Here is a 56,735-nt window from a genome sequence, read left to right as displayed (position 1 = left end):
TCCCCGCCGGGAGCGCGGTGCTGATGCGTTCGGGCTGGGCCCAACGCAAGAACAGCGCTCTCGGCTACGCCGGTTCCGAGGGCACCACCGACCTCAAGTTCCCCGGTTTCGGGGTCGATGCCACCCGCCTGCTCGTGGACCGTGGGGTCGTCGGCCTGGGTGTCGACACCCTCGGCATAGATCCCGGCGACAAACCCGATTTCCCGGTGCACCGCACGGTCTCCCATCCCGCCGGGTTGTGGCACCTGGAAAACCTGATCAACCTCGAGCAGCTCCCGGCCATCGGCAGTGTCATCGCGGTCGGGGTACCACGAATCGCGGGCGGAACCGGTTTCCCCACCCGCGTGTTCGCCTTCGTTCCCAAGCAGTGAACAGTTGAAAGGGTCACAATGGATTACAGCCCCACCCTCCCCCTCGTCGACGACGAGTCCGCCAGCCCACGCGTCAAGGCCGTTTTCGACGACATCCGGGCCACTCGACAGACCGATTTCATCAACAACTTCTGGCGGGCCCTGGCGAACGACCCCGCAAACCTGGAGCGCACCTGGCAGGAACTCAAGGAGCTCATGGGTCCGGGCACGGAGCTGGATCCCGTGATCAAGGAGCTGATCTACGTGGCGGTCTCCACCGTCAACAACTGCACCTACTGCGTGCGCTCCCACACCGCCGCGGCCCGCGCCAAGGGCGCCAGCGACGCACAGATCGCCGAGGTGCAGTCCATCGTCGCGGCCGCGAACAAGACCAACCGCCTCGCGATCGGGCTCCAGGTGCCCGTCGACGAGGTCTTCGCCTAGATTCATCAGGAGGGAGAGCACCCATGGAGCTGGGTCTGAACGACAGGCGGGCGATCGTCACCGGGGGTTCCAAGGGCCTCGGGTTCGCCATAGCCCACGAACTCGTCTCCGAAGGAGCCGTGGTGCGGATCTGCGCACGCAACGCCGACGAGGTGGCGGCCGCGCTCGAGAGGCTCGGCGAACGTGCGGATGGCCGCGTCGTCGACGTGCGTGACGCCGGGCAACTGAACGGCTTCATGACCTGGGCGGCGGAGTCGATGGGCGGCATCGACGTCCTGGTCAACAACGCCGGCGGGGCGCATCCGGGCTCCTTCGAAGCTCTTTCTGACGAATCGCTGCTGGCCGATTTCAACATCAAGGTGCACACCTGGTTCCGGGCCGTGAAAGCCGCTCTGCCGTGGCTGAGGCAAAGCCCCGCACCGAGGGTGATCAACATCGGGTCCGTCTACGCCCGGATGCCCGATTTCCGGTTCTTCTCCACGACGGTCAACCGCGCGGCCGGACTCAACCTGACCAAGGCGCTTGCCCAGGAGCTGGCGGGCGACGGCATCCTGGTCAACGCCGTGAACATCGGCTGCGTCGAAACCCCACAGTGGGCGAACATCCACGCCAAACGGGCACCGGAGAAATCGGCGGAGGAGTTCTTCGCGGATCTGGCCTCCGATGAGATCCCCCTCGCCCGTTTCGGCAAGCCGACCGAGGTCTCGGGGATCGTGACCTTCCTCGCCAGCGACCGGGCGAGCTACATCACGGGTGCAAGCATCGACGTCGCCGGCGGCATGGGCCGCTACGCCTGACCCCTGAAGGAGACAACAATGACTGATTTCCGTCTGGAACCCGCTGCCCGCAGGTCGCAGGCCGAACGCGACGCGATCCTCTCCTCCCCCGGGTTCGGATCGAATTTCAGCGACCACATGGTCCTGATCGACTGGGACCCGGAACACGGCTGGCACGACCATCGGATCGTCGGTTACGCCCCGTTCACCCTCGACCCGGCCTCGGCGGTGTTCCACTACGCCCAGGAGGCGTTCGAGGGTTTGAAGGCCTACGCCCACGAGGACGGCTCGATCTGGCGGTTCCGCGCCGACGTCAACGCCACCCGGTTCCAGCGCTCGGCCCGTCGCCTGGCGCTGCCCGAGCTCAGCGTCGACGACTTCCTGACCGGCATCGACCGTCTCGTGGAGGTGGACCGGGACTGGGTGCCGCGCGGGGCGGAGCAGAGCCTGTACCTGCGGCCCTTCATGTTCGCCCATTCGGCCTTCCTCGCTGTCAAACCCTCGACCTCGGTGACCTACGCGGTCATCGCGAGCCCGTCCGGTGCCTATTTCGGCGGTTCCGGGGTGCAGCCGGTCAGGATCTGGGTCTCCCGCGACTTCAGCCGGGCCGCTCCCGGGGGAACGGGTTTCGCGAAGTGCGGCGGCAACTACGCCGCCTCGATGGTCGCCCAACAGGAGGCCGAGGCCGCCGGGTGCAGTCAGGTCGCCTTCCTCGACGCGGTGGAGCACCGCTACGTCGAGGAGCTGGGTGGCATGAATCTGTTCGCGGTCACCACTGACGGCCGCGTGATCACCCCCGCGCTCACCGATTCGATCCTGGAGGGCGTGACGCGCTCAGCCGTCCTGCAACTAGCGGCCGACACGGGTTTGGCTGTCGAGGAACGCCGCCTCTCGCAGGAGGAGCTCCACCGGGGAATCGACGACGGCGGCATCCGGGAGGTCTTCGCCTGCGGAACAGCGGCCATCATCACCCCCGTGGCCAGCTTCACCGACCCTGACGGCACCCACGTCGTGGCGGACGGACAGCCGGGCGCGACGACGCTCGACCTGCGTCGGCGGCTCACCGAGATCCAGTACGGGCTGCGCCCCGACCCCTACGGCTGGATGCACCGCATCGTCTGAGCACGGCTCAGTCGTCATCCTGCGGAACGTAATCGGCCAGGGCCTGCACCGATGGGATGACGTAGGTCGCTCCGCTGAGCGGAGTGGTGAAACGCGTCAGCGCGTCGCGGGTCCCGTCAACACCGGCCATACGCCGCAGCATCTCGAACTGCCGCCACTGGTCCTGGCTGAAGCCGACGAACAGCGTGCCGTGCTCCCCGGTGCAGCCGTACGAAACGTTGTGCCGGAAGATGTCGAGTTCGTTGCCGTCGACGTCAACCACGGTCCGGGCGACATGCGAGGAGGCCGGTTTGACGTCGTCGGGGAGTTCGACGGAGTCGGGTTTCGTGCGACCGATGACGAGCTCCTGGTCGTGCTCGCTGAGGTTCAGCCAGGACTTCTCGTGCCGCCACTGCTGGAAGACCAGGATGCTCGCTCCCGCACCGGGCCTGCCGGGAGCGACGCACGCCACGGTGGGAGCCTCGATCAGCGATGGGTTCTCACTGCCGTCGATGAATCCCGTAAGGTCGCGTGACTGCTTGTAGTGCCACCCGTCCAGTTCCGTGACGACGGTGGCGAGCCCGGCGATGGCGTCACGCAGCTCCGTTGCGCGATCGAACAGGACGGAGCGTTCCCCGGCGGAGAGCCACACCCACAGGTCGTGCGGGGTGGCGGGCATCACGAAACCATCGGTTCCGCGAATCGGCTCATCCCAGTCGGCGGCATCCTGTGGGGTGTCCGCGGGACGGGCGGCACGCCACAGGCCGGGCCTGACCCCTATGACCATGTTGGTTCCGCCCTCCGTGTAGGCGGCCGGGATCGTGAGCAACGCCCGAAGCGCTTCCTCCAGCGCATCGGGGCGGTCGAGATCGAGCTCCAAGTATGCGTTCTCCGGGTTTCCCTGGGCGAAGATTCCGGGCTGCGGCATGGTCATGGGGACACCCTATCGGGAAATTCCTCCGCGCCTCAGGCCGGTCGATCGGCCCCTCACATCTTGACCGCTCCCTCAGTGAGGCCGCTCAGGAATTGACGGCTGCCCGCGACGAAGATCAGCAGCAGCGGCGCGACCGCGATGAACGCGCCCATCATCACCATCCCGTAGTCGGTGCCGTGGGCGGTCTGGAGCTGCGAGAGGACCACCTGAAGGGTGAGCTGATTGGGGTTGTTCAGCACGATCAGCGGCCACAGGAAATCGTTCCAGGAACCGATGAAGGTGAAGATCCCGAGAAAGGCCAGGGCGGGACGGGCCGCGGGCAGCGCGACGTGAAGGTACTGCCGGAAGAAACCACAGCCGTCCATGGTGGCGGCCTCGATCAGTTCGACGTGCACGGCGCTGGTGAAGTACTGCCGCAGCCAGAAGATCCCGAAGGCGTTCGCGAAGGCCGGGAACATCACCGCCTGCAGCTTTCCCACCCAGCCGATCTGGCTCATGACCAGGAACAACGGGATGGTCGACAGCTGTCCGGGCAGCAGGAAGGTGAACATGATGATCCCGAACAGGATTCCCCGCCCCCGGAACGAGAACTTGGAGAAGGCGAAGGCGGCCACCGAGTCCAGGAAGAGCACCACGAATGTCACCACCGAGGCGACGATGAAGGTGTTCATCATGGCGGCCAGCACGTTCACCGTGCCGGTCACCTTCTGGAAGTTGTCCCAGAACCGGTCACCGGGGATCAGCGGCGGCGGGAACTCGTGGATGGCGCTGGATCGATGGGTGGCGAGCACGAACATCCAGTAGAACGGGAAGAACGCGATCAACGCACCCACGATCAGGAAGAGGTGTCGCGTCAGGGCCCATGGTTGGAAGGGGCGGTGTCTTCGCCCACTCATGACCGACGCTCCCTCGTCGCGAAGAAGTTGATGATCGCGAACACCGTCACGATCACGACGATGCCCCAGGCGATGGCGGCGCCGTAACCGTAGCGGTTCTCCTGAAAGGCCACCGAGTAGAAGTACATGACCATGGTGAGGCCGGAGTTACCGACTCCCCCGCTGGCCGCGGCGCTTCCTGCCCTGGAGCTGGTGAGCACCTGGGATTCGGTGAACGACTGGAGCGATCCGATGGTGGACATGATCGTCACGAACATCACGATCGGCCGCAGCAGCGGCAGGGTGATGTGGAAGAACTGCCGAACCGGACCCGCTCCCTCCAGGGACGCGGCCTCGTAGATCTCCTTCGGAATGGCCTGCAGGCCTGCGAGGATGATCAGGGCGTTGTAGCCGACGAAACTCCACGCCGACAGCGTCGATATCGCGATCTTGATGCCCCATTCCGTCTGGAGCCACGGGATGTTGCCCACCCCGATCACGTTGAGCAGCGCGTTCGCCAGGCCGAAGTTGCTGGAAAAGATCGAGCTGAACAGGATGCCCATCGCCACCATGGAGGTCACGTTCGGTAGCAGATACGCCACCCGGTAGGTGTTGGAGAAACGCGTGGTGCTGTTGAGGGCCAGAGCGACGAGGGTGGCCAGGGTGAGGCACGGCACCGTGGACATCACCCACAGGATCAGGGTGTTGACGAAGGACTTCCAGAACAGCCTGTCCGTCACGAGGTATTCGAAGTTCTTCCACCCGACGATCTGGAAGTCACCGAGACCGCTCCAGTTCGTCACCGAGATGAACGCGGTGAACAGGATGGGAGCGGCCGAGAACAGGGCGAACAGCAGGTAGTACGGGGAGACCGCCGCATAGAGCGGCAGCGCGCGCCGGCCCCGCACCTTGAGTGTGCCGAGCTCGGGTGCCTTCGTGCGGGGCCGGCGGGTCATCAGAGGGTCAGTCCGTTCTGCTCGGCGAGCCGTTTTGCCTGCTCCACGGCGTCGCCCCAGGCCTGCTCGGGATCCTTGTTGCTGGCCTCGACCAGCTCCAGTTCCGCGCTGAACGGACCGCTGACGGTGTTGTTGAACTTGTGCTCATACAGCGGCCGCACCGTCTCGGCTGCCTTCGCGAACACCTCGGCACCCACCTGGCCGCCCAGGAACTCCGTCGGTTCGTGGAGCGCCTCGGATGTGAAGGCCGTCGAGTTCGCCGGGAAATTTCCTTTGTCCTCGTACTCGATGATCTGGTTGTCGGCGTTGAGGATGTGCATGATCACCTCGAATGCCCTCGCCGCATCGGCGGTGCCCTTCGGGATGGTGAGGAAGGAACCTCCGTTGTTGGTGGCGTCACCGGGATGCGCGCAGACGTGCCACTTGCCGGACGTGTCGGGAGCGTCCACCTTCAGGTCGGACAGATGCCAGGAGGCCCCGATGTCAGCGGGTAGTTTCCCGGCCGCCACCGCCGCCTGGGTGTCCGGGCTGTCGGACTTGGTCCCGGCGCTGATGCCCAGGGTGTGGGCCTTGACCGCGGTGGTCCAGGCGGAGTGGATGTGCTCCTCGGCTCCGATGAACTTCCCGGACGAGTCCACGAAGTTCTTGCCGGTCTGCTTCACCGCCGTCTCGAAGACGGTGGAGAGGTTGCGCACCAGGAAGGTTCCCGCCTCCTTGCCCACCATCTCGACTCCCAGGTTGAAGTACTCGTCCCAGGTACGGATGGCGGCGGCCAGGGCCTCGGGTTCGTGGGGCAGCCCCAGCTTCTCGAAGACGTCGAAGCGGTAGAACAGGGCCGTGGGGCCGATGTCGATGGGGATGCCCAGCTGTCTGCCGTCGGCAGCCGTGGCCTGGGCCCATTTCCAGTCCAGGAACTCTCCCTTGCGGGAATCGGCGCCAAGCGTGTTGAGGTCGGTGAAGAAATCCGGCTGGGAAGCGAAGAACGCGATGTCCTCACCCTTGACGCCCGTGATCGCCGGTAGTCCGGATCCTGCATGGAAGGTGGTGGTGAGCTTCTGCTTGAAGTCGCCACCGATGACGTCCTGTCGCAGGGAAACGTCCGGGACGGCCTTGGCGACGGACTCGAGAACCTTGGCGGAGAATCCCTCGGGCCAGGTCCACAGCACCAGCTGTGCACCGTCCCCGCTGGTCACGCCCTCCGAACCCGCCGGCGCGGTGGAACAGCCGCTCAGGAAAGCAGCCAACGATGCGATACCGCCCAGGGCGATCACACCGCGTCGTGTGATTGGTTCGGTGAGCATTTTAGTCTCCTAGGGATGGGGTGAACCTGTCTCGCCCGCGTCGTCGAGGCTCGGACGCAGGCAAGGCTAGGGCGCACACGAATGCGTGTCAATGATTGCAAAAGATCATTGATGATCGAATTTGTTGCGATTGGTCGGGGCGGCTTGTAGGTTTGGTGCCGTGATCAAAGAGGCTCGTCAGCGCGCTCTCCTGGAGCAGCTGCGCGCACACCAGGTGGCCAGTACGGCCACCCTGTCCGAGGCGCTCGACGTCTCAACCGCCACCGTACGCCGGGACCTCGACGAGTTGAGTTCCCTGGGGTTGATCGTGCGGGTCTTCGGAGGGGCCAGGCTGGCCTCCGAGAACCCGCTCGCGGAGAAGGTGGATGATCCCTTCGACGAGGTACTCGCCCGAGGCGATGAGGGCAAACGCTCGATGGCCGGGCTGGTCGCCCGGCGGATCGCGGCGAACAGCACCGTCTTCCTGGAGGCCGGAACCACCACCTACCGTGTGGCGGAGAAGCTCATGGGACATGACCTGACCGTGGTGACGAACTCGTTGCGCATCGCCGACCTGCTGGCCCCCGACCCCGGAACCGATCTGATAATGCTGGGGGGGCACGTCAATCGCGAGTACATGTCCGTCCAAGGGAGCACCACCACCGCCGAGATCGCCAACCTCCAGATAGATGTCGCGGTGCTCGGCTGCTCCGGCGTCGGTGAACGCGGCATCGTGCGCGACACCGACCCGAGGGGACGCGAGATCAAACTCGCCGCCCGTGGGCAGGCCTCCCGGGTGATCCTCGTCGCCGGCCACGACAAGTTCCCGGGGATCGGCGCCTACAACGCCATCGACATGGCCGACGTGGACCTGCTGGTCACCGATCGTCCCCTGCCCGTTTCGTTCCCCGCCCTGCCATCGGAGGTGCTGCACCCATGAAACTGACCCTTCTAGGCGGCGGCGGTTTCCGTGTCCCGTTGATGTTCCGCACCCTGCTGGCCGACGAGAGCGACCACAGGGTCACCGAGCTGAGGCTCTGGGACACCGACGCCGAGCGGCTGGGCGTGATCCGTTCCATCCTGCTGGCGATGGCGCAGGGTCATCCGAAGGCCCCCGATGTGCGGGTGGCGCGGAACCTGGACGAGGCCGTGGCCGGAACCGATTTCGTCTTCAGCGCGATCCGGGTCGGGGGCACCGAGGGGCGTGCCGCCGAGGAGACCATCGCCCACTGCTGCGGGGTTCTGGGGCAGGAGACCACCGGCTTCGGTGGCCTGGACTACGCGCTGCGCGGCATCCCCACCGCGGTCCGGATCGCCGAGACGGTCGCCCGGCTGGCCCCCGGGGCACACCTGATCAATTTCACCAACCCGGCCGGGATCATCACCGAGGTGAGCGCCCGGGTCCTGGGGGACCGGGTGATCGGGATCTGCGACTCCCCCGTCGGCCTGGCCCGGCGCGTGCTGGAGACCCTCGAGGGAGCCGGACTGGTTCCCGTTGGAACCGCGTCCCGGGTGATCGCCGGCGACGACCGGGTCCGGATCGACTACGTCGGGCTCAACCACCTGGGCTGGCTGCAACGGCTGCTGGTGAACGGCGGCGACGTGCTGCCGCTGCTGCTGGAGCGTCCCGACCTGATCGGGTCCTTCGAGGAGGGTCGCCTGTTCGGGGTCGAATGGTTGCGACAGCTCGGGTCGGTGCCGAACGAATACCTGCACTACTACTACTTCGCCCGCGAGACCCGGATGGCCGACGAGGCCGTGGATGCGACCCGCGGGGTTTTCCTGGCAGCACAGCAACGCGACTTCTACGTCCGCGCCGCCACCATGGATGGCCCGGAGGCGTACGCGCTGTGGGAGGCCACCCGGTTGCGTCGCGAGGAAACCTACATGGCCTCCAACCGGTTGGCCGCCGGCGGCGTGGAACGGGATGCGGCGGACCTCGTCTCCGGTGGCTACGATCGGGTGGCGCTGGCGGTGATGAAAGCGATCGCCTTCGACGAGACCACCGACCTGATCGTCAACCTCCGCAACGGCGACCGGCTGCCGGGGCTACCGTGCGACGCCGTCATCGAGGCGCCCTGCCGGATCGGCGCCGCCGGACCGGTGCCGCTGCCCGTCTCGCCGCTACCGGAGCACGCCGTCGGCCTGGTGCAGTCGGTCAAGTACGCGGAACGCACCATCATCCGGGCGGCCCTGGCGGGGAGCCTGGATCTAGCCGTCGCGGCCTTCGCCCACCATCCGTTGATCGACGGGGTGGGTGTGGCCCGGGAACTGCTGGAACGGGCGCGGGCGAAGTTCCCGGAGCTCGGCTATCTGTCCTGAGGCCGGAATGCACCACTTCGACTCCGTGATCCTGGAACGCGTCGAACGTGTCAGGAATGATCGCGTACGCCCGTTGATCGACCGCACCGTGGGTCACCTGGAGGTCGCGGCCTGGCGGGTCCCGGGCGAACCGGTTCCGCCCGTCGATGCGGCTGGGCAGTTCTACTCCCCCGTCTCGCTGCCGCACCGTTGGGGAGCGGCGTGGAGCACCTGGTGGTTCCGGTTGACCGGTGAGGTGCCGGCCGAGGCCGCGGGTCGGCGGCTGCGCCTGTCGGTGGATCTCGGGTTCGCCGATGCCTGGCCGGGCAACCAGTGCGAGGGGTTGCTGTTCGACGCGGACCTGCGGGTGTTGAAGGCGGTCAACTCCCGGAACCGTTCGACGGTGATCGCCGAACGGGCCGAGGTGGGGGCGCCGTTGGAGTTCCTGGTGGAGGCCGCTGCCAATCCCGATCTGTTCGCGAACGGCTGCGCGCCGACCGAGCTCGGCGACCGCCTGACCGCCCCTCGGGATGCGATCTACGAGTTGCGATCGGCCGAGTTGCAGATCCGCGACGAACAGCTGTGGGGCCTGTTCCACGACCTCGACGTCGCATGGGACCTGGCCAGGCACCTCCCGGAGGGCGGCACCCGCCGGGCGGTGATCGTCAAGGGCCTCGAACGCGCGCTCGATGTGCTGGACCTGCACGACGTTCCCGGTTCGGCGGCACGGGCCCGGGCGGCGTTGGGTCCGGTGCTGGCTGCGCCCGCCGTCGCCTCCGCGTTGAACGTGACGGCCATCGGACACGCCCACATCGACTCGGCGTGGTTGTGGCCCGTGCGCGAGACCGTCCGGAAGGTGGCCCGGACCTTCTCCAACGTGGTCGCGCTCGCCGCCGAATATCCCGATTTCCGGTTCACGGCCACCAGCGCCCAGCAGTACGCCTGGCTCCAGGAACACCACCCGGAGGTGTTCGCCCGTGTCAGGGCCGCCATCGAGGCCGGGCAGTGGTTCCCGTCGGGTGGCATGTGGGTGGAGTCGGACGTGAACATGCCCGGCGGCGAGTCCCTGATCCGCCAGTTCACCTTCGGCACCCGCTACTTCCGGCGGGAGCTGGGGGTACGCAGCCATACCCTCTGGCTACCGGATTCGTTCGGCTACCCGGCGAACTTGCCGCAGATCGCAGCCCAGTGCGGGATGACGGGATTCCTCACCCAGAAGCTGTCGTGGAACCAGCATAACCGGCTGCCTCATTCCACGATGTGGTGGGAGGGCATCGACGGCACCCGCATCCTCACGCACTTCCCGCCGGTCGACTGCTACGACTCGGAGTTGTCCGCCGAGGAGTACCTGCGGGCCGTCGACAACTACGCGGAGAAGGGGGTCGCCACGCACCAGGTGATCCCGTTCGGATACGGCGACGGCGGCGGCGGCCCGACCGCCGAGATGGTGGAACGGGTCCGGCGCCTGGCAGATCTGGAGGGGGCACCCCGGATGCGCATGGGCGACCCCGATTCGTTCTTCGAGGCGGCTCGCGCCGAGTACGGGACCGACGCCCCGGTACACGTCGGGGAACTCTATCTGGAGTTCCATCGCGGCATCTTCACCTCCCAGCTGGAGATGAAACAGGGCAACCGGCGCAGTGAACACGCCCTGCGCGAGACCGAGTTCCTGTGGACGCTGGCGCTGCTGGCGGGAGTTCCACGGGATCATTTCCCCGCCGCCACCCTGGAGCGGTTGTGGCGGATGGTGCTGCTGAACCAGTTCCACGACATCCTGCCCGGCAGTTCCATCGCCTGGGTGCACCGGGTGGCGCGTGAGGAGTACGCGCAGGTCCTGGCCGAGCTGCGGGGCCTGTCCGATGCCGCCGTCGCGGCTCTGGGCGGGGGCGGTCCCGCGGTGCTCAACGCGCTCGACCACGAGGTGACCCGGGTGCTGGAAACCGACGACGGGGGTCTCCGCCTGGTAGCGGCACCGCCGCTGGCCGTCACCCCGCTGGTGGAGGTGCTGCGTGAGCCCTCTGCCCCGGCCGTCGCCCGCCACGAAGGTGACTCGGTGGTGGTGGAGAACGCCAGGATGCGGGCGGTCATCGAGCCCGACGGGACCATCGCTTCGGTGACCGACCTGGTGCACGACCGGGAGGTGCTGCTGCCCGGGGCGGGCGGCGCGGTATTGCGTGCCTTCGAGGACGTGCCGAACGCCTTCGACGCCTGGGACATAGAGCGGCACCACCTCAATCCCGGTAACGAGCTTCCCGTTCCCGGGGCCGATTCAGTGGAGATCGTGGCCGCCCGGGGGCTGCGCGCCGAGGTGCGGGTCACGCGGCTCCTGGGCAGCTCCAGGCTCGTCCAGACGATCTCCCTCGACGCCGACGCCCCACGGCTGGATTTCGCCCTGGAAGCTGATTGGCGGGAGCGGGAAACCCTCCTGAAGGCGAGTTTCCCGCTGGCGGTGCGGGCCCGTGAGCACGCAGCCGAGGTGCAGTTCGGGCACGTCAGGCGTCCCGTGCACGAGAACACCAGCTGGGACTACTCCCGGTTCGAGGTGCCGGCCGGGCGGTGGTTGCTGGTGGACGAACCCGGCTACGGGATCGCCGTGATCAACGATTCCAACCACGGCCACTCCGTCGCCCCGCTGCGCACCGGCGCCTCGGGGCACGGGGGAATCGGCACCCGGGTATCGCTGTCGCTGATGCGTGCCCCGGTCTTCCCCGACCCGCGGGCGGATCGTTCGGAGCGCACGACCCGGTTCTCGCTGCTGCTCGACGCCGACCCGGAGGCCGCCACCCGTGCCGGGGAGGAGCTGAATCTGCCTCCCCGGGTGGTGGAGGCTCCCGCTGCCCGGCTGGCCACCCTCGACATGCCGGGTGCGCACGTCGCGGCGGTGCTGCCCGCCGAGGACGGTTCCGGTGACGTGATCGTGCGCCTCCACGAAGGGACCGGGAAACCCACCTCGGGTGTCCTTCGGCTGGCCTTCGATGCGGCCCGGGTGTGGGAGGTCGATCCGTTGGAGGAGGACCTCACCGCCGAGATGTGGCGGCCACGCGTTGACGTGACAGCCACCCGGGAGGTGCCGATCGCCCTGACCGCGTTCACGATCCTGACCCTGCGCATCACACCCGCTGGAGGAGAACCATGAAACTGCTGCTGATCGGCCTGGACGGGGTGCGGATCGACGTCGCCGCACCCTCGGCGATCCGGGACAACCCGGCGTTCGCCGAACCCCACCATCCCGCCGACCCGCGATTCGCCGCGGAACCCGCGCCCGCGGATCGCCCCGAGATGCCGCAGGACCCGTCCCCCGCGGCGCCGACGCTGTCCCGCCTCATCGCGGGCGGGGTGATCGTACCGGTGTGGATGACCCCACCCACCGATTCCGGGCCGGGCTGGTCAAACCTGCTGACGGGCACCACCCACGAGGAGAACAACGTGTGGTGGAACGAGTTCGTCGGGCACCGGCTGGCGGAATGCCCCGACGTGCTGTCCCGGATCTTCTTCGCCAACCCGAGGGCCCGCACCTACGCCGCGGCCACGTGGGAGGCGCTGCTCGGAAGTTTCGGACCGGTGATCCAGCGCCGCATCGACCAGCAGCGCACCGGGCAGCACACGCTTTTCGTCCCTCGCGACTTCACCCGCGGCTGCGTCAGCGCCGACACGGAGGTGCGCAGCCACGCCTGCCATGTGCTCAACCACGAGGGCCCAGATGCGGCGTTCGTCTACTTCGAGGGGGTCGACGAGGCCGGGCACCGGCACGGCGCGGCCTCCCCCGGATATCGCAGCGCCATCGGGGAGGTGGACGAACACGTCCGCGCCCTGGTCAAGGCCGTCGCCGAACGTCACGAGGCGCTCGGGGAGCAGTGGTTGGTGGCGGTGACCACCGATCACGGGCACAAACCGGAAGGCGGACACGGCGAGGACGAGATCGACGTGCGACGCTCCTTCCTGATCCTGCACGCTTTCGGAGGCCCGGTGATGCTACCGGATCGTCTTCTGGAGGACGGGCTGCCGAAGGCCCTGTACAGCCACGAGGTGACACCGCTGCTGCTGGAGCTGCTGGGCGTGGCCGAAGGTTCGTGGCGGCCGGAACACGAGGTGGGGCTCGCCGTCGACATCCCCTCGGCGGGCCCGACCAGGAACCCGGCCTTCGAGTGGTGACCTGGGGTGCGACCGTCGGGAAACCGACGCGGCACCCGCTGATGTTGCCCGGATGGCTGCTCGCCGAGGTTGCCGAACAGGTGTCGGATGCGGTTGGCGACGAACGCGCGGGGGAGATGACCGTCCGGCTGTTGGCCAACATTGCCGCCACCACGATCGATCTGGGCGAGGACGGCGAGGAGACTTGGGCGATCACCGGCGACATCCCCGCCATGTGGCTGCGGGATTCCTGCCTGCAGCTGGCCCCGCTGCTGCGCCTCGCCCCGTGGTACCCGGAGCTGGTCGATGCGGCCGCCGGTCTGCTCCGGCGCCACTGGCGGATGATCCTGACCGATCCCTACGCCAACGCCTTCAACCGGTCGCCGAACGGCAACCGCTGGGACGACGACGTGCCGAGACAGGGACCGTGGGTGTGGGAACGCAAGTGGGAGCTCGACTCGTTGACCTTCCCGCTCGACCTGGCGCTCCGGCTGGACGGGCTCGGCTGCCGCGACTGGCTGAACACCGACTTCCGGAACGCCGTCGACGCCATCCTCACCGTCGCCGAGGTCGAGCAGCGACACGAGGCGGCGAGCCCCTACCGGTTCGCCCGCCCCGGCGCGTCCGCGTCGGACACCCTCACACGCGCGGGTCGCGGCCCCGAGACCCGGGAGTGCGGGCTGGTCTTCCAGGCCTTCCGGCCCAGCGACGACGCCTGCCTGTTCGGTTTCAACATTCCCGGGAACGCCTTCTTCGCCAGCACGCTGCGGCGTCTGACGCCCTTCCTGGATGGCGGCCGGCGCGCCCGGGCGGAGCATCTGGTGGCCGGCATCGAGGACGGCATCGGCTTCTTCGGAATGATCGACGAACCGGAACCCCACCTGGCCTACGAGGTCGACGGCATGGGTGGCCGGTTGTTCATGGACGACGCGAACCTGCCGTCTCTGCTCGGGCTGCCCTACCTGGGGGTGTTGGCGGTCGACGACCCTGTGTACCTGGCCACTCGCCGCAGGATCCTGTCCCCCGCGAATCCCTGCTTCGTCGACGGCGTCCGGCTGCGCGGCGTCGGTTCCCCACACACCCCACCCGGGCACGTCTGGCCGATCGCGGTCGCGGTCGCGGGCCTGACCGCGACCCACGGGGATGAAAGACTGGCATCGCTGCGCATGCTGATGAACAGCACCGGGGGCACCGGGTGGATGCACGAGGGCGTCGACGCCGACGATCCGTCGAATTTCACCCGTCCCTGGTTCTCCTGGGCGAACGCGATGTTCTGCGAACTGGCGCTGGAGATCGCGTCCCGCCCAGGAGCCGATTGCGGGGACCCGATCAGCCGGCGACGGTGAAGGTGCTGTTCGCGTCGAACCCGGTGGACTGTGACCAAGCCGCGTGCTGCTCGATGGTCTCGGAGCGCTGCTGCTGGAGTTTCTGGCCCGCAGCGAGCTGGATCACGTTCCTGTCGATCGCGATCCGGGACCTGTGCTCCGGGGAGCAGTACATGTAGGCGTTCTTCGCTTTGATGAACTGGTTACCGGTGATGGACAGTTCGATGGGCAGGTTCTCCGCGTAGGACAGCAGGTGCACGCCTCCCTCGTCCGGGTTGGGGCGCACGTCCTGACCCCAGCTGCCGATGCCGGCGTCCTCACAGTAGTTGTCGGTGAAGGAACAGCCCCGGATCCCCGACCTGGGATTGGTGGTATCGGCCGGGCTCTTGTCCTCGGGACCCGCCACCCAGATCTCGAAGGACTGGCTGCAGCGGGTGATGTAGTTCTTCCTGAAGTGCACGTTGCTGCTGCCGAGGCGGAGAACAGGGGCATCCCTGCTGGTCTTCAGGATCTGATTGCCTTGAATGGTGGTCGCGACGTCGTAGACGTCGTGGATGATGTTGTCCTCCACCAGCACGTCGCTGCCGCCGAGATACACCTCGACGCCATTGCCGTAGCGGGTGGTGCCGTAGAGGGTGCTGCCCCCGATGTGGCGGATACGGTTGCGGAGCACCTCGACACCGGCGACATCGCGGACCTGGATGCCGTGCCCGCCGCAACCGATGAGATCGAGATCCTGAATGGTCATGTTCGTGACGGCCTGGAAGATCCGGCCGTTCACGGCGACACGAAGATCACCACGGCCTGACGGGTTTGTCTCACTGCATACAGTGAGTACCCCGCTTCTTTCATCCGAGTGGAAATCCAGGTCATTGCTCAGCTCGCCGACCGAGAACTTCTTCCTCCCGTGGAATGCGCTGTCGAGGAGCAGGAATCCGACGTTCGCATCACCCGTGACTGTGTTGCCGGTGTAGTTTCCCTCGACCAGTTCGATCTGCCACTGGTTACCGCCGATGTTCTTCCATGCCTCCGGCTTGTTGAGAACCTTGTAGCCCATGATCCTGGGTTTCTCGCCGCTGCCGTAGGCGCCGAAGGTGATCCGGCCCTCGCCCTGCAGACCCGACAGATCGGTGAACTGTCCGTAGAAGGTCTGCCCGCGCTTGAACAGGATGGTGTCTCCTCGGACGATCTGCCCGGCGTTGATGGCCGCGACGACCTTGTTGACGGACTGCCAAGGCGCGCTCTCGGAGGTCCCCGTGGCTTGGTCATCACCGTCCTCGGCAATGTAGTAGGTCGTCCCCGGGGCGGCGAAGGCCTCGTGGACACTCCCCAAGAGGGTCACTGCGGGAAGGGCTGCGGCGGCCGTTGCGAGGACGGCACGACGACTGATGGACATTCTAAGCTCCGCTCAGTTGAAGAAAAATGTTGCCGACCTGCGATGGGGGTGCGCATCGGTGAGTCACTGCAAACCTATGAGCACCTCCCGACATCACAAAGTCATCCGAATGGCCGACGGGGATTCCCGGAGTCGATCCTCCTCGGCGAACTGACAGGGCTTCATCGTCCCACTGCTCCCGGATTGCCGCGTCGCTTCCTGCGGCTGATGAAGAAGCCCCGGAACCGCATGGTTCCGGGGCTCTTCACGTGAGTCAGCTCACTTGTCCTCTTCGTCTTCCTTCTTCTCCACCACGAGGGTTTCGGTGGTCAGCAGCAGGGAGGCGATGGATGCGGCGTTGGCCAGCGCGGAGCGGGTGACCTTCACCGGGTCGATGACGCCGGCCTCGATGAGGTTCTCGTAGACACCGGTGCGGGCGTTGTAGCCGTGCCCCGGCTCCAGGTCGGCGACCTTGGATGTGATGACGTAGCCCGCCTCGCCGCCGTTCTCGGCGATCCAGCGCAGCGGCTCCACCACCGACTTGCGGACGATGGCCACACCGACGCGCTCGTCGCCGGCCAGGCCCAGGTCGCCGTCGAGCACCTTGGCGGCGTGGATGAGGGCCGAGCCGCCGCCGGCGACGATGCCCTCCTCGATGGCCGCGCGGGTGGCCGAGACGGCGTCCTCGATGCGGTGCTTCTTCTCCTTCAGCTCCACCTCGGTGGCGGCACCGACCTTGATGACGCACACGCCACCGGCCAGCTTCGCGACGCGCTCCTGGAGCTTCTCGCGGTCCCAGTCGGAGTCGGTGCGCTCGATCTCGGCGCGCAGCTGGGCGACGCGGCCCGCGACCTCGGACTGCTCACCAGCACCGTCGACGATGGTGGTGTTGTCCTTGGTAACGACGATGCGGCGGGCGCGGCCGAGCACCTCGAGGCCGACCTGGTCCAGCTTGAGACCCACCTCGGGGGCGACGACCTGGCCGCCGGTGAGGATGGCGATATCCTCGAGCATGGCCTTGCGGCGGTCACCGAAGGCGGGGGCCTTGACGGCCACGGAGGTGAAGGTGCCGCGGATCTTGTTGACGACCAGCGTGGACAGGGCCTCGCCGTCGACGTCCTCCGCCACCACGAACAGGGTGCCCTTGGCGGCGATGACCTTCTCCAGCAGCGGAAGGAGGTCGTTCATCGAGGAGATCTTGCCGGAGTTGATGAGGATGTAGGGATCCTCCAGGACGGCCTCCATGCGGTCGGCGTCCGTGACGAAATACGGTGACAGGTAGCCCTTGTCGAACTGCATGCCCTCGGTGAACTCCAGCTCGGTGCCGAAGGTCTGGGACTCGTCGACGGTGATGACGCCGTCCTTGCCGACCTTGTCGAAGGCCTCGGCGATCAGCTCACCGATCTGCTCGTCACGCGAGGAGATGGTGGCGACGTTGGCCATGTCGGCGGTGGTGTCGACGGCGCGGGAGTTCTCGTGGAGCCGCTCGACGACGGCCTCAACGGCCTTGTCGATGCCGCGCTTCAACCCGACGGGGTTGGACCCGGAGGCCACGGCGCGCAGGCCCTCGTGGACCAGCGCCTGGGCCAGCACGGTGGCGGTGGTGGTGCCGTCGCCGGCGACATCGTTGGTCTTGGTGGCGACCTCCTTGGCGAGCTGGGCGCCGAGATCCTCGTAGGGATCCTCGAGCTCGACCTCCTTGGCGACGGTCACGCCGTCGTTGGTGATGGTGGGGGCGCCCCACTTCTTGTCGAGCACGACGTAGCGGCCCTTGGGGCCGAGGGTCACCTTGACGGTGTTGGCGAGGGTGTCGACGCCACGCTCAAGCGAACGCCGCGCCTCCTCGTCGAACTGCAGAGTCTTTGCCATGGGTCACGCCTCGATTCAGCGGGAGACGACGGCGAGGATGTCGCGGGCGTTGAGCAGCAGGTACTCGGAGCCGTCGTACTTGACCTCGGTGCCCCCGTACTTGCTGAAGATGACGACATCGCCCTCGGCGACGTCGAGCGGGACGCGGTTGCCCTTGTCGTCGATGCGGCCGGGGCCGGTGGCAACGACTCGGCCCTCCTGCGGCTTCTCCTTGGCGGTGTCGGGGATGACCAGCCCGGAAGCGGTGGTCTGCTCGGCCTCGAGCGGCTGGACGAGGACGCGGTCCTCGAGCGGCTTGATCGTGGTTGCCACGACAAACCCCTTTCTGTAGTTGTCCGGCGAGAGCCGGATTCAGTTCGATCTCCGGTCCGGGCGTCGTCGCGGGTGCCACCCGGGTTGGCACCCGGGACTACCGAGTGCCAGAAAAAGGCTATACCCCCGTTAGCACTCAATCAAGCCGAGTGCCAAGAAAGTGTCGGATCCGAACGACTCACAGCGGGACCGCCTCGTCCAGCACCCGTTGCCTGAGGTCATGGCGCAGCGTGCTCTCAGGAACCAGATCCACCTCAGCGTCTACGAGCTCGGCGATGCGCGCCTCCAGGCGCCCGAGAGCGAGAAGTCCCAGCGGCCGCTCCATCTCGAACAGCAGGTCCACGTCCGAGTCCGCTTTCTCCGCCCCTGTCGCCACTGATCCGAAAACCCGAACATGCTTCCCCCCGGCATCATGGATCAGCCGCCGAATCTGACCACTCGCCTTTCGAAGACGAAGCGCCAGCGGTGTCGTGCCATGGAATCGGAGCAACCGCGACACCTCCGGTTGGCTTCTGCCGATCTGCGCGGCGATCTCGGTCTGGGTCATCCCGGCCCGGGCGGCTTCCCGGACCCCGGCGACGAGTTTCATACGGGCCTTGGCCATCGCGGCATCGGACGATGCGGCGATCTCGGCCAACGACTCCTTCATGACAAAGTTATAGCAATTGCTATATCTGGCACCACAGGCGTCGGTGAGCAGGTCAACCCACCCGTTCGACCACGAAGGCCCTGGCTCCGGCGACGGTCCGGGCCAGCAGCAGGGTCGCCGCCCCGTCGCCCCTCGGTTTCAGTTGTTTCCGCAGCACGGCGGGGTCGACGTCGATGGCGCGCCGTTTGATCTCCAGCCGCCCGATCCGGTGCTGTTTGACCCACCGCCTGAGGGTGGTGACGTCGTGGTCGAGCACCTCGATCACCCGGTAGGAGGTGACGAAGGGGCCGCCGATCGGGGAGTCGGAGGAGACGTAGGCCACCCCGGGGGCCAGCAGCCAGCCGCCGGGCGCCGAGTCGGCCACGAGGCCGGCGCGGATGACCGCGTTGTCGGGTTCGTGGATGAACCTCCCGGGCGGGCCGACGGGCAGCGGGGCGGCGCCCCCGGTCAGGACCTGGGGTCCGGGCTCTCCCCGGGGGAACACGACCGCCCGGGGACCGGGATCCGAGGCGTTGCTCAACATCAACTCGACCACGTCGCCCCCCACCGATACCCAGGCCGCGCCGACGCCTTCCGGGATGAGTTGTTTCGGCAGCCCGGGGCCGAGTTTGGCGAGAACCACCCGCTCCCCCCTCAGATGGTTCTCCACCAGGGACCAGGGAGGGGTGAGGTCGGCGACATCCCAGGTTCGGCCCCGCTCGGTGCGGCGGGCCGGGTCGAGGAAGATCCCGCAGCCCTCGGGAACCCACGCATCCTCGGCGCGCCCCACGGTCACCTCCCCGCCCCCGACCAGGGCCAGGTTGGCCCGGGCGAGGGCGGCGGTAGCGGGATCCGATTCGACCGCATGGACCCCGAGGCCCGCCCCCGCGAAGGCCATCGCGTCGACCCCGATGCCGCATCCCAGGTCCCACACGTCGGTGACCCCGGCGTCGATGAACCGCGCGGCGCGCCACCGGGCGACCACCCAGCGGGTCGCTTGTTCGAGCCCGTCGGGGGTGAAGAACATCCGGTCCGCCATCGGCAGTTTCCCCCGGGCCCGTCGCCTCAGGGTCACCTGGGTCAGGGCCGCGGCGGCCAGCTCCGGCGGGAAGCGGCGCCGCATCCGCTCGGCGGCACCGAGCGAATCCGGGTCGGCCTCCGCCGCCGCCATCTCCAGGGCCAGGGCGCCATCGTCGCTCAGAATGTCCACACCCGCAGCCTAAGGGTTTCCCCACCGAAGCCGGTTGGGCCGGCCCGCGAACGTCTCCTCCCCAAACTCGGTTGGGCCGGCCCGCGAGCGCATCCTCCCCAAAGTTGGTTGAGCCGGCCGGCGAGCGTCAGCGAGCCAGCCGAGTCGAAACCAAGGCCTCCGTGGCCGGGTCTGTCACTCAACCACCGGAGTGGTTTCGACACGGGCCACTCCTTCGTCGCGGCCCGGCTCAACCAGCTTTACCCCTCCAAAGCCGGTTGAACCGGCTGTGTCGAAACCACATGGTTCGCGGAAAACCTGCTGATCGGTGTTCGTCCGCGAACCTTTTAGAATCCTCACATGACCCGAATCGACGTGTGGTTGTGGAGCGTGCGGCTTTTCAAGACCCGTTCGCTGGCGACGAAGGCCGTCTCCGGCGGGCACGTCCGGCTCAACGGCGATCCGGTGAAGGCCGCCCACGCGGTCAGGCCCGGGGACCGCGTCACCGTGAAGGAACCCGGCTGGACGCGGGAGTTCGAGGTGGTGGAGCTGCTGAGCAAACGGGTCGGTGCGCCCATCGCACGGAAGGCCTACGTCGATCACTCCCCCGAACGCCCCGCGTTCCTCAACGTCCCGGTGGCCAGGCGCGACCGCGGCGCAGGCCGCCCGACGAAGAAGGACCGCAGGGCCATCGACAAACTGATGGGGGCGGGGGAATGAACGTTTTCCCCCGACCCCGTCAGCCCAGGTCAAGAAACCGTTACTGATCCAGTTCCCGGGTGTCGATTTCCACGATCTCGTCGCCCAGCGCCTCCAGCAGGCGGTGACGTTCCTCGCGCCGCTTGCGCTGCTCGATGGGGTCCGGGACGGGCGCGGCCGCCAGGAGACGCTTGGTGTACTCCTCCTGCGGGTCGAGCAGCACCTGCTGCCGGTCGCCCTTCTCGACGATCTTGCCGTGCTGCATCACGACGACCCGGTGGGCGAGGGAGTCGATGACGGCCAGGTCGTGGCTGATGAACAGGCACGCGAACCCGAAGTCGCGTTGGAGGTCGGTCAACATGCCCAACACCTGGGCCTGCACCGAGACGTCGAGGGCCGAGGTGGGTTCGTCGGCGACCAGCAGGTCCGGGCTCAGCGAGAGCGCGCGGGCGATCGAGACGCGTTGCCTCTGGCCGCCGGAGAGTTCGTGGGGATATCGGTTGAAGGCGCTCTTCGGGAGTTCGACGGCATCCAGCAGTTCGTAGACCCGTTTCTGCCGCGACGCCTTGTCCCCGACCCTGTGCACCTCCAGTGGCTCGGAGATCACGTCGCCGATGGGCAGACGCGGGTTGAGGGATGCGGCCGGGTCCTGGAAGATCACCCCGATGCGGCGCCGCAGTTCCTTCAGGCCCTTTCCCTGCGATGCGCGCTTCGAGCTTCCGTGAACCAGCTGCTGACCGAGCACCTTCACGTTGCCCCCGGCTGCTGGGATCAATCCCAGCAGCGCCCTGCCGATGGTTGATTTCCCGGAACCCGACTCCCCCACCAGGCCGACGATCTCGCCGCGTTTGACGTCGAAGGTGACGCCGTCAACGGCTCGGAACGGCTTCTTGCCGGTCCGCTTGTACTCCACGACCAGTTCATTGACGTCGAGTGCCGATTCGGCATTCTCGGCGACGTCGTGCGGCGCGGAACCGAACTGGCCGTGTCCCGCACCCAGGTGCGGCACCGCGTCCAGCAGTTTCTTGGTGTAGGGATGCTGCGGATTGAGGAGGACCTCCTCCGCGGTGCCGCGTTCGACGATGTTGCCCTTGAACATCACCGCGACCCGGTCGGCCATGTCCGCCACGACACCCATGTTGTGGGTGATGAGCAGGATTCCGGTGTTCAGCTTCTCCTTCAACGACCTCAGCAGGTCCAGGATGTCGGCCTGCACGGTCACGTCGAGGGCCGTGGTGGGTTCGTCGGCGATGATCACCTCGGGATCACATGCCAGGGCCATGGCGATCACCACGCGTTGCCTCATGCCGCCGGAGAGCTCGTGGGGGTACTGCTTGACGCGTCGTTCCGCGTTCGGGATGCCGACGGCTTTGAGCAGATCGATGGCCTTCTGCCAGGCGACCTCGCCGTGGGCGACGTTGTGCACCTCCATCGATTCGGTGAGCTGCTCACCGATCTTGATGACCGGGTTGAGGGCGGTCATCGGTTCCTGGAAGACCATGGCGACGCGGTTGCCTCGCAGGCCGCGCAGTTCCCGCGGGTTGAGCTTCCCGACGGTCTTGTCCGCCACCATTGTGTCGCCGGTGATGCGTGCCGTCTTGGGCAGTAGGCCGAGGGCCGTGGTGGCCGTCACCGACTTGCCGGAACCGGATTCGCCGACCAGGGCGACCACCTCGCCGGGTTTGACCACGAGGCTGACGCCCTTGACGGCGTGGACCCGCCCGAACTCGGTGCGGAAGTTGACGTCCAGTTCCTGGAACTGGAGCACGGGCTCGGTCTCCTGGGTGGGGGGTGTTGTCTCATTCACTTCGGTGCTCATTTGTTTCTTTCCCCTCAGTCCATCTGCTGCCGCGGGTCGAAGGCGTCGCGCAGGCCGTCGCCGATGAAGTTGACGCACAGCGCGATGACCAGGATGAACAGGCCCGGCCACCAGAACAGCCAGGGTCGGGTGTCCATGGCCTCCTGGTTCTGGGAGATCAGCAGGCCCAGCGACGATTCCGGTGCCCGCACACCGAAGCCCAGGTAGGACAGTGCGGTCTCCAGCAGGATGGCCGAGGCGATCAGCAGCGTCGAGTTCACCACGATGGTGCCGATGCAGTTCGGCAGGATGTGCCGGAAGATGATGCGCCAGTTCGAGGTGCCGATGGCCTTGGCGGCGTGCACGAATTCTCGCTCCCGCAGCGAGAGCACCTCGCCACGCACCAGGCGCGCCATTCCGGTCCACACCACGAGACCCAGCACGCAGGCCAGGACGTAGATGTTCGCGCCGTCGACCATGCGGCCCAGCACTGCGGCCAGGACCAGTAACGGAATGATGATCACCAGGTCGGTGGCCCGCATCAGGATGGACTCGACGCGTCCCCGGAAATAACCGGCGGCGCCGCCGATGAGGGTTCCGATCGCAGTGGCGATCAGGCCGACCATGAAGGCGATGATCACGGACTTCTGGGTGCCCTGCATCACCAGTGCGAAGTAGTCCTTGCCGATGGTGTCCTGCCCGAAGGGGTGCTCGCCCAGGGTGAACGGCCAGAACCGCAGGGTGGGTTCTCCATTGGGGCTGCCCTGGGGGAAGGGGTAGAGGTCGACGTGGTTCTTCGGCCACCATCCCGGCAGGAAACCCACCCCCGTGGATGTGAAGGCGAGCAGGATAACCAGGATCAGGATGGCGCTGGCGACCATCGCTCCCTTGTGGTGCAGGAAGCGGCGCCACACCAGCGAGCCCTGCGAATAGGACTTGCCGCCCGCCTTGTCGAGGTCCTCGTCGAGGTCGTAGTCGACCGATTCCGGGGCGTTCTGCTCCGGGGTGGTCTGCTCGGAAGTGGTCTGATCGGACATTATTTCCTCGGATTCTTTGGCGCTCATCGGGAGATCCTCGGGTCGAGGAAGGCATAGGCGAGGTCGGCCAGCATGTTCATCACCACGGCGGCCGTTCCGGTGACCAGGAAGAAGCCCATCACCCGCATCGGGTCGGCTGCCTGCAGACCTTCCTTGAACAGGGTGCCCATGCCCTGCCAGGCGAACACCGTCTCCGTGATGACGGCACCGCCGATGAGATTGGCGAAGTCGAAGGCCACGATGGTGGCGAGCGGGATCAGGGCGTTGCGCAGCGCGTGCCGGGTGATGACCTTGCGCTCGGAGACGCCCTTGGAACGCGCGGTGCGGATGTAGTCCTGGTTCAGGACCTCCAGCATCGAGGCCCGCGTGTAACGGGTGTAGGAAGCGATCGAGATCAGGGTCAGGGCGATGGTGGGCAGCAGCAGGTGGGTGAGGCCGTCGATCGTCTCACCCCACCACGTGGTCTCCAGGTTCGGCGTGGAAGCCCCGATGGTCGAGATCGGGCGGCTCACCTTGGCCAGGTAGGCCGCCCAGTTGCTGAGCAGCAGATCGATCAGCGCAGCCAGGGAGGCGAGCAGCCCCGTGATCGCCGAGGCAAAACTGGCCTGGCGTCTGGAGAAACCGCCCAGCAGCTGACCCGCCGCGATCCCGGCCCCGATGGCGACGACCAGCAGGCCGAGCAGCAGCGGAATGGAAGGGGTCTTCATCAGGACCCCGCGCAGCACGGAGTATCCGACGATGCTCACCAGGGCGGTGGCCCCTACAGCGTTGCGCACCTTCTTGTTCTCGAAACCGCTGGTGAGCACGATCATCAGGGCCCCGATGCCGATCACCAACAGGATGTAGACCGGGATGCCCACCGCGGGGCGGCGGAACCAGCGCACCGCGTCGAAGTAGACCATGATCGCGGCGAAGCTCGCGGCCAGGATCCCGAAGGTGATCAGGCGCCGCTTCCACGGGCCACCGACGACCGCCGCGACGATGAAGGCGAGCACCAGGGCCGTGACCACTATCGCCAACGGTGTGAAGCGGGCCTTCTCTATCCAGTTGTTGAAGTCGATTGCGGCGTACTGCTTCAGCAGCACCGCGAACCAGAACACCGGGAGGGAGAAGAACACGAAGGCCATCATCGTGATGGCGTAGTCGAATCCGCTGTACTGCCGGATCGCGGTCAGGATACCCAGGGTGACACCGGTGACGATGGCCAAGCACGTGGCCAGGATCACCAACCGGATCGAGACCCCGGCCGCCGACGCGATCAGGGCGTTCACGGACTGGCCGTTCGATGCGGTGCCCAGGTCACACTGCCCGTACAGGCACTTGGCAGCTCCTCCGAGCCAGTTCAGGTAACGCTCGTACCAGGGCTTGTCGAGCCCCAGGAGGAGGGTGCGCTGACGAATCAGGTTGTCCCTGTTGGGCGAGTTCGATTCACGCAGATCCGCCAGCGGGTCGCCGGCGTTGATCACCAGGATGAACATCAGCAAGGAGCCCAGCAGGAGAACCAACAACGAGATTCCCAAGCGTTTGGCAATGTACTTGATCACGAGAGTTCCTTTTCAGGAGGCTGCCGGGCCAACGCCCGGCTGACCCATAGCGCCAGATAATAGAGCACTCCGAGGCAACCCTTCGCTCGTCGTGGTCCAGGTTTTGGGACACTCAGTCCCTCTGTGAAGGCCGAGGGGGTGGATGGCCGCGGCCATCCACCCCCTCGGTCGGGATCGGGGCAGATCAGTTCTGCGTCAGCGCATCTGCCACTGGAAGGCGTTCCAGGACACCGTGGACTGGGCCGCCGTGACCCTCACGTTGCCCACCTTGGAGTTCCACGCCACCACCCCGGGATGGGAGTAGAGCGGGATGTTGAACAGCGAATCCCACAGCTCCTTCTCGATGGTCGTGATCTGCTCCACCTGCTCCTTGGAGTCGAGGGTGTTGGTCAGCTTGTTCCAGGCCTGGTCGACCGTGGCGTTGGAGTACTGGCCGTAGTTCTGGGGCCTGCCGGTCGCCTGGATGTTCTGGCCGGTGGTGAGGAGTCCGGAACCGGACCAGGCGTATAGCGCCACCTCGTAGTCGCCCTTGACGATCGCGTTCTCGAAGAAGTCCTGGGCGGCTGCGTCCACAACCTCGAAACCGGCGTCCTTGCAGGAGGACTGGATGGCCGCGACGGTCTCCGTGCGCCGCTGGTTGCCGGCCTTGTAGCCGATGCGGACCTTGATCGGGGTCTGGACGCCGCTCTCCGCGACCAGCTGCTTGGACTTCTCGATGTCGACCTGGTCGTAGCGGCCGTCGTAGGACTTGGAGGTGACCTCCTGGTAGTTCGGCTGGAAGGGCAGGACCTCGCGGGCGTTCAGCAGCTGCGCGTCCTCCTTGATCGGCTTGATGAGCCGGTCGAGGATGGTCTGGCGCGGCACGCAGTGCGCGAAGGCCTCACGCAGCTTCTTGCCGCCCTGGGCGTCGGAGAAGACGTTGCTGTCGCGGAAGTTGAAGTCCAGGTGCTCCCAGGTCATCTCCGAGGTGGTGGCCACCTGGATGGAGGAGCCGATGCCCTGCAACCGTTTGACGGTGTCGACGGTGGCCTGCGGGCGAATCACGTCCAGGTCGCCGTTCTGCAGCGACTGCGACATCTGGTTGTCGGCCACGTAGGAGAACACCAGGTTCTTCGTCGCCGCCGGGGTGCCCCAGTAGTTCGGATTCGCCTCGAGGGTGAGGGTGGTGTCCTTCCAACCGCCCTGCTTCAGCTGGTAGCGGTTCGAGGACGGGATGAGGGATGCGTCGGGAAGCTGTCCGGGCTGGAAGATCCATCCATCGTTCCAGAACTTGGCCGCCGACTTCACGGTCTCAACGTCACGGTTCAGGATGGCCGTTGCCAGGGCGTTCGGCTCCAGCCCGGACTGCGTGGCCACGACGTGCGCTGGAAGGGGAGCGGACAGAACCGACTTGTAGTCCGGGTACTGTCCCTTGAACTTGATGGTGAACGTCTTGGAACCCGCCTCGCCCTGCGGGCCCTCGGGAACCTGCTCGGCGAAGGTCGTGGAGACGTGGTTGAAGACGGCCTCGGCGTCCTTGTTCTGCCCGTTGGCCAGACCCGGGACGAGGAACTCGGGGTTCTGGGCCGCCCAGTCCAGCAGGTAGTCGTTGATGGTGATCGGGGTGCCGTCGGACCACTTCGCGTTGTCGGCGATGGTGTACTTCACCTCGAGCGGATCCTGACTCACCACCTCGGATGTGCCGAACTCCTTGTCCTCGCAGACCGTGCCGTCGGTTCCGAAGTACCAGAAATTACCGAACATCTGGTCGGCCACCACCGAGTTGTAGGTGGAGTAGGTGGCGTTGGTGACGTTGTTGTACCCGCTCCAGTTTCCGGGGCCGGGGCTGTAGACCACCTGGCCGTCAGCGGTTTCCTTGATGCCCGCGTCGCGAATGCAGGGGTCGCCACCTCCGACGACGGTCTCGGCTGCTCCGGGGGTGCTGTTCTCGGTATCGGGATCCTCGCCGCTGGTGCAGGCGCCGAGCAGCAGTGCTCCGCTCACCAGCACAGCCAGGGCCGCCTTTGTTCCCCTGAACCTCATGTTTTCTCCTTGTCGTGAGCCGACATGCGGTCCCACTACAGGACCGGTTGGCATCGGACCCTAGTGGTAGCCGGAGTCATCACGCACCCCGGGGTACGGTTGTGAGACGGATTGTTACGTATCTGATACGTGGGAGCCCCTCATCAGACCATGGTCAGATCACGATCCGGGTGACCGGCAGCCCGGTCTGGGCGGAGAAGTCCAACGACGACGGGGGCAGCCCCGCACGCACGGCCGTCAGGCCGACGGCGGCGATCATCGCGCCGTTGTCGGTGCACAGCCCCGGCCTCGGACGCCGCACCGCCAGCCCCTCTTCGGCGGCCCGTTCCTCCAGCAGTCCGCGTAGCCTCGAGTTGGCGGCCACTCCCCCGCCGAGCAGGATCGTCCCCACTCCGGCATGCCGGGCGGCGTCGAGGGTCTTGGAGACCAGTACGTCGGCGACCGCCTCCTGGAAGCTGGCGCACACGTCGTCCATGGGAACCTCCCGCCCCTCCACCCGGGCGGTCTCCACCCAGCGCGCCACCGCGGTCTTCAGGCCGGAGAAGGAGAAGTCGAAGCGGTGTTTCTCAAGGTCGTGGCGCGCCGTGAGGCCGCGCGGGAAACGGATGGCCGTGGGGTCGCCGTCGACCGCGGCGCGGTCGATGACGGGGCCGCCCGGGTAGGGCAGGCCGAGCAGTCGCGCCACCTTGTCGTAGGCCTCGCCGGCGGCGTCGTCGATGGTGGATCCCAGTTCCTCGATGTCTCGGGCCAGGTCGCGGACGTGCAGCAGGGAGGTGTGGCCGCCGGAGACCAGCAACGCCAGGGCGGGCATCGGGAGGGGGCCGTGGTCGAGGAGGTCGACTGCGATGTGCCCGACGAGGTGATTCACCCCGTACAGCGGTTTTCCGAGGTGGGCGGCGAGCGCCTTGGCGGCGGAGATCCCCACCAGCAGAGCCCCCATCAGGCCGGGGCCGGCGGTCACGGCGATGGCGTCGACCTCCGTCAGGTCGATGTCGGCCGCGGCGACGGCGCGTCGCAGGGTGGGCACGAAGGCCGACAGGTGGGCACGGGATGCGATCTCCGGCACCACTCCCCCGAAACGCACGTGGAGGTCGACGGAGCTTGCGACCTCGTTGGCCAGCAGGTGGTCGCCGCGGACGATGCCGACGCCCGTCTCGTCGCAGGAGGACTCGATCCCCAGGATCAGCGGTTCGCTCATTGACTCTCCTCCGTCTCCAGCTTCTTCTCCATGACCACGGCGTCGACGCCCCGCCCGTAGTAGTGTCCGCGCCGGTTCACCGGGACGAACCCGGCCGCGGCGTAGAGCCCGATGGCCGCGGTGTTGTCGGAGGCCACCTCCAGCAGCACGTTTCCGGCCCCCTGCTCCGCGGCCCAGGCGATCCCGCGCCCCAGCAGCCTTCCCGCGATGCCCCGGCGGCGGTGTTCCCCCGCGACGACGATCCGGTCCAGGTCGGTGGTGTTCCCCGCGTGACGCCAGGAAGCGCAGGCGATCACGCCATCGGGCGCGGTCTCGGCCACCTCCACGAGGCGGCCGTCAGCACCGATCTCCTCCAGCCAGGAGGCCTCCGACCAGCGTTGCCGCGCCGGGAAGACCAGCTCCAGCCGGGCCAGCGCGGAGGCGTCGGCGGGCACGGCGGTGCGGATGATCATCGAGGCACCCTGAGGCGGGGCAGCGCCGACTTGCGGGTCCTCGGCACCGCGGCGTCCGCGGCCCGCAGGTAGAAGGGTTCCCCGTCGACGGACGGCAGATCGGCCCAGCGTGCCGCCAGCACTGCCGCGTCCAGGTGACGTGGCCCGGCCGGGTCGTCGAGGACCGGGCCGGCCGCGGGCAGGTCCGGGAGGGCCTCGGGGGCACTCACCCGGGGTTCGCCGACGCGGATCCCATCGCGGTAGAGCGCCCAGTAGAACTCCTTGCGGCGGGCGTCGGAGGCCACCACGAACTCGTCCGGCGCGTCCTGCCACTGGGCGGCTATCACGTCGAGGGAGCACACCCCGTGCAGGGGTCTGCCCGCCACCGCGGCCAGGGTGCGAACGGTCACGATCCCGACGCGCAGCCCCGTGAACGGCCCCGGCCCCATGCCGACGGCGTAGGCGTCTATCCCGGTCATGGCGATTCCGGCCGAGGCGCACAGGCGCTGGATCAGCGGGGTCAGGGCCTCGCCGTGGGCGCGGGTGTCGGCCACCACCTCGGAGGCGACGGGCTCACCGTCGCGGGCCAGGCCGACGGCCACGTGGTGGGAGGTGTCGATTCCCAATATCCAGGTCATGGGTTCCTCCTGAGGGCTTCCAGGGCACCGGCCCAGCGGGGACCGGTGCCGGTCAGGGTCACACGCCGGGCCTCGTCGCCGATCTCGCGGTCGATGTCGATCTCCAACCGCTCGTCGGAGAGCCATTCGGCGATTCCCTCGCCCCATTCGACGAGGGTCACGGACCCGGGCAGCGTGGCGTCGAGGTCGATGTCGGCCAGTTCGTCGGCGCCAGCCATGCGGTAGGCATCCACGTGCACCAGGTCCGGGCCACCGCCGCGGGAGGGATGGATGCGCGAGAGCACGAAGGTGGGTGAGATCACGGGGCCCTCGATGTCGAGTCCCTCCCCGATGCCCCGGGTCAGGGTGGTCTTGCCGGCCCCGAGTTCCCCGGTGGCGATGATCACGTCGCCCGCGCGGAGCAGGCCCGCCAGCTCCACGCCCAGGGCGTGCATCGCCTCGGGGGTGGGGACGGTGACGGCCACGGGCAGGTCGCGGCCGAGCACGATCCCGGCTGCGTTCTCCCGGAGCGGGCCGAAACCGTGCTCCCCCCACCAGCCGGCGAGCTCGGGGAACTCGCGGCGGCACAGCACCTCGACCCGTTTCAGACCCGCATCCACCGCGAGCGACACCGCCCCGCCGACCATGGTTTTCGCGATGCCTCGCCGGGTCTCGGTGGGAAGCACGGAGACCCGGCGCAGCGTGGCGACCTCCCCGTCGTGGGCGATCAGCAGGCAGCCGACCATGCGGTTGCCGTCGAGGGCGCACACCCCCCAGCCCTCGGCCAGGGCACGCTCCACGTCGGCGAGGGTGTCCGAGAGGGCGTCGGCGGGCGGGTCGACGGGTCGGCGGGCGGCGAAGGCGGTCCGGCTGACGCGCAGCATCCCGGAGGCATCTGCTGCGGTGGCCAGCCGCACCTGGATGGTCTCGGTCATGGCGGGCAGATTCTAACCCCGTTCGCGCCGGTGGCCGCGATCCCGGCGATCGCCACGCCGCCGGGGACCGCGGCCGCGACCCCCGCCGGGGCGGCGTCGCTGCTGGGGCCGGGGAGCGATCAACGCCTGGTAGTCGGCCTCCGTCACGGGAGCCCCCAGGCAGGGACGGGCGCCCGTGAGCGCGGCGAGTTCGTCGCAGCCCGGGGTCGCCTCGACCGGTTCGGTCCTGACGCCGGCCTGCCCCACGATCCGGCGCATCTGCTTGCGCTGATGGGGCAGGACGATACTGACCACTGCCCCCGCCTCGCCGGCGCGGGCGGTGCGTCCGGCGCGGTGAAGGTAGTCCTTGCTGGTCTTGGGCGGATCCACCTGGAGCACCAGGGAGATGTCGTCGACATGGATGCCACGGGCGGCGACGTCGGTGGCGACCAGCACGGGCACCTCGCCGCGTTTGAAGGCCGCGAGGATGCGGGCGCGGGCACCCTGGGTGAGACCACCGTGCAACGCCCCTGCCATCACCCCGGCCTCGCGCAGCTGCCTCGCGATGCGGTCGGTTCCCATCTGGGTACGGGCGAAGACCACGGTCCTGCCCTCCCGGTTCGCGATCTCGGCCGTGACCTGGTTCTTGTGGTGCGGGACCACGTGCAGCACGTGATGGCTCATGGTGGTCACCGACGCCTTGCCAGAATCCACCTCGTGGGTGACCGGATCGGCGATGTAACGCCTGACCAGCTCGTCCACCGCGCCGTCGAGGGTCGCGGAGAACAGGAGCCGCTGACCGTCCGCGGGAACGGCGTCAAGGATGGTGGTGACGGCGGGGAGGAACCCGAGATCGCTCATGTGGTCGGCCTCGTCGAGGACCGTCACCTCCACCTGGCTGAGGTCGGCGACCCCCTGCTCCAGGAGGTCGATGAGCCTGCCCGGCGTGGCGACCACCACATCCACGCCACGCTCGAAGGCCTTGATCTGCGGGCCGTAGGCCATGCCGCCGGCCACCAGGTACAGGCGGAGTCCCATCACGGTGGCCAGCGGGGACAGGTTGTCGGCGATCTGCAGGGCCAGCTCGCGGGTGGGGGTGAGTATCACCGCGCGCGGGGTGCCGGTGGGGTCGCCTGCGGCCAGGCGGGTCAGCAGCGGCAGCCCGAAAGCCAAGGTCTTGCCGGAGCCGGTGCGGCCCCGTCCGAGCACGTCGCGCCCGGCGATGGCGTCGGCGATGGTGGCGCGCTGGATCGGAAACGGTTCCGTGATGCCCTGCTGTTTCAGAGCCGCCACCATGGGGGCGGCCACGCCGAGCTCGGCGAAACCGGAGGCCGCGTCGTCATCGGTGACCTCCACCTCGACGGTGGCGGCCTCCCAGCTCATCTGGTCCTGCTCGACGGGGTCGAGGTCACGGGATTCCCGGAAGCGGCCGCGCCCCTCCCCGGATCGACGATCGTAGTGGCCGCGCCGCTCATGGTCGCGACGGCCGTACGGATGCTCCTGGCGGTCCCGCCGGGAACCACGGAACCCCCTCGGGCGGTCGTCGCGACGGAAGTCCCGGTCGAAGTCGCGATCCCGGCGCCTCCGGTCCTCCCCGCCGTCACGGTCGCCGCGGCGACGGTCACCGTCGCGGCCGCGGAAATCGTCGTGCTGCCGGAAGTCGTCGCGGCGACGCTCGACCCGGTCTCCCCGGCCTCCGCCCCGCCCCCACGAGGTGTCCCGGTCGTCACGCCACGCATGGCGGGAGCGGGCTCCTCCCCGCCGCTGCCCGGATCCTCGATCATCACGCCAGCCGCGGTCGTCACGGCGACTGCGATCCCCGTCGCGGTTTCCGTCCCGGCCGAAGCCACGGTCCTCGCGTCCCGGGCCGCCGCGGTCGTCACGGCCACGGGCGCGTTCGTACCGGTCGGAACGACCGGAGCGTGCATCCGGGTTGCGCACCCCGCCCGAGCGGCGGGGTTTGTGACCGCGGGCGGCGCGTTCGGCGGCGCTCCAGCGTTTCTTGGGGGTGCCGTCCGACTTGAACGACTTGGGTTTCTTCCTGGGCATGGCCACGGCAGGTCCTGTTCACGGTGCTCGTCTCGGGCCCGACGGATGATCCCGCGGGCGGCGGCGCGTCTCGTCACATACGAAAACATCCGGAACACAAGACGGCCGTTGGCGCGCTCGGCGCAAAGCTGACAGCCGGAAAATCCGGCGTCGAGGATCCCGGGGAAAGGTCAGCAGCACCCCCGGGAAGGGCCAGTCAGGCCGACTTGTCATTGTATGCCGTGAAATCTGATTTGAGCAATTCACGCCTCACTCCCGAGGCGCCAGGGACGCGGCCACACCGTCGAGGAGTACCCCCAGTTTCTTCATGAACCAGTCGAAGGGCGGCGAATCAACGGCCTCCAGTTTGGCCTGACGGATCCTCTCCCAGCCGGGCACGGGGTTGCCCTCGGACTGCTCATCCGGCGCCCACCGTCTTCTCATGTCGTCGCGTTCGGGACCAGTTTCGGCCAGCAGCCCGTCCATGTGCTCCACCCCACGACGGTTGTCCACCACCATGTCGAAGACCAGATCGCAGGTCAGCAGGGCGTTGCCGGCAGTGAAGCCGCGTTCCATCAGGAAGGAGCACAGCTCATCGACGATCTGCACCATCACGGCGGCGAAAACCCCTCGCGACACCTCGGTCGCCGAACCGGGATGGGCCTCCCAGAAGCGCCAGGCGAAGACGGCGTAGTCGGTGAGCACCTGCCGCCACGGCCCCTGCCGCGGGGGCAGTTCCACCGATTCCATGGCCAGGCCGAGCCCCAGGCGCACCAGTTCATCGCGGTCGGGCGCGTAGCGGAACAAGGTGCTCTCCCCCACCCCGAGGTGCTCCCGGACGGCGGTGAAGGTCAGGTTCGGGAACCCCACGTCGAGCACCGCCCTGGCCACCGTCTCCCGGGTGAGGCGCGGCGGACGGCCACGCCGCGCCCCACTGGCCATCAGGCCTCCTCCGTGACGGCAGTCTCCGAGTTGGGACGAAAGTTGCGGAAGGCGGGGTGCACGAGGACGAACACCGCGACGATGCCCAGGACCACGATGGAAACGATGACGGGAAGCGGCCGCCACCAGCCGTAGAAGAGGGTACTGAGCGTCGGGGCGAGAACGTAGGTGAGGCCGTTGGTGGCGCCGATCACCCCGGCGAGCCCGCCCTGTTCGTCGTGCTCGACCAGCATGGTGGGACCGGACGTGTAGCCGGGCATCGCTATGCCGATTCCCAGGCCGATCAGCAGGGCCGACACGAACATCACCCAGAGTTCCGCCTCGGGCAGCATCACCACGAACCCGACGGTGCCGACCACCGCCCCGACGCGCAGCAGCATCGGCGGCGCCCACTTGGTGACGGGCACGACGACGGCCTGGGCGATGATCATGCCGACCCCGATTGCCAGCATCACGACACCGGACAGCTGGCCGCCCTCGACCTCGTTCAGATGGAACCTGTCCATGATGATGAAGCTGGCCGTGTTCTGGATGAAACCAAGCGCGGTGAAGGTGCCGAAACCCGCCACCAGGAAGGGCAGGACCCGCTTGTCCATGGGGCTCACCCGGATCGGGCTCTCCACGAGCCGGCTGCCGGCCCCGCCGTGCAGGCACGTCAGCACGAGCAGCATGGCGATCCCGATCAGCACAGGCACGACGATGATGGGGGTCAGCAGACCGAATCCGGCCAGGGCCCCGCCCACGATCGCCCCGAGGATGCTGGCGATTCCCTGCACCGCACCGACCCCGGCCATCCCCTTGACGCGGGCCGGCCCCTCGGGCGTGAACTCGGCTATGTAGGCCTGGGCCGTGGGCGGCACGGCCGCGATCGCGGTCCCGAATCCGATTCCCCGCAACAGCACGAACAGCAGGAACAGAACGGTGCCCGTGAGCAGGCCCTGCATGCCGGCGGCGGCCAGCCCGGAGAACAGGATCATGGTCACGATGGCGAGCGCCAGGGCCGCCAGGAGCACGGGTTTGAACCCCCTCGACTGGGCTCTTCGCCCCCAGAACCCGGAGGTGAGCACCACCATGACGGCGGCGGCCGAGATGGTCACCCCCAGCTGCCACTCGGGCATGTCGAGCCTGCGGGAGAGGGGGGCGATGATGGGGCTGAGGGTCATTTGACCCACGTATACGATGAGCACGGTCCCGAGCAGCAGAGGGATCTGGGACTTCGGCGTCCCCTGTGGTTCAGCTTCGTTGGTTGTCACGAAACCAACCTACTCCATTTTGGAGGCGAACCGCCATAATTTGATTTCTCACCGTTTCCGCGCCGAGCAGGATCATGACGCCCGCGCCCGCCAGGGCGATCACAGGTCCACCTGGCAGGTGGTTCCTAACTTTTGGTCAGAGTTTGAATTGGCTTTGGTCAAGGTCTGGAGTGGTCATTGACTTCCGTTCTAGCCTGTTGCCGTTGATCCCTTATCCACCAGCAGGAGGTTGACGTGTCCCACTGGAGGATTGACGAGCAGGCCACGGGGCAGATTCTGCGGTCGACAGCGGCAGGTGCGCAGCAGTACGCCGCCAGCCGGGGTGATGCCTCGACGGCTGCGGGGTGTTTGTCGGATGCGCTGAGCAATTCGGGAATTGTTGCTGCCGCGGTTGCAGGATGGATGGATGGATGGCCGTGGCCTCCCGGGTCTGGTCGAGCTCATGGAGCGGGTCGGGGTTGCGGTGACGGCCACTGGTGAGGCGCTGGCCACCTACCACCACGGGAACCTCGCCATGGCAGACAATGCGAACGCCATGGCTTCCTTCGCACAGCACTCACCACAGTTTCCCGGAGGTAACGGAAACCCGTACGACCCGTCCCGGTTCAGGAGATGTTAGACATGAGAAACACCTGCTCACACCTTTGGGGTGTGGCGCACGGGATTCAAGGAGGTGCGGTGTGTCGTTGACCCTTCCTGTGGTGGATGAGCCCGGGCCTGTTCGTGACGGGGCCCGGAGTTTGTTGAACGTGTACATGGGGGCGGTGGATGTCACTGATGAGATCGCCTCCACATGGGCCGGATTGAGCACGGCGTATTCGACCCCCGAGGCGCCGGATGTGTTGGACGCCATGACCCAACCGAGGTTATGTGCCCGCACTCTGGCGGCTGATGCCGACGGTGCATGTGCGGCGCTGCTGGCATATGCGGACCGGCTTGACGAGTTGAAGACGTTACGGGAACAACTCGCCGCTGACATCGCCGCCCATGAAACCAAAGCTGCGGCGACTTCCCAGGACTCTGCCCAGGGTGATGCCCCAACCGCCCGGCAACATCAACAAGAGCTGTTGCACTCGGAGGCTGTTGCGTTGGAGGGGCGGGTCGCTCGGTTCATCCAGGCCCTGGAGGAAGCACAACAGGACTGCAGTAGCAAAATCCATGCCACCCAAGGCAACACCGCACATGTTGGTGGAGGTGTTGCGAGCCTGACCAGTGGGGGGCCGGTGTTGATTCCGATTGAACCCGATCCCAGGGTTTGGGAAATCGACCAGGCACGCAATGGTCGTTTCCGCTCAGGAGAAACCTCGCACGAGACAGGCACCAATGGGGAGGCATTGGGACTTGGAGAGCCCGTTGCTGGTGAGTCCGCGGCCATGCCCCGACCTGAGCCTTGAAAGTACCCAGGCGACAGCGAGGGGGAGGGGGAGGGGTCGGGACCATACGCACAGCGGGGAGCAAACCTGGGTGACTATGTAACACATGAAGCTGCAGCATCCGCTGCAGGATTGATGCAGCCCTTCTGGCCCGATGCGGCGAGAAACCTCATGCACTTTCTCGGCAACTCCGGGAGACCACTCGACATGAACACCGACGGCATGCTCAAAGACCTCCCTGAGCTGCAGAGCAAGGTTAACAGTAATCTAAAAATATATGCGGATGCAGCAATTGATAATGCTAAAACTTCGGGCTACACAGGGTCAATGACGTATCCTTTTGTCACGGACTGGCAAGATAATTACGCCGAGAAGAGTGAGAATGCGAATTGGTTTTATGCCACCGGCGGGGATCAGCGCGCCACGGCGGGCACCATCACCGTGTATCCGGACGGCAGCTACACCTACAGGTATCAGGTGCACACCGCCGACCGGTACAACTGGGACGGAGACAAACAGACGGGGATCGGACCGTTCACTGTCACCGACAAGCAACTGCAGGAGCTGCACCGCTCCGGCATCGCCCAGGAGTACGATCTTGTCGGCGAATCCACTATCAGGACCGGGCCATGACATACCTCCCGCGACGAACCATGACCGCAGCCGTCGTGGCTGTCACGCTGCTCGGCGCCTGCACGCCCATCGAACCAACCAGCCCCGCTCCTGAGGAAACCTCCATGCCAATTCAGCAAGAAGGCGCCCCCTACCCCACCGACCTCGACCACCTCGACGACATCCTCACCCTCGCTAAAACCACCCTCCCCGAAGGAGCCACCAACATCACAATCACCCCAGCCACCAAATTCGCCGAATCCTACCCCGGAGGCTGGGGATACGTCATCACATACCACGCCGACCCACAACCCATCCGAAACCACATCGACACATACACCAGCTTTGACGGAAATTTCTTGGAAAAATACCCAGATGATACCCCTTCAAATATCAAGGATATTGATTTCACCGACATTAAACACCCTGTTGTCATCGGGTTTGGCAAAGTGAAGCTCGTTGTTGAACGCCCCCTCGGACGGTGCTGGATGCTCATTCGCGGTGCTCCCCGCTAATCCTCACACAAGCGCTTGGAGCGGTTCAATCAGTGTCTGCTGTCATTGCTGATCGGGAGTCACCAATCCCCAGACCACCTCGGGGAAACGCGACGCCTGCACCTCGGGCGGGTACGGCCCGGGGAAACGTGACGCGGTGAGCGCCTGGAGACTGGCGGCCATCAGCCCCGCCCGCCCGGCGGGCAGGCCAGCGGCCAGGAGGGTGCCGCAGGCCCCGGCCAGCACGTCGCCGGAACCGGCCTGCGCCGTCCACGCGGGACCGGGCAGGGCCAGTCGCACGGAGCCGTCGGGTGAGGCCACCGGCTGGACCGCCCCCTTGAGGAGCACCGTGGCGCCGAACCGCCCGGCGGCGAGGACCGCGGCGGCCACCGGGTCGGCCTCGATCTCGCCGCGCTCCACCCCGAGAAGCCGGGCCAGTTCACCCGCATGGGGGGTCAGGAGGGTTTCGGCGGGCAGGTCGGGGGGCAGTAGCCTGAGCGCGTCCGCGTCGATCACCAGCGGCACCCGTCGTTCCAGGGCCGCCCGGATGCGGGACCCGGCGTCGGCCAGGGCGCCCCAGCCCGAACCGGCGACCACGGCCTGGACCTGCCCGTCTGCGAGCACGACGCTCGGGAAACATCCCACGACGAGGTCGCGGGGGGCGGACCCGAGATAGCGCACCATCCCGGGGCCGGCCCCGAGCGCGCCTGCGATCGCGAGCAGCGCGGCCCCCGGGTACTGCCGGGAACCGGCGTCGATCCCGACCACGCCGCGCGTGTACTTGTGGCTGCCCGCACCCGGGACCGGCCACCAGGCCGCGATCTCCTCGGTCGTCACGACATCTGTCACGCCTCGCACACCACCGTCGCGCTGGCGAACCCGCCGTCGTGGGAGACGCTGAGGTGGATGCGGGTGATCCCCAGCTCCGCCACCCGCGCGGCCACCGTCCCGGTGACCATGAACGACGGCTCTCCATCCGGGGACCTGACCACCTCCGCGTCCAGCCAGCTCATGCCGCCCGGGCTGCCGAGCGCCTTGGCGAGGGCTTCCTTCGCGGCGAACCGCGCGGCCTGCGACTGCACGGGAAGCGCCCGCTCCTCACGCGTCAGGATGCGCTCGGCCACCCCGGGGCGGCGCCCCAGCATCGCCTCGAACCGCTCGATGACGCACAGGTCCGTGCCGATACCGACGATCATGACCCTGTCCTCGGGTTACTCCACCGTCACCGACTTGGCCAGGTTGCGGGGCTGGTCAACATCGTGGCCGCGGAGGGTCGCGACCTCGCAGGCGAACAGCTGCAGCGGCACGATGGCGGGCAGCGGCTGCAGCAGCGTGGAGACGCGCGGCAGCTCGATGAAGTGGTCGGCGTGGGCGCGGGCGTCGGCGTCGTTGGCCTCCGCCAGCACGATGGTGCGGGCACCCCGGGCGCGCACCTCCGCGATGTTGGAGATCACCTTGTCGCGCAGCTGGTCACGGCTGTGCGGGGGCACCACGACGAACATCGGAAGGCCCTCGCTGATCAGGGCGATCGGGCCGTGCTTCAGCTCACCGGCGGCAAACCCCTCGGCGTGGATGTAGGCCAGTTCCTTGAGCTTCAGGGCCCCCTCGAGGGCGACGGGGTAGCCGACGTGACGCCCCAGGAACAGGATCGAGGGTTCGTCCTTCAGCTCGGCCGCCAGGTTGAGGACGTTCTCCTGCGCGTCCAGGAGTTCCTGCAGCTCCTCGGGCATCCGCTCCAGTTCTTCCAGGACCCCACCGATCTCGTCGGCGTATTTCGTGCCCCGCACCTGCGCCAAGTAGAGACCGAGGAGGTAGCAGGCGATGAGCTGGGTGGTGAAGCCCTTGGTGGAGGCCACCCCGATCTCCGGCCCGGCGTGGGTGTAGATGACCGCGTCGGACTCGCGCGGGATGGTCGCGCCGTTGGTGTTGCAGATCGCGACCACCTTGGCGTGCTGCTCGCGGGCGTGGCGGATGGCCATGAGGGTGTCTGCGGTCTCCCCGGACTGGGAGATGGTCACCACCAGGGTGGTGGGGTCGATGATGGGGTCGCGGTAGCGGAACTCGCTGGCCAGTTCCACCTCGCAGGGGATGCGGGTCCAGTGCTCGATGGCGTACTTCGCCACCAGGCCCGCGTAGAAGGCGGTGCCACAGGCCACGATGACGATCTTGTTGATGCTCCTCAGCTCCTCGGGGCTGATGCGGATCTCGTCGAGGACGATCTCACCGAGCTCGTTGGTGCGCCCCAGCAGGGTGTCAGCCACCGCGCGGGGCTGCTCGAAGATCTCCTTGCGCATGAACCAGTCGTAGCCCTGCTTCTGGGCGGCGCTGAGATCCCAGTCGACGTGGAAGCTTCGGGTGTCGGCGGGGGTGCCGTCGAAGTTCGTGACGACCACGCCGTCGCGGGTCAGTTCGACGATCTGGTCCTGCCCCAGCTCCACGGCGTCGCGGGTGTGCTCGATGAAGGCGGCGACATCGGAGGCGAGGAAGTACTCGCCGTCGCCGATGCCCACCACGAGCGGGGAATTGCGGCGTGCCGCGACGATCCGGTCCGGGTCGGCGGCGTCGACCGCCACCAGCGTGAACGCACCCTCCAGGCGGGTCACGACCGCGCGCATGGCGGAGACCAGGTCGGCCCCGGCATCAACCTCACGGGACAGCAGATGAGCCGCCACCTCGGAGTCGGTCTCGGAGACGAACTCGACGTCCAGGTCCTCCCGCAGGGCCGCATGGTTCTCGATGATGCCGTTGTGCACGACGGCGATGCGCCCCGAGACGTGCGGATGGGAGTTCGCGTCGGTGGGTGCCCCGTGGGTGGCCCAGCGGGTGTGGCCGATGGCCGTTCCCGATCTCGGCAGCGGATCGGCCTCGATGGCGGCCGCCAGGTTCGCGATCTTGCCCGCTTTCTTGCGGATGTACAGCTCACCGTCGGCGACGACGGCGATGCCCGCCGAGTCGTAGCCGCGGTATTCGAGTCGACGAAGCCCGTCGATGACAATCTGCCGCCCGTCGCGGCTTCCGAGGTATCCAACGATTCCACACACGTTGGCAAACTGTACATCAGAACTGCGCGTTTCTTGACCTTCACCTTCGGCTTCATCATCAATACTATTGTCAACTCTTCAATCACCATTGGGCTTCGGGGCTTCCGCGGACCTGAAACAGGTCGGCCGCATCAGTATCGGCGCCCCGTACGGCAACGCACCCAACCTCTATGCTTCCCGCATGGACTTCTTCAATGCCTACGCCCAGGGGTTCGCCCGGGTGGCGGCCGCGACGCTGCCCGTCGCCGATTTCGATCCGGCCACCAACGCTGACCGCACCCTCGATGTGGTGCGCGAGGCGCACGACCGGGGAGTCGCCGTGGTGGCCTTCCCGGAGCTTGGGATCAGCGGCTACGCCATTGACGACCTGCTGCTGAACGATTCGCTGCTGGACGCCGTCCACGAGGCCGTGGCCCGGTTGCGTCGGGAAAGCGCGGAACTCCGGCCGCTGTTCGCCGTCGGCGCCCCCGTGGCGCTCGGCAACCGGCTCTACAACTGTGCCGTGGTGATCCAGCACGGCGAGGTGCGGGGCATCGCCCCGAAGTCCTACCTCCCCAACTACCGGGAGTTCTACGAGAAGCGCCACTTCGCCCCGGGAACGAACGACCTGCCGCCCACCGTCGACGTTACCGGCTGGGGGGAGCTGATCCCGGTGGGAAACGACCTGATCTTCGCCGCCTCCGACATCGCGGACCTCAGGGTCCACGTCGAGATCTGCGAGGACATGTGGGTTCCGGTGCCGCCCAGCCACCTCGCCGCCCTGGCCGGGGCGACGGTGCTGCTGAACGTGTCTGCCTCCCCCATCACCATCGCAAAGGCGGCCGACCGGAGAACCCTGGCAGCCGCCACGTCGAGCCGTTGCCTGGCCGCCCACGTCTACGCGGCGGCGATGCTCGGGGAATCCACCACGGACCTGTCGTGGGACGGCCAGACGATCATCCACGAACTCGGTTCCCTCCTCGCGGAGGGCGAACGTTTCCCCGACACGGCGCGACTCACGGTCGCCGACGTCGACCTGGACCGCATCCGCCAGGAGAGACTGCGACAGGGCTCCTTCGACGACAACCTCCGAGGTCTGGACGTCCCCCTGAGGCACGACGTGGTCGAGTTCACCCTCGCCCCCCCGGCGGGAGATCTCGGCCTGGAACGTCCCGTCGACCGTTTCCCGTTCGTCCCCAACGACCCCGACCGTCTGGAGCAGGACTGCTACGAGGGCTACAACATCCAGGTCTCGGGCCTGGAGCGGCGCATGCTGGCCATCGGCGGCGGTGACCCGGCCTGTGCGCCGCGCCTGTGCATCGGGGTCTCGGGAGGCCTGGACTCCACCCACGCGCTGATCGTCGCCGCCAAGGCCTGTGACCGCCTGGGACTGCCCCGCAGCCACGTGTTGGCGTGGACCATGCCCGGGTTCGCGACGACCGAACACACCCGCGGCAACGCCCAGGCCCTCTCGGAGGCCCTCGGGGTGAGCTTCGCCACCGTCGACATCCGCCCGATGGCGGAACAGATGCTGCAGGACCTCGGTCATCCGTATTCGTCGGGCGAGGAGACCTACGACATCACCTTCGAGAACGTGCAGGCGGGAATCCGCTACGACTTCCTGTTCCGGGCCGCGAACCATCACGGCGGGATCGTCGTGGGCACCGGTGACCTGTCGGAGCTGGCGCTCGGCTGGTGCACCTTCGGGGTCGGCGACCACATGAGCCACTACAACGTGAACGCCGGGGTCCCGAAGACCCTGATCCAGCACCTGATCCGCTGGGTGGTCTCCTCCGGGCAGTTCGACGACGAGGTGAACCGGGTACTGGTATCGGTGCTGGACACCGAGATCACCCCGGAGCTGATCCCCGCAAAACCGGGTGAGGTCCCGCAGTCCACCCAGGCGACGATCGGCCCCTACGAGTTGCAGGACTTCACCCTGTACCACCTGCTGCGCCACGGGCTTCGTCCCCGGAGGATCGCCTTCCTGGCCCACCACGCCTGGCATGATGTGGCCTCCGGTCGCTGGCCGGCCGGACTGCCCGAGGAGGATCGTCACTCCTACGACCTGGCGGCGATCCGCCACTGGCTGGAGGTTTTCGTGCGACGTTTCACCACGAACCAGTTCAAGCGCAGCACCCTCCCGAACGGCCCGAAGGTGGTTCCTGGTGGTTCCCTGTCGCCGCGCGGCGACTGGCGGATGCCCTCCGACGTCGGGCCGGGCATCTGGCTCGAGGAGATCGCCCGTGACGTCCCGTCGTCCTGACCCCGTGGCCTGACCAACTTCGCGACGCCCTGCTAGCATTTCTGCCGACTCGGCCCATCCCGAGGGAGTGAAGAAGTGTCCCGACCCTATGTGGTGTTGCGACGAGGCGCCTGGGCCTCGCTGGCGAACAACACCGAGATCGACCTCGACGAAGCCACTCTCGAGCGGCTGCGGGGTCTCGGCGACCCGACCTCCCCCGAGGACGTCGCCGAGATCTACCGCCCCCTGACGCAGCTGCTGCACCTCTACATCGCCAATGCGGGCCGGCTGCGCGAGAACTCGAACCGGTTCCTGAACCTGAAGGTGCGCCGCACGCCGTTCGTGATCGGCGTCGCGGGTTCCGTTGCGGTCGGGAAGTCGACCACGGCCCGCCTGCTGCGGGAGCTGCTGCGGCGCGCCCCGGGGAACCCGAAGGTGGACCTGATCACCACCGACGGTTTCCTGCTGCCGTCGGCGGAGCTGGAGAAACGGGGTCTGATGGACCGCAAGGGATTCCCCGAGTCCTACGACCGCCGGGCATTGCTGCAGTTCGTGATCGACGTGAAATCCGGGGAACCCCGCGTGACGGCCCCGGTCTACAGCCACATCATCTACGACATCGTCCCGGACGAACAGACGGTGATAGAACGCCCCGACATCCTGATAGTCGAGGGCCTCAACGTGCTGCAGCCCGCCCGCGTGGACACGCACGGCCGGTCGAGCGCCACGGTGAGCGATTTCTTCGACTTCTCGGTCTACGTGGACGCCGACGAGACCGACATCAAACGCTGGTTCCTGGATCGCTTCATGGTGTTGCGCGACACCGCCTTCCGCGACCCGAAGAGCTTCTTCAAACGCTTCACCCAGCTGAGCCGCGCGGAGGCGCTGCAGTTCGGCAGCCACATCTGGAACACCATCAACGGACCGAACCTGCGCGAGAACATCGAAACCACCCGGGACCGGGCCACCGCGATTCTCCGCAAGGGCCCGGATCACCGGGTCCAGACCATAGCGATCCGGAAGGTCTGACCCTCCCGCTCAGATGGCGAGGCGTTTCTTGACGAGGGCCGCCAGCCGCTCGGCGATCTCGCGGGCCTGGGCGTCGGTCGGGGCCTCAACCATGACCCGCACCACCGGTTCGGTACCGGAGGGCCGCAGCAGGACACGCCCCGACTTGCCGAGCTCGTGGCTGGCGTCGGCAACGGCCGCGGTGATCTCGTTGTCGATCCCGGCACGGAGCTTGTCGACGCCACGGACATTGATGACCACCTGGGGAAGTTTCGTCATCACCGAGGCCAGTTCCTTCAGGGACTTACCGGTGGTGGCGACCCTCTTGGCCAGGTGCAGACCGGTCAGGACACCGTCGCCGGTGGTCGCGAACTCGTTCATGATCACGTGCCCGGACTGTTCCCCGCCGAGGGAGAAACCGTTGGCGCTCATCGACTCCAGCACGTACCGGTCACCGACCTTGGTCTGGTCGATGCGGATGTCGTGCTCGGCGAGCGCCAGCTTCAACCCGAGGTTGCTCATCACGGTGACGACGACGGTGTTGGAGGCCAGCCGGTGGTCCTCCTGCAGGGCCAGGGCGAGGATCGCGAGGATCTGGTCGCCGTCGACGAGATTGCCCTCGTGGTCCACGGCGAGGCAGCGGTCGGCGTCACCGTCGAAGGCCAGACCGAGGTCCGCCGACGACGAGAGCACCGCCTTCTGCAGGTCCTCGGGATGGGTGGAGCCACAGCCCGCGTTGATGTTGATGCCGTCCGGGGACGCATGGATGGCCGTCACCGATGCCCCGGCCGCCTCGAAGGCCGCGACGGCGGTCTCATAGGAGGCACCGTTTGCGCAGTCGAGCACGATGGTCAGGCCCGACAAGGGTTTGTCGGCCCGCAGCGACTTCACCAGGTGCGCGACGTAGGAGTCGACGGCGTGGTGCTGGTCGATGATGCGTCCCACCTTGTCCCCGACGGGCCGCTGCCACTCCTCACCCATCCGATCCTCGATGGCGTCCTCCAGGGAGTCGTCGAGCTTCACCCCGCCGCGGGCGAAGAACTTGATGCCGTTGTCGGGCATGTCGTTGTGGGATGCGGAGATCATCACACCGAGGTCGGTGCGGTACTCGCCCACCAGGTAGGCGGCCGCCGGGGTGGGAACCACCCCCACGCGCAGCACGTCGACGCCGGCGCTGGCCAGCCCGGCGCAGACCGCGGCCTCCAGGAACTCGCCGGAGGCGCGGGGGTCGCGGGCCACCAGCGCGGTCGGTTGGCGGCGCCCGAAGACCCCGGCCTCGCCGAGGATGTGGGCGGCCGCCACCGACAGGTTGAGGGCCAGTTCAGCGGTCAGTTCCTGATTCGCGACGCCGCGCACGCCGTCGGTTCCGAAGAGTCGAGCCATGCCCGCTAGCTTAGAGGCTCCCGGGGCACGAGAACTCACCGGCTGATGCGCCGACAACGGGAAACGCCCCGGCACAGAATGCCGGGGCGTTTCGTGGAGCTGACCGGGGTCAGCGCTTCGAGTACTGGGGAGCCTTGCGGGCCTTCTTGAGGCCGGCCTTCTTGCGTTCCTTGACACGGGCGTCGCGGGTCAGCATTCCGGCCTTCTTCAGGGCAGGACGACTGGCCTCGGCGTCGACCTCGTTGAGCGCCCGGGCGATGCCGAGACGCAGCGCACCGGCCTGCCCGGTGACACCGCCGCCGTCGATGCGGGCGATGACGTCATAGGAGCCCGTGACCCCGGCCGTCGCGAACGGATCGGACACCAACTGCTGGTGAACCTTGTTCGGGAAGTAGTCATCAAGGGTGCGACCGTTGATGCTCCACTGCCCGGAGCCCGGGACGATGCGCACGCGGGCGACGGCCTCCTTGCGGCGGCCGGTGGCGGCACCCGGCGCGATGATCGCGGCCCTGCTGGTCTCGCTGGCGGCGGCTCCGGGGTTGGAGTCGGAACGGTAGGCGATCTCTCGGTCCTGCTCGTCGACGAACGGCTTGATCTCGTCGGCGGTCTCCTCGACCGCGGTGGTGGTCTCAGTCATCGAACTTCCTAGGCTCACTGGGCAATCTGGGTGATCTCGAAGAGCTGCGGCTTCTGCGCGGCGTGCGGGTGCTCCGGCCCGGAATACACCTTGAGCTTGCCGATGAGCTTGCGGCTCAGCTTGTTCTTGGGCAGCATGCCCCAGACGGCACGTTCCACAGCCTTGCGGGGGTCCTTCTCCAGCAGTTCACCGATGGAGACGGCCTTGAGGCCACCGGGACGGCCGGAATGGGAGTAGCGCATGTCGTCGGTGCGCTTGTTGCCCGTGAGGGCAATCCTGGAAGCGTTGACGACGATCACGAAGTCACCACCATCGACGTGCGGCGCGTAGGTCGGCTTGTGCTTGCCGCGCAACAGCGTGGCGACCTGGGAGGCCAGACGACCGAGGACAACGTCTTCAGCATCGATCACATGCCAGTTCCGGGCGAGATCGCCAGGCTTTGGGGTGTACGTGGACACAGCAACTTCCATTCGTTATCAAACACTTGAGAGGTCGCACACGCGCAGCCGCCCGACCGCAAGGGTCGACGGCACGGCGCGCAACAGCTGCCTAGTCTATGTGCAGTAAACGGATTCGGTCAAAACCATCGCGGCCCGGGTTTTCTCCCGCGTGTTTTCTCTCGAAGGCGAGCAGGGTTTCCTTCACGTCGAGCCCGTAGGCATACCCACCGAGCCCCCCATCGCCGCGAATCACCCGGTGGCAGGGGACCACGATCGCCACCCGGTTGCGGGCACAGGCACCCGCCGCGGCACGCGCTGCGGCGGGACGCCCGGCCATGGCCGCCAGCTCGGAGTAGGAAACGGTGTGTCCCGGCGGGATCCTGCGCATCGCTTCCCGGACCACGGTGTGGAAGTCACCGCCGGGTTGGGCAACCGGGATTTCGTCCAGTGCCCGGACCTCTCCGACGGCGTAGGCACGCAACGCACGCAGAATCGGGTGATTGACGGGCACCGGGGGCAGCCCCTGGGAGGCAACGCCGTGACGGCAGCTCGTCAATTCATCGTCCTCGATGATGATCGTCCAGTCTCCTCCGGGCAGCGCGAGGATGGCTTCGTGTTTCACAGGTAGCTCTCCTTGGTCCACAGGTGCATGACGGCGCGTGAGCGCCAGGGACGCCAGGCCTCTGCTCTCGCGAGCACCTGGCGGGAGGTCGAGAGGCCGAGGGCACGTTGGAGAACCAGGTCGCCGGACGGGCAGGCGTCCGGATCGCACAGACCGCGCATGGCTATGAACTCGGTGGTCCATGCCCCGATCCCGCGGATGCCCGACAACCTGCTGCGCGTCTGGCCCCGGTCGGCCCGCGGATCGATGCGAAGACCACCCGCCAGTTCGACCGCCAGGGCGTGCAGCGTCGCCGCCTTGGAGCGGGTCAACCTCAACGACACGCGGAGCCCGTTCTCCCCCGCCTCGACCACCGCCGCGGGGTCGGGCGGTAAGCGCCACTGCTCCCCCAGCCCCGGAACGGGACGACCGTACAACGCGACGAAACGTCCCTGCACGGTGCGGGCGGCGGCGAGCGAGATCTGCTGGCCCAGCACGGTGAAGAAGGCGAACTCCGCCCCGTCGATCGCCCCGGGGACCCGCAGCCCGGGACGTTCAGCAACCAGTGGCGCCAGCTGTGGGTCACGGCTCAGCACGGTATCGGCGGTCGCGGTGTCGGCGTCCAGGGCCAGCCAGCGACGCACCGCGCCGAGGGTGGGGGCCAGGGCGCCGAAAGCAGGCAGGTCCAGCTCCGCCCTGCCCATCACGTCGGTTCGCACGAGCGCCGCACCCACCGGGATTTCCACCAGGCGCGTCAACCTACCGGACTCGAACTTCTCCACCCCGGGAACCGCGTGCGCCGCGAGCGCGGCCCGCATGGCGGTGCCCGCCCTCACCCCGGGAACGGGCAGGCGTACGGTCAGGCGAAGCCGCCCGCCCTCGCCGCGCACCGTTTCGGGATGGCGCCGCAGCTCCCCCGGGCTGGCGCCGAACTCGGCGCGCATGACGTCGTTGAACTGACGAACGCTCCCGAACCCTGCTGCAAAGGCGATGTCGCCCAGTCGCCAGTCGGTCTGATCCATGAGCACCCGGGCGGTGTGGGCCCTTCGGGTCCGGTTGACCTGGTGGACCGTCGCACCCACCTGCTCACGAAAAATCCGGCTCAGGTGGCGTACACCGACGCCGAGCCGCTCACCCAGTCCGGCGACTCCGACATCGTCCACCACGCCGTCGCGAATAGCCTGCACGGCGCGACCGACCAGATCCTCCCGGTCGCCCGGACCCGCCTCGCCGACGAGACGATCGGGACGGCATCTCCTGCACGCCCGGAATCCGGAGGCCACGGCAGCAGCAGCGCTCGCGAAGAAGCGACAGTTCTCGCGGCGGGGCAGCCGTGCGGGGCAGGACGGCCGACAGTAGATCCCCGTCGATGTCACGGCGAGGACGAAGTGGCCGTCCCAGGCGTGTTCACGGCCGGCACACGCCCTGTAACAGGAGTCCTCGTCGAGGGGCAGGGTATTCACGTCACACAGTCTGCTGGATTTCCGATCAAACTTTCTGGCGGGATCAGGACATCTCGGCAGAATTCTCAAGACCCGGCCACGATGCAGTCCGACAAGGCACTAGTGTTCTTGTATGGCCTCAAAGTCGAGTACTCACGTAGCAATCAGTTCTCCCGAGCAGATCCGCAATGTCATCCTCGTCGGTGCCAGCGGTTCGGGAAAGACCACCCTCTTCGAGCATCTCCTGCGTGCCAGGGTGGAGGGCTATCGCGGCGAGAAGGACACCCCCGAGCGAGCGGCCTCCCTCACCCTGGCCTCCATCCCCGCCAGGGACGTGCAGATCAACCTCCTGGACGCCCCCGGACATCCCGAGTACGTCGGGGAGCTGCGCGCCGGATTGCGCGCGGCCGACGCAGCGGTGTTCGTGATCCCCGCCGGCGAGGAGATCCAGCCGGCCACCATCGCGTTGTGGGAGGAATGCCAGAAAGCAGGCCTGCCCCGCATCATCGCCATCACGAAACTGGACCAGGGCCGCGCCGACTTCCTCAGCATGGTCGAGGTCTGCCGCGACGCCTTCGGCGAAGGTGTCGTCGCAGCGCTGTTGCCGATCCGCGAGGGCGACCACTCCACCGGCAACATCTCCCTGTTGAACAAACGAATCCACGACTACTCCTCAGGCACCCGCGTTTCCCGTGACGCCGACGAGGAGGAGAACGCCTACATCGACGAGCAGCGCGCCCCGTTGCTGGAGGCGATCATCACCGAACTCCAGGACGAGGACCTGATGGAGCGTTACCTCGAGGGCGAGGAGATCGCCGTCGCCGAGGTCTACGAGGTGTTGAACAAGGCGATCATCAGCGCCCGGTTCTTCCCGGTCCTACCCGCCCACACCACCAGCGACGTCGGCACCGAGGAGCTGCTGCGCTGGATCGAGAAGGGTTTCCCCGCCGCCAACACCACCACCGTCCCCGACATCGTCACCCTCGACGGCGAAACCCTGCCACGCGCCACCTGCGACCCGGACGGTCCTTTCGTGGCGCAGGTGATCCGTACCACCAGCGACCAGTACTCGGGGCGCCTGTCGCTGGTGCGGGTGTTCTCCGGGACCCTCCGCACCGACGACGCCATCCACGTCTCCGGCAGGCGCGAACTTTTCGGTGAGGCCGAGGACCCGTCCCACCCCGACCACGACGAGAGCGACAAGGCGGGTCAGCTGTCCGCGCCGATCGGCCTGGAACTGGTGGGCAAGGACAAGGCCATCGCGGGCGAGATCGTCTACGTGGCGCGCCTGTCCAAGGCCGAGACCGGGGATTCCCTGTCCGCCCCGGAACGCCCGGGCGCGATTCGGCCCTGGCGGGTTCCACAGGCGCTGCTGCCAGTCGCCATCGAGGCCGACACCCGGGGCGACGAGGACAAGCTCGGCGGTGCTCTGCAGCGACTGGCGGTCGAGGACGTCACCGTCCGTCTGGAGCGTCATCCCGAAACCGACCAGCAGTTGTTGTGGACGATGGGGCAGGCCCACAAGGAGTTGCTGCTGGCGCGGCTGAGGCAACGCCACGGCCTGAACATCCACGAGGTGCCCGTGAAGGTGCCGCTGCGGGAGACCTTCACCGCCCCCGCGAAGTCCCAGGGGCGTCACGTGAAGCAGTCGGGTGGCCACGGTCAGTACGCGGTCTGCGAGATCGAAATCACCCCCCTGGAGCGCGGGGCGGGCTACGAGTTCATCGACAAGGTGGTGGGCGGCGCCGTGCCACGCCAGTTCATCGGGTCGGTGGACAAGGGCATCCAGTCCCAGATGGCCAAGGGTACCCTGTTCGGTTTCCCGATGGTGGACATCGCCGTCACCCTCTACGACGGCAAGGCCCACTCCGTTGACTCCTCCGACATGGCCTTCCAGACCGCGGGTGCCCTGGCGCTGCGCGAGGCCGCGACGGAGCACAACATCGGTGTGCTGGAACCGGTGGACCGGGTGCGGATCACCGTCGGGGAGGCCTTCCTGGGACCGGTCCTGACCGACCTGGCAGGACGTCGCGGGCAGGTGCTCGGCAGCGACGCCGATGCCGAGCACCACGCCATCATCGACGCGCTGGTGCCGCAGCTGGAACTGATCAACTACCCCATCGACCTGCGCGGCCTTGCGCAGGGCACGGGCAGCTTCACCCGGGAGTTCCACAGCTACGAGCTGATGCCGCGGGAACTCTGGCCGAAGAAGTAGCACCGGAGAGAAAGGACGATCAACCGCCGCTGGCGCTGCCAGCGGCGGTTGATCGTTGTCGAGGGCTTCTTCAGATGGAGTGCAGCGGACGCTCCCAGGGGGCCAGGTTGCTGCGATCCACGATCTGCTTGCCGAAGGGCGAGCAGGTGACGGGGATCATCTTCAGCGACACGATCGCGTTGACGATGCCGACGATGGTCACGGCCTGGGCGATCGCGGCGACAACGTGGCCGAGCGCCAACCACCAGCCGCAGAGGACGAACCAGATGAGGTTCATGATGCCGGAGCCCATTCCGGCGTTCGGGCGCCGTACCACGGCCTTGCCGAAGGGCCAGGCGACGTAGGCGGCCATCCGGAACGCGGCGACGCCGAACGGGATGGTGATGACGAACACACAGGCGATGATCCCCGCAATCGTGTAACCGATCGCCAGCCAGATGCCGGCGAGGAGGAACCAGATCAGATTCAGCAGGGTGCGCATGGGATTCAGCATAGGTTTTCCGTGGCTGCTGGCGCCTCAGGTATCCCCCTGATGCCCTCCCCGATCCGGCTGCGACCGGTTCGAGACGAAGGTGTAGCTGTCCGGGTCGAAACCGACATCCCCGCCGAATGCGGTCTCCAGGGTGCCGTCGTGGGCCAGGTCGTGGGGGGTTCCGACGCGCATTCCGTCTTCCGTCCCGACCACCCAGAGCCGGTCGGCGTGTCTGGCCGCCACCTCCACGTCGTGGGTGCACACCACCACCGCGATCCCGCGGTCGTGTGCCAGGTCCTGCAGCAGCTCGAAGACACGGATCCTCCCGGGCGGGTCGAGGAAGGCGGTGGGTTCGTCGAGCAGCAGCAGTCGAGGTGCCTGTGCGATGGCGCGGGCGATCATCACCCGCTGTCGCTGTCCGTCGGAGAGTTCCCACAGCATCCGTTTCGTCAATTCTTGCGCCCCGACTGCCTCGAGGGCTGCGGCGACGGCCTCGCGGTCCGAGGCCCCGAGCCTCCCCGACCAGCCGGTGTGGGGGTGCCTGCCGAGAGCGACGACATCGGCGACGCTGAGGCGTCCCGGATCGACCCGGTCGGTGAGCACCACCGCGACCTGCTGGGCCACGTCGTCGCGACGCATCCGCCCGACATCCCTGCCCAGTAGTTTCACGCTCCCGGCCAGCGGCGGTTGCAACCCGCTGATGGTGCGCAGCAGGGTGGATTTCCCTGCCCCGTTGGGCCCGACCAGGCCGACGAGACGCCCCTCCTCGAGGCTGGTGTCGAGCCCTTCCAGAACCACTTTCCTGCGCCGCTGGGCACGGTACCCGACGGTGAGCCCGACCAGTTCCAGGACGTTCACAGCGCGAGCCTCCGGCGTTGCAGCAGGATCCAGATCACCACGGGCGCCCCGAAGGCGGCGTTGATGGCGTTCAACGGCAGCACCGAGTCCCCCGGCAATCCGGAGATGATGTCGGCGACCAGCGCGAGCAGCGCGCCAGTCAGGGCGGTGGCGGGGATCAGGGTGCGGTGATCCGACGTGTTGAACATGCCCCTGGCCAGGTGCGGCACCGCGATCCCGAGGAACTGGATGGGTCCGCAGAAGGCGGTCACGGTTCCCGCCAGCACCGAGGTCAGCGCTATCAACGCCATGCGCACCGCCCTGAGGTTCAGGCCCACGCTCTGCGCGTAGCGTTCCCCCAGCAGCAGCGCATTGAGGGGTTTCAGCAACGCCAGGGAGGCCACCAGTCCTGCCCCGATCACCACGCAGATGAGCGGAAGATTCGCCCAGGTCACCCCGCCGTAGCTGCCGAACCGCCACCGTGAATAGGCGGCGATCAGCTGAGGGGTGGAGAAGGACATCATGACGCTCACCCCGGCCGAGACCAGGTAGCCGATCATCACTCCGATCAGCAGCAGTGTCACGGAGGAGCGCACCGCATGCCCCAGCACCAGCACCAGCGCCATCACCGCCCCGGAGCCGATGGCGGATGCGACGACGACCGCCAGGTCACCGCCGAATCCGAGTCCCGCGGTCAGGGCCGCGGTTCCGCTGCCGCCGACCACGAGGATCACCGCCGCCACGCCGAGCGAGGAACCGGAGGAGATGCCGAGAATGAACGGGTCGGCCAGGGGATTGCGGAACAGCGTCTGCATGGCCAGTCCCGTGACCCCGAGCGCCGCTCCCGCCAGACAGGCCGTGATGGTGCGGGGCAGTCGGACGGAACCGACGATCAACTGGGCGATGGGCCGGGTGGGTTGTCCGGTCAGCACCGCCCAGACCTCCTCGAGGGTGATCTGGGCCGGGCCGAGCACCAGGCCCGCGGCCACCGCCGCGGTCAGCGCGCAAACGAGGACCGCGAACCTGAAAGGGTGCCGCATCAGGCGGGCAGTTGCTCGTAGAAGGTGTAGTCCTGATCGGCGAACAGCTCGGGATGGGCAGCCTTGGCGAGGTCGCGCAGCACCAGGTCGGGACGCACCACGCCCTGTTGCCAGTAGTCGTTCCCGCCCGCGGCGTTGACGCGTTTGGTGGGGTTGTAGACCCGCCCGTCCTGGGCCGCCTTGAGGGTCACCAGACGCGAATCGTCGGCACCGATGGCGGAGATGCTGGTCCATTTCTTCATCATGTCGGCGTTGATCCAGATGTCGGCCCGGGCACCGGCCTCCAGCATCGTCTCGACCGCCGTCGGGGTGCTGCCGTTGGATTCGTCGTCGGCGAAGACGTACGTCATGCCGGCATCTGCGAGGAAGGCCGCCAGGTAGCTGCGACCCCCGGCACGGGGCCACTCCCCGTTGTAGGGGGCGCCGGTGATGGCCGTGGGGCGATCGCTGGTCTGCTGGACCTTGTCCTTCACGGCCGTGTAGTCGGATTCGATCTGTTGGAAGACCTGGTTGGCGGTGCCCTCGGTGTTGGTGAACAACGCTGTGAACTTCAACCACTCCGCGCGACCGAGCGGGGTGTTCTCCAGCCATTCGGAGTTGCCCACCACGGGTATCTTCAGTTCCCGGATCTTGTCGTAGGCGGGGTCGGGGAATCCGCTGGAGAAGAACAGATCCGGGGTGGCGGCAGCGAGGGTTTCGACGTTGATACCTCCGGATTCATTGCCGAAACCGACGATCTTGCCCTCGGAGACGAGCTGTGTGATCGGTTCGGACCAGACCCGCGCCGGGGACTCCACGGCAACCAGGGAGTCCGTGGCCTTCAGTAGCTCGAAGGCCGGCAGCTGCGTGGTGGAGGAGGTCGCGACGCGGCGCACCGGAATGGTGATGCGTTGCGCGTCGGCGAGTTCGGAGGGCAGCTCGGGGTTGGCGCCGCACTGCACGAGGACGTAGGTTTCCGGCGAGGCCCCTTGGAGGGGTTCCTTGACCGTCACGGTCTTGTAGGAACCGTGGTATTCCACCGTGACCCCGGTGGCGTGGGAGAAGCTCGTCTTCTCGGGGAAGTAGTCGGCGTTCGCGTCGTACTGGGTGACGCAGCCGTCGCTCCCGATTCCGGCCGGGGAGCCTGAGGCATCTGCGTTCGTCTGTGACGTCTGGCCGCAGGCGGCCAGTGGCAGCAGGGCGAAGGCGGCGAGGGCTGCGAGGGTACGGGTGAGTTCCACGGTGATCACCAATCCTGGATGTCGCGTCCTTTGGGAATGGTCGTCGTCGGCAGTTCCTGACTCCCCGCCGGGGCGGGTCACAGTGGCGCGACCGTTCCGGATTCTCACCGGATTCCTGCGCAGCGAGACTATGAGAAAACTTACCGCCGAACATGTGCCGCATCGACGGCGGGTCCCGTTAACCCGGTTATCATCGCGGGGTGAAACCACCCCGCCCCCAGCGCACCGTCGTCAGTTTCGTGCGTCGCAGCACCCGGATGAACGATTCTCAGCAGGCGGCCTGGGATCGTCACCGGGACCGTTTTCTCGTCGAGGTGCCCGCCGCGGAGATGGACACGTCCATCGCCGACGACGCCCACGTCGACTGGGATGCGGTCTTCGGCAGGCGGGCCCCGCGGATCGTGGAGATCGGGTCGGGAAACGGGGATTCGCTGGTGCCCATGGCCGCGGCCCGCCCCGAGAACGACTTCATCGCCTTCGAGGTCTTCCCACCCGGCATCGCCACCACCATGGGGCGCCTGGGTCGTGAAGGGGTGGACAACGTGCGCATCGTGCCGGCCAACGGCGCACAGGGGTTGGCGGTGCTGTTCGACGACGACTCCCTGGCGGAGCTGTGGACCTTCTTCGCCGACCCGTGGCGCAAGACCCGGCACCACAAACGCCGCCTGGTCAGCACGGAGTTCGCCGACCTGGTGGCGTTGAAGCTCCGGCCCGGTGGGTTGTGGCGGCTCGCCACGGACTGGGAGGACTACGCCTTCTGGCAGAAGGAGGCGCTCGACGCCCATCCGCGGTTCGAGAATCTCCACGGGGGCTGGGCGCCGCGGTACGAGGCACGTCCGGTCACGAAGTACGAGGCCAAAGGCCTGGAGCAGGGCCGCAGGGTCCACGACCTGACCTACCGGCGGTTGCCGTGACCCGGGTGCGCATCGACCCGGCCCACGACGGCGGGGCCTTTCACGGCTGGGCCTCCCAGCCGGGGTTGCGGACGGTGCAGGGGGTGCTGGAGGAGGCGCTGGGCAGGGTGCTCCGTCTCGCCCCGGCCCCTGCGCTCACCGTCGCGGGCCGCACCGACGCCGGGGTGCACGCCCGCGGCCAGGTGTGCCACGTCGACGTCGAGGACCCGGTCCTGTCCCCCACCGACCTGCTGCGCAGGCTGCGCCGGATCTGCCCCGGCGACATCGCCATCCGCGACGTGACCGAGGCCCCCGAGGGTTTCGACGCCCGTTTCTCCGCGGTCTGGCGGCGCTACTGCTATCGCCTGATCGACTCCACGCAGGTGCCGGACCCCCTGCTGCGCAACCATGTGGTCCAGCTGCGGCACCCGCTGCATCTGGGCACCGCACAGGAAGCGACCGGACTGCTGACGGGGCTGAGGGACTTCGCCCCGTTCTGCAAGGCCCGGGAAGGAGCCACCACCATCCGCGACCTGCGGGAGTTCACCGTCACGCGGCGAGGCGACGGGGTGGTGGAGGTGCACCTGCTGGCCGACGCCTTCTGCCACTCGATGGTGCGAGCCCTGGTCGGGGCGCTGACCGTGGTCGGCGCGGGGCGCCGGAACCTGGCGTGGCTGGCGGAGGTCGCGAGCAGCGACCGCCGCTGCGGGGAGGTGCCGTTGATGCCCGCCCACGGCCTGGTGCTGGAGGAGGTCGGCTATCCACCTGTCGATCAGCTCGCCTCGCGGGCACGCGAGGCCCGCGCCCGCCGGAGCCTGGAGGAGACATGAGCCACTACTTCACCAACGACCCCTCCCCCATGGTCACCCGCGAGATCACCGCCACGGTGTTCGGACGCGAGTTCGTCTTCACCACCGCGAACGGGGTGTTCTCCGGTTCCCGGCTGGATCTGGGCACCTCGGTGCTGCTGCGCGCCGTCTCCCCACCGGAGCACGGGCGGGTTCTCGACCTGGGCTGCGGGTTCGGTCCGATAGCGGTGGGAATCGCCGCGGCCAGCCCCGGGGTGCGGGTGGATGCGGTCGATGTCAACGAACGTGCCCTCGCCCTGACACGGATGAATGCGGAGCGCGCCCGGGTGGCTGACCGGGTGCGGACCTTCTCGCCCGAGGGGGCCGTCTATGACGAGATCTGGTCCAACCCACCGATCCGCATCGGGAAGAAAGCCCTGCACGAGCTACTGCTCACCTGGCTGCCGCGGCTGCAACCCGATGGGGCGGCGTATCTGGTGGTGAGCAAGAATCTCGGTGCGGATTCCCTCGCGGGCTGGCTCACCGGGCAGGGGTGGCCCACGGAGAAGCTGGCCTCGGCGAAGGGCTTCCGGGTGCTGAAGGTCAGGCGCGGCGGCGACTCGCCCGCCTGACTTCCCCGCGTGTCCCGGACGGCTGCATAGGATGAAGAGGACCGTCGCGGCCCGTCCGCGTGTCCCGAACCGAGGAGTCTCGATGACCTACGTCCTGCCCGATCTCGACTATGACTACGGCGCGCTGGCCCCGCACATCGCCCCGGAGATCATGGAGCTGCACCACGACAAACACCACGCCGCCTACGTCGCGGGAGCGAACACGGCCCTGGAGCAGCTGGCCGAGGCCCGCGAGTCCGGCAATTTCGGCGCCATCAACAAGCTGGAGAAGGATCTGGCCTTCCACCTGGGCGGCCACATCAACCACTCCACGTTCTGGAAGAACATGTCGCCGGAGGGCGGTGGCCGCCCCGATGGTGAGCTGGCCTCGGCCATCGACGAGTACTTCGGCGGTTTCGACGGCTTCCAGAAGCAGTTCAACGCCGCCGCCAACGGCATCCAGGGTTCCGGCTGGTCCATGCTGGTCTTCGACACCCTCGGGCGGCGTCTCAACATCAATCAGCTGTACGACCAGCAGGGCAACCTCCCTGCGGGGCAGATTCCACTGCTGCAGCTCGACATGTGGGAGCACGCCTTCTACCTGCAGTACAAGAACGTGAAGGGCGACTACGTCAATGCCTGGTGGAACGTGGTCAACTGGCCCGATGTCGCCGAGCGTTTCACCAAGGCCCAAACCTTCGCGGCCTGACAAAGCAGTGCCATGGTTTCAGCCCGCGCAGGCTGAAACCACGGCACTGTGCTCCTCAGGGTCAGTCCGTGTCCTGTGACAGCGGACGCGCATGACGCGGGCCCGCAAGGGGAATCATGAGACCATGGCCTTTCTCACCGCCAGCAGATGCCCGGCGGCCTTCTTCGCGCAGGAGTCCCGATAAAAACACGATACGCGTACACCCCTCCGCGAAGAAGGCAACCACCTCGGAACCTGTGTGATGTGCCGCTGTCCGGGTGGTATCACATACAGGACTGCTACACCTTGGCGCAACAGAGGCATGTCGGAAACCCACAAAGCGCCGTAGAGGAACTCGTCATTTTTGTGACGTATTTCTTCAACGAC

Annotated in this window: 53 protein-coding genes, 1 pseudogene and 1 riboswitch (1 of these 55 cut by a window edge); of the genes and pseudogenes, 21 read left to right on the top strand and 33 right to left on the bottom strand. The window is 67.3% G+C overall.

Translation table 11 applies throughout. The features are described from left to right. The 4 genes in view from E0E39_RS03835 to E0E39_RS03820 are tightly spaced (at most 23 nt apart) and all read left to right on the top strand, a layout consistent with a single transcriptional unit that may run on beyond the window. Positions 1–371, top strand: the end of a protein-coding gene (locus tag E0E39_RS03835; RefSeq protein WP_165444626.1) for a cyclase family protein. The gene continues 388 nt to the left of window position 1, outside the view; 371 of the gene's 759 nt are visible here — the last part of the coding sequence; its start codon lies off the left edge, out of view; the stop codon is at positions 369–371. A gap of 18 nt (positions 372–389) precedes the next feature. After that, positions 390–794: a carboxymuconolactone decarboxylase family protein gene (locus E0E39_RS03830; protein ID WP_130873560.1), complete on the top strand. Its 405-nt coding sequence runs from the start codon at positions 390–392 to the stop codon at positions 792–794. Between the two features lie 23 nt (positions 795–817). After that, positions 818–1,591, top strand: a complete 774-nt coding sequence (locus E0E39_RS03825) for an SDR family oxidoreductase (RefSeq protein WP_130873559.1) — start codon at positions 818–820, stop codon at positions 1,589–1,591. An 18-nt stretch (positions 1,592–1,609) separates the two neighbouring features. Further along, on the top strand, positions 1,610–2,692 hold the full coding sequence (locus E0E39_RS03820; protein WP_130873558.1) for a branched-chain amino acid aminotransferase: 1,083 nt from the start codon (positions 1,610–1,612) through the stop codon (positions 2,690–2,692). A 7-nt stretch (positions 2,693–2,699) separates the two neighbouring features. On the opposite strand, the gene E0E39_RS03815 is transcribed toward E0E39_RS03820, so the two are convergent. The 4 genes from E0E39_RS03815 to E0E39_RS03800 are packed head-to-tail and all read right to left on the bottom strand — an operon-like array spanning position 2,700 to position 6,737. Continuing rightward, entirely contained in the window at positions 2,700–3,605 is a 906-nt protein-coding gene (locus tag E0E39_RS03815; RefSeq protein WP_207302402.1) for a Dyp-type peroxidase, read from the bottom strand. Between the two features lie 53 nt (positions 3,606–3,658). Next, a complete protein-coding gene (locus E0E39_RS03810) occupies positions 3,659–4,501 on the bottom strand; it encodes a carbohydrate ABC transporter permease (protein ID WP_130873557.1) in 843 nt (280 codons plus the stop codon). Then, positions 4,498–5,436, bottom strand: a complete 939-nt coding sequence (locus E0E39_RS03805; RefSeq protein WP_130873556.1) for a carbohydrate ABC transporter permease — start codon at positions 5,434–5,436, stop codon at positions 4,498–4,500. Before E0E39_RS03805 ends, E0E39_RS03810 begins: the two co-directional genes overlap by 4 nt. Then, positions 5,436–6,737: an ABC transporter substrate-binding protein gene (locus E0E39_RS03800; RefSeq protein WP_130873555.1), complete on the bottom strand. Its 1,302-nt coding sequence runs from the start codon at positions 6,735–6,737 to the stop codon at positions 5,436–5,438. Before E0E39_RS03800 ends, E0E39_RS03805 begins: the two co-directional genes overlap by 1 nt. Before the next feature lie 160 nt (positions 6,738–6,897). On the opposite strand from E0E39_RS03800, the gene E0E39_RS03795 reads away from it, so the two are divergent. From E0E39_RS03795 to E0E39_RS03775, 5 genes are read left to right on the top strand one after another with little or no spacing between them, the layout of a single operon-like run. Then, the gene (locus E0E39_RS03795) at positions 6,898–7,656 is read left to right on the top strand and encodes a DeoR/GlpR family DNA-binding transcription regulator (protein ID WP_165444625.1); all 759 of its coding nucleotides are present in this window, start codon (positions 6,898–6,900) and stop codon (positions 7,654–7,656) included. Then, complete coding sequence (locus tag E0E39_RS03790; RefSeq protein WP_130873553.1) at positions 7,653–9,038, top strand: family 4 glycosyl hydrolase; 1,386 nt, start codon at positions 7,653–7,655, stop codon at positions 9,036–9,038. Before E0E39_RS03795 ends, E0E39_RS03790 begins: the two co-directional genes overlap by 4 nt. A 7-nt stretch (positions 9,039–9,045) precedes the next feature. Further along, positions 9,046–12,153 (top strand): alpha-mannosidase, encoded by a 3,108-nt coding sequence (locus tag E0E39_RS03785; protein ID WP_130873552.1) that lies wholly within the window; start codon positions 9,046–9,048, stop codon positions 12,151–12,153. Continuing rightward, positions 12,150–13,169, top strand: a complete 1,020-nt coding sequence (locus tag E0E39_RS03780) for an alkaline phosphatase family protein (RefSeq protein ID WP_130873551.1) — start codon at positions 12,150–12,152, stop codon at positions 13,167–13,169. Before E0E39_RS03785 ends, E0E39_RS03780 begins: the two co-directional genes overlap by 4 nt. Beyond that, positions 13,163–14,494, top strand: coding sequence for a glycoside hydrolase family 125 protein (locus tag E0E39_RS03775; protein ID WP_245988181.1), 1,332 nt, complete (start codon positions 13,163–13,165; stop codon positions 14,492–14,494). The genes E0E39_RS03780 and E0E39_RS03775 overlap by 7 nt, the downstream gene beginning before the upstream one ends. Here E0E39_RS03775 and E0E39_RS03770 read toward each other — a convergent pair. The 5 genes from E0E39_RS03770 to E0E39_RS03750 all read right to left on the bottom strand — a co-directional run bounded on the left by E0E39_RS03770 (position 14,478) and on the right by E0E39_RS03750 (position 19,867). Beyond that, entirely contained in the window at positions 14,478–15,869 is a 1,392-nt protein-coding gene (locus E0E39_RS03770; RefSeq protein WP_130873550.1) for a right-handed parallel beta-helix repeat-containing protein, read from the bottom strand. The genes E0E39_RS03775 and E0E39_RS03770 overlap by 17 nt on opposite strands. A 258-nt stretch (positions 15,870–16,127) precedes the next feature. Further along, positions 16,128–17,717: a chaperonin GroEL gene (gene groL / locus E0E39_RS03765; protein ID WP_130873549.1), complete on the bottom strand. Its 1,590-nt coding sequence runs from the start codon at positions 17,715–17,717 to the stop codon at positions 16,128–16,130. Between the two features lie 15 nt (positions 17,718–17,732). Further along, positions 17,733–18,029, bottom strand: a complete 297-nt coding sequence (groES, locus tag E0E39_RS03760) for a co-chaperone GroES (RefSeq protein ID WP_014847141.1) — start codon at positions 18,027–18,029, stop codon at positions 17,733–17,735. 178 nt (positions 18,030–18,207) lie between these two features. Then, a complete protein-coding gene (locus E0E39_RS03755; RefSeq protein WP_130873548.1) occupies positions 18,208–18,678 on the bottom strand; it encodes a nucleotidyltransferase domain-containing protein in 471 nt (156 codons plus the stop codon). Between the two features lie 52 nt (positions 18,679–18,730). After that, the gene (locus tag E0E39_RS03750) at positions 18,731–19,867 is read right to left on the bottom strand and encodes a THUMP-like domain-containing protein (RefSeq protein ID WP_245988180.1); all 1,137 of its coding nucleotides are present in this window, start codon (positions 19,865–19,867) and stop codon (positions 18,731–18,733) included. 339 nt (positions 19,868–20,206) lie between these two features. On the opposite strand from E0E39_RS03750, the gene E0E39_RS03745 reads away from it, so the two are divergent. Then, positions 20,207–20,566, top strand: a complete 360-nt coding sequence (locus E0E39_RS03745) for an RNA-binding S4 domain-containing protein (protein WP_130873547.1) — start codon at positions 20,207–20,209, stop codon at positions 20,564–20,566. A 40-nt stretch (positions 20,567–20,606) separates the two neighbouring features. Here E0E39_RS03745 and E0E39_RS03740 read toward each other — a convergent pair whose 3' ends face one another. From E0E39_RS03740 to E0E39_RS03690, 11 genes are all read right to left on the bottom strand, one after another. Beyond that, positions 20,607–22,364 carry an ABC transporter ATP-binding protein gene (locus E0E39_RS03740; RefSeq protein ID WP_130873546.1) on the bottom strand — a complete coding sequence of 586 codons (1,758 nt, stop codon included), beginning with the start codon at positions 22,362–22,364 and terminating at the stop codon, positions 20,607–20,609. 14 nt (positions 22,365–22,378) lie between these two features. Then, positions 22,379–23,407 carry an ABC transporter permease gene (locus E0E39_RS03735; RefSeq protein WP_130873545.1) on the bottom strand — a complete coding sequence of 343 codons (1,029 nt, stop codon included), beginning with the start codon at positions 23,405–23,407 and terminating at the stop codon, positions 22,379–22,381. Continuing rightward, positions 23,404–24,924 carry an ABC transporter permease gene (locus tag E0E39_RS03730; protein ID WP_130873544.1) on the bottom strand — a complete coding sequence of 507 codons (1,521 nt, stop codon included), beginning with the start codon at positions 24,922–24,924 and terminating at the stop codon, positions 23,404–23,406. Before E0E39_RS03730 ends, E0E39_RS03735 begins: the two co-directional genes overlap by 4 nt. 195 nt (positions 24,925–25,119) lie before the next feature. Further along, positions 25,120–26,946, bottom strand: a complete 1,827-nt coding sequence (locus E0E39_RS03725; RefSeq protein ID WP_130873543.1) for an ABC transporter substrate-binding protein — start codon at positions 26,944–26,946, stop codon at positions 25,120–25,122. 154 nt (positions 26,947–27,100) lie between these two features. After that, positions 27,101–28,144: a tRNA (adenosine(37)-N6)-threonylcarbamoyltransferase complex transferase subunit TsaD gene (gene tsaD, locus E0E39_RS03720; RefSeq protein WP_130873542.1), complete on the bottom strand. Its 1,044-nt coding sequence runs from the start codon at positions 28,142–28,144 to the stop codon at positions 27,101–27,103. Then, positions 28,141–28,596 carry a GNAT family N-acetyltransferase gene (locus E0E39_RS03715; RefSeq protein WP_130873541.1) on the bottom strand — a complete coding sequence of 152 codons (456 nt, stop codon included), beginning with the start codon at positions 28,594–28,596 and terminating at the stop codon, positions 28,141–28,143. Before E0E39_RS03715 ends, tsaD begins: the two co-directional genes overlap by 4 nt. Further along, complete coding sequence (gene tsaB, locus E0E39_RS03710; RefSeq protein WP_130873540.1) at positions 28,593–29,213, bottom strand: tRNA (adenosine(37)-N6)-threonylcarbamoyltransferase complex dimerization subunit type 1 TsaB; 621 nt, start codon at positions 29,211–29,213, stop codon at positions 28,593–28,595. The genes E0E39_RS03715 and tsaB overlap by 4 nt, the downstream gene beginning before the upstream one ends. Continuing rightward, a complete protein-coding gene (gene tsaE, locus E0E39_RS03705; RefSeq protein WP_130873539.1) occupies positions 29,210–30,127 on the bottom strand; it encodes a tRNA (adenosine(37)-N6)-threonylcarbamoyltransferase complex ATPase subunit type 1 TsaE in 918 nt (305 codons plus the stop codon). The genes tsaB and tsaE overlap by 4 nt, the downstream gene beginning before the upstream one ends. A gap of 12 nt (positions 30,128–30,139) precedes the next feature. Further along, positions 30,140–31,489 carry a DEAD/DEAH box helicase gene (locus tag E0E39_RS03700; RefSeq protein WP_207302537.1) on the bottom strand — a complete coding sequence of 450 codons (1,350 nt, stop codon included), beginning with the start codon at positions 31,487–31,489 and terminating at the stop codon, positions 30,140–30,142. Between the two features lie 915 nt (positions 31,490–32,404). Beyond that, positions 32,405–33,076: a TetR/AcrR family transcriptional regulator gene (locus E0E39_RS03695; RefSeq protein ID WP_130873537.1), complete on the bottom strand. Its 672-nt coding sequence runs from the start codon at positions 33,074–33,076 to the stop codon at positions 32,405–32,407. Next, positions 33,076–34,329 carry an MFS transporter gene (locus E0E39_RS03690; RefSeq protein WP_130873536.1) on the bottom strand — a complete coding sequence of 418 codons (1,254 nt, stop codon included), beginning with the start codon at positions 34,327–34,329 and terminating at the stop codon, positions 33,076–33,078. Before E0E39_RS03690 ends, E0E39_RS03695 begins: the two co-directional genes overlap by 1 nt. Positions 34,330–34,735: 406 nt before the next feature. On the opposite strand from E0E39_RS03690, the gene E0E39_RS03685 reads away from it, so the two are divergent. The 4 genes from E0E39_RS03685 to E0E39_RS03670 all read left to right on the top strand — a co-directional run bounded on the left by E0E39_RS03685 (position 34,736) and on the right by E0E39_RS03670 (position 36,829). Further along, the gene (locus tag E0E39_RS03685; protein ID WP_130873535.1) at positions 34,736–34,948 is read left to right on the top strand and encodes a DUF6507 family protein; all 213 of its coding nucleotides are present in this window, start codon (positions 34,736–34,738) and stop codon (positions 34,946–34,948) included. Between the two features lie 61 nt (positions 34,949–35,009). After that, positions 35,010–35,723, top strand: coding sequence for a hypothetical protein (locus tag E0E39_RS03680; RefSeq protein WP_130873534.1), 714 nt, complete (start codon positions 35,010–35,012; stop codon positions 35,721–35,723). Between the two features lie 186 nt (positions 35,724–35,909). Beyond that, entirely contained in the window at positions 35,910–36,335 is a 426-nt protein-coding gene (locus tag E0E39_RS03675) for a hypothetical protein (RefSeq protein ID WP_165444624.1), read from the top strand. A 20-nt stretch (positions 36,336–36,355) separates the two neighbouring features. After that, positions 36,356–36,829 (top strand): hypothetical protein, encoded by a 474-nt coding sequence (locus E0E39_RS03670; RefSeq protein WP_245988179.1) that lies wholly within the window; start codon positions 36,356–36,358, stop codon positions 36,827–36,829. Between the two features lie 42 nt (positions 36,830–36,871). Here the strand turns inward: E0E39_RS03670 and E0E39_RS03665 are convergent. The 3 genes and pseudogenes from E0E39_RS03665 to glmS form a co-directional block, all read right to left on the bottom strand. Beyond that, positions 36,872–37,633 (bottom strand): annotated as a pseudogene (locus E0E39_RS03665) (ADP-dependent NAD(P)H-hydrate dehydratase); the annotation flags it as partial. 20 nt (positions 37,634–37,653) lie between these two features. Next, complete coding sequence (locus tag E0E39_RS03660) at positions 37,654–38,004, bottom strand: holo-ACP synthase (protein WP_130873530.1); 351 nt, start codon at positions 38,002–38,004, stop codon at positions 37,654–37,656. Positions 38,005–38,019: 15 nt separating this feature from the next. Next, a complete protein-coding gene (glmS, locus tag E0E39_RS03655; protein ID WP_130873529.1) occupies positions 38,020–39,849 on the bottom strand; it encodes a glutamine--fructose-6-phosphate transaminase (isomerizing) in 1,830 nt (609 codons plus the stop codon). Positions 39,850–40,030: 181 nt separating this feature from the next. Between glmS and E0E39_RS03650 the strand changes: the two genes are divergently transcribed. Both E0E39_RS03650 and coaA read left to right on the top strand, forming a co-directional pair. Then, positions 40,031–42,094 (top strand): NAD(+) synthase, encoded by a 2,064-nt coding sequence (locus tag E0E39_RS03650; protein WP_130873528.1) that lies wholly within the window; start codon positions 40,031–40,033, stop codon positions 42,092–42,094. Positions 42,095–42,169: 75 nt separating this feature from the next. Next, positions 42,170–43,102 carry a type I pantothenate kinase gene (gene coaA / locus E0E39_RS03645; RefSeq protein WP_130873527.1) on the top strand — a complete coding sequence of 311 codons (933 nt, stop codon included), beginning with the start codon at positions 42,170–42,172 and terminating at the stop codon, positions 43,100–43,102. 9 nt (positions 43,103–43,111) lie between these two features. On the opposite strand, the gene glmM is transcribed toward coaA, so the two are convergent. From glmM to E0E39_RS03620, 5 genes are all read right to left on the bottom strand, one after another. Continuing rightward, complete coding sequence (gene glmM / locus E0E39_RS03640) at positions 43,112–44,464, bottom strand: phosphoglucosamine mutase (protein WP_130873526.1); 1,353 nt, start codon at positions 44,462–44,464, stop codon at positions 43,112–43,114. 109 nt (positions 44,465–44,573) lie between these two features. After that, entirely contained in the window at positions 44,574–45,101 is a 528-nt protein-coding gene (gene rpsI, locus E0E39_RS03635; protein ID WP_130873525.1) for a 30S ribosomal protein S9, read from the bottom strand. A 14-nt stretch (positions 45,102–45,115) separates the two neighbouring features. After that, complete coding sequence (gene rplM / locus E0E39_RS03630) at positions 45,116–45,559, bottom strand: 50S ribosomal protein L13 (protein ID WP_130873524.1); 444 nt, start codon at positions 45,557–45,559, stop codon at positions 45,116–45,118. Between the two features lie 91 nt (positions 45,560–45,650). Next, on the bottom strand, positions 45,651–46,163 hold the full coding sequence (locus E0E39_RS03625) for a methylated-DNA--[protein]-cysteine S-methyltransferase (RefSeq protein ID WP_165444623.1): 513 nt from the start codon (positions 46,161–46,163) through the stop codon (positions 45,651–45,653). Beyond that, positions 46,160–47,605, bottom strand: a complete 1,446-nt coding sequence (locus E0E39_RS03620) for a DNA-3-methyladenine glycosylase 2 family protein (protein WP_130873522.1) — start codon at positions 47,603–47,605, stop codon at positions 46,160–46,162. Before E0E39_RS03620 ends, E0E39_RS03625 begins: the two co-directional genes overlap by 4 nt. A 112-nt stretch (positions 47,606–47,717) precedes the next feature. Between E0E39_RS03620 and E0E39_RS03615 the strand changes: the two genes are divergently transcribed. Beyond that, entirely contained in the window at positions 47,718–49,799 is a 2,082-nt protein-coding gene (locus E0E39_RS03615) for an elongation factor G-like protein EF-G2 (protein WP_130873521.1), read from the top strand. 70 nt (positions 49,800–49,869) lie between these two features. Here the strand turns inward: E0E39_RS03615 and E0E39_RS03610 are convergent, their stop codons facing one another. Genes E0E39_RS03610 through E0E39_RS03595 form a run of 4 tightly spaced genes read right to left on the bottom strand, consistent with a single transcriptional unit; the run spans position 49,870 to position 53,368 of the window. Beyond that, a complete protein-coding gene (locus E0E39_RS03610) occupies positions 49,870–50,280 on the bottom strand; it encodes a YccF domain-containing protein (protein ID WP_130873520.1) in 411 nt (136 codons plus the stop codon). A 36-nt stretch (positions 50,281–50,316) separates the two neighbouring features. Then, a complete protein-coding gene (locus E0E39_RS03605) occupies positions 50,317–51,129 on the bottom strand; it encodes an ABC transporter ATP-binding protein (protein WP_130873519.1) in 813 nt (270 codons plus the stop codon). After that, the gene (locus tag E0E39_RS03600) at positions 51,126–52,148 is read right to left on the bottom strand and encodes an iron ABC transporter permease (protein WP_130873518.1); all 1,023 of its coding nucleotides are present in this window, start codon (positions 52,146–52,148) and stop codon (positions 51,126–51,128) included. The genes E0E39_RS03605 and E0E39_RS03600 overlap by 4 nt, the downstream gene beginning before the upstream one ends. Beyond that, complete coding sequence (locus tag E0E39_RS03595; protein WP_207302401.1) at positions 52,148–53,368, bottom strand: ABC transporter substrate-binding protein; 1,221 nt, start codon at positions 53,366–53,368, stop codon at positions 52,148–52,150. The genes E0E39_RS03600 and E0E39_RS03595 overlap by 1 nt, the downstream gene beginning before the upstream one ends. A gap of 31 nt (positions 53,369–53,399) precedes the next feature. After that, positions 53,400–53,531, bottom strand: a riboswitch (cobalamin riboswitch). A 37-nt stretch (positions 53,532–53,568) separates the two neighbouring features. Between E0E39_RS03595 and trmB the strand changes: the two genes are divergently transcribed. The 4 genes from trmB (at position 53,569) to E0E39_RS03575 (ending at position 56,369) form a co-directional block, all read left to right on the top strand. Continuing rightward, entirely contained in the window at positions 53,569–54,282 is a 714-nt protein-coding gene (trmB, locus tag E0E39_RS03590) for a tRNA (guanosine(46)-N7)-methyltransferase TrmB (RefSeq protein WP_130873516.1), read from the top strand. Continuing rightward, positions 54,279–55,091 carry a tRNA pseudouridine synthase A gene (locus E0E39_RS03585; RefSeq protein WP_130873515.1) on the top strand — a complete coding sequence of 271 codons (813 nt, stop codon included), beginning with the start codon at positions 54,279–54,281 and terminating at the stop codon, positions 55,089–55,091. The genes trmB and E0E39_RS03585 overlap by 4 nt, the downstream gene beginning before the upstream one ends. Continuing rightward, a complete protein-coding gene (locus tag E0E39_RS03580; protein WP_130873514.1) occupies positions 55,088–55,681 on the top strand; it encodes a class I SAM-dependent methyltransferase in 594 nt (197 codons plus the stop codon). Before E0E39_RS03585 ends, E0E39_RS03580 begins: the two co-directional genes overlap by 4 nt. A gap of 82 nt (positions 55,682–55,763) precedes the next feature. Further along, the gene (locus tag E0E39_RS03575; RefSeq protein ID WP_130873513.1) at positions 55,764–56,369 is read left to right on the top strand and encodes a superoxide dismutase; all 606 of its coding nucleotides are present in this window, start codon (positions 55,764–55,766) and stop codon (positions 56,367–56,369) included. A gap of 114 nt (positions 56,370–56,483) precedes the next feature. On the opposite strand, the gene E0E39_RS15980 is transcribed toward E0E39_RS03575, so the two are convergent. After that, on the bottom strand, positions 56,484–56,735 hold a 252-nt coding region (locus E0E39_RS15980; RefSeq protein WP_207302400.1), incomplete at its 5' end, for a hypothetical protein.

Origin of the sequence: [Pseudopropionibacterium] massiliense (assembly GCF_900607225.1) — a bacterium.
GTDB lineage: Bacteria > Actinomycetota > Actinomycetes > Propionibacteriales > Propionibacteriaceae > Arachnia > Arachnia massiliensis.
The sequence above is the reverse complement of the archived record's forward strand: the minus strand, read 5'-3'. Positions and strand labels throughout refer to the sequence as shown.

Bases quoted from the DNA above. Each gene is read 5' to 3' on its own strand.
- E0E39_RS03575 (WP_130873513.1), top strand. From the start codon at position 55,764: ATGACCTACGTCCTGCCCGATCTCGACTATGACTACGGCGCGCTGGCC.
- E0E39_RS03780 (WP_130873551.1), top strand. From the start codon at position 12,150: ATGAAACTGCTGCTGATCGGCCTGGACGGGGTGCGGATCGACGTCGCC.
- E0E39_RS03700 (WP_207302537.1), bottom strand. From the start codon at position 31,489: ATGAGCTGGGAGGCCGCCACCGTCGAGGTGGAGGTCACCGATGACGAC.
- E0E39_RS03810 (WP_130873557.1), bottom strand. From the start codon at position 4,501: ATGAGTGGGCGAAGACACCGCCCCTTCCAACCATGGGCCCTGACGCGA.
- E0E39_RS03800 (WP_130873555.1), bottom strand. From the start codon at position 6,737: ATGCTCACCGAACCAATCACACGACGCGGTGTGATCGCCCTGGGCGGT.
- E0E39_RS03675 (WP_165444624.1), top strand. From the start codon at position 35,910: ATGAACACCGACGGCATGCTCAAAGACCTCCCTGAGCTGCAGAGCAAG.
- E0E39_RS03650 (WP_130873528.1), top strand. From the start codon at position 40,031: ATGGACTTCTTCAATGCCTACGCCCAGGGGTTCGCCCGGGTGGCGGCC.
- E0E39_RS03670 (WP_245988179.1), top strand. From the start codon at position 36,356: ATGACCGCAGCCGTCGTGGCTGTCACGCTGCTCGGCGCCTGCACGCCC.
- groL (WP_130873549.1), bottom strand. From the start codon at position 17,717: ATGGCAAAGACTCTGCAGTTCGACGAGGAGGCGCGGCGTTCGCTTGAG.
- E0E39_RS03785 (WP_130873552.1), top strand. From the start codon at position 9,046: ATGCACCACTTCGACTCCGTGATCCTGGAACGCGTCGAACGTGTCAGG.
- tsaD (WP_130873542.1), bottom strand. From the start codon at position 28,144: ATGAGCGAACCGCTGATCCTGGGGATCGAGTCCTCCTGCGACGAGACG.
- E0E39_RS03725 (WP_130873543.1), bottom strand. From the start codon at position 26,946: ATGAGGTTCAGGGGAACAAAGGCGGCCCTGGCTGTGCTGGTGAGCGGA.
- E0E39_RS03825 (WP_130873559.1), top strand. From the start codon at position 818: ATGGAGCTGGGTCTGAACGACAGGCGGGCGATCGTCACCGGGGGTTCC.
- E0E39_RS03600 (WP_130873518.1), bottom strand. From the start codon at position 52,148: ATGCGGCACCCTTTCAGGTTCGCGGTCCTCGTTTGCGCGCTGACCGCG.
- rpsI (WP_130873525.1), bottom strand. From the start codon at position 45,101: ATGACTGAGACCACCACCGCGGTCGAGGAGACCGCCGACGAGATCAAG.
- E0E39_RS03820 (WP_130873558.1), top strand. From the start codon at position 1,610: ATGACTGATTTCCGTCTGGAACCCGCTGCCCGCAGGTCGCAGGCCGAA.
- E0E39_RS03615 (WP_130873521.1), top strand. From the start codon at position 47,718: ATGGCCTCAAAGTCGAGTACTCACGTAGCAATCAGTTCTCCCGAGCAG.
- E0E39_RS03770 (WP_130873550.1), bottom strand. From the start codon at position 15,869: ATGTCCATCAGTCGTCGTGCCGTCCTCGCAACGGCCGCCGCAGCCCTT.
- E0E39_RS03805 (WP_130873556.1), bottom strand. From the start codon at position 5,436: ATGACCCGCCGGCCCCGCACGAAGGCACCCGAGCTCGGCACACTCAAG.
- E0E39_RS03755 (WP_130873548.1), bottom strand. From the start codon at position 18,678: ATGAAGGAGTCGTTGGCCGAGATCGCCGCATCGTCCGATGCCGCGATG.
- E0E39_RS03685 (WP_130873535.1), top strand. From the start codon at position 34,736: ATGGATGGCCGTGGCCTCCCGGGTCTGGTCGAGCTCATGGAGCGGGTC.
- glmM (WP_130873526.1), bottom strand. From the start codon at position 44,464: ATGGCTCGACTCTTCGGAACCGACGGCGTGCGCGGCGTCGCGAATCAG.
- E0E39_RS03695 (WP_130873537.1), bottom strand. From the start codon at position 33,076: ATGGCCAGTGGGGCGCGGCGTGGCCGTCCGCCGCGCCTCACCCGGGAG.
- E0E39_RS03830 (WP_130873560.1), top strand. From the start codon at position 390: ATGGATTACAGCCCCACCCTCCCCCTCGTCGACGACGAGTCCGCCAGC.
- E0E39_RS03815 (WP_207302402.1), bottom strand. From the start codon at position 3,605: ATGACCATGCCGCAGCCCGGAATCTTCGCCCAGGGAAACCCGGAGAAC.
- E0E39_RS03715 (WP_130873541.1), bottom strand. From the start codon at position 28,596: ATGATCATCCGCACCGCCGTGCCCGCCGACGCCTCCGCGCTGGCCCGG.
- tsaE (WP_130873539.1), bottom strand. From the start codon at position 30,127: ATGACCGAGACCATCCAGGTGCGGCTGGCCACCGCAGCAGATGCCTCC.
- E0E39_RS03610 (WP_130873520.1), bottom strand. From the start codon at position 50,280: ATGCGCACCCTGCTGAATCTGATCTGGTTCCTCCTCGCCGGCATCTGG.
- E0E39_RS03660 (WP_130873530.1), bottom strand. From the start codon at position 38,004: ATGATCGTCGGTATCGGCACGGACCTGTGCGTCATCGAGCGGTTCGAG.
- E0E39_RS03790 (WP_130873553.1), top strand. From the start codon at position 7,653: ATGAAACTGACCCTTCTAGGCGGCGGCGGTTTCCGTGTCCCGTTGATG.
- E0E39_RS03580 (WP_130873514.1), top strand. From the start codon at position 55,088: ATGAGCCACTACTTCACCAACGACCCCTCCCCCATGGTCACCCGCGAG.
- tsaB (WP_130873540.1), bottom strand. From the start codon at position 29,213: ATGACCTGGATATTGGGAATCGACACCTCCCACCACGTGGCCGTCGGC.
- E0E39_RS03745 (WP_130873547.1), top strand. From the start codon at position 20,207: ATGACCCGAATCGACGTGTGGTTGTGGAGCGTGCGGCTTTTCAAGACC.
- E0E39_RS03740 (WP_130873546.1), bottom strand. From the start codon at position 22,364: ATGAGCACCGAAGTGAATGAGACAACACCCCCCACCCAGGAGACCGAG.
- E0E39_RS03735 (WP_130873545.1), bottom strand. From the start codon at position 23,407: ATGAGCGCCAAAGAATCCGAGGAAATAATGTCCGATCAGACCACTTCC.